This is a genomic window from Streptomyces sp. NPDC048392, assembly GCF_043200575.1.
Taxonomy (GTDB): domain Bacteria; phylum Actinomycetota; class Actinomycetes; order Streptomycetales; family Streptomycetaceae; genus Streptomyces.
This window is the reverse complement of record NZ_JBICYB010000007.1, coordinates 221,532-266,843: the sequence shown is the minus strand read 5'-3', so window position 1 is coordinate 266,843 and position 45,312 is coordinate 221,532. Positions and strand designations below refer to the sequence as shown.

The window sequence follows — 45,312 nt, the reverse complement described above, 5'->3', positions numbered from 1 at the left end:
CGGGCGGAAGTCGTCCGTGACGGCATCCTGCCCGCTACACTCCCACCGCTCCACGTTCCCCCAGGTCAAGCCACGAAGTACTGCTGGAGTACTAGTAGGGCATCCGACGGCCCGACGGCGTGCGCAGGTCAGGAGGATCCGGCCGTTGCGGCGGTCGGGGCCGCTTTGTCACCTGGATCCGTTCCATGACGATCGCCTCGTCTCGCGCTACCCCTGTCTGCATGATCACTCCGGGGGCCTGCTGCGGGCCATGGGTCCGCCGACCTCGGTACGGGGCCGAGGCGGCCTGTACGGGTGGGTCGACCGGCCCAGCTCCGTGACTGGCGACTGGGGACAACGCGAAGGTGACCATCTGTCCATCCGCCTTCCGTCGTGATGGCCCGCGGAGCGCGGCGGGCACACCCCCGCCGGAGACCGGTCACTGGGGCCGAAGGTCCCTCGTAGTGACCCGGTCGCCCCTGCCGGACCCGGGCGCCCGGTGTCACCGTGAAGGTGCAGCACCGCTGCGCGAACCGGCAAGAAGAGAGAAGGGCGGTGGGGAAGATGGCACTTCCCCTGGTGGTAGGCGTCGACGGCTCGGACGGCAGCCTCCTGGCCGTCGACTGGGCGGTCGACGAGGCACAGCGCCATGGGCTCACGTTGCGCTTGATCTATGCCTCTCTCTGGGAGCGGTACGAGGGAGCACTGCCGGCGATGGGCCGAGAGCGCCCCTCCGAGCAGGTGATGGCTGAGAACATTGTCGGCACCGCTGCGGAGCGCGTCCGGCGATACGATCCCAGCCTCACGGTCGAAACCGACACGGTGCCGGCCGAAGCGGTGTCCGCCCTCCTGGCCGAAGGCAGGCACGCCACCGCCGTGGTCACCGGATCACGAGGTCGTGGCGAGCTGAAGGGGGCCCTCCTCGGCTCGGCCAGCCTCGCCGTCGCCTCCCGGTCCGACTGCCCGGTGGTCGTCGTCAGGGGTGAGAAGTCGGCGCTGTCCGGCTCCCGCGAGCGTGTCCTGCTGGGCGCCGGCGACCCCGACACCAGCGGTGCGGCCGTTCGGTTCGCTTTCCGAGAGGCCGACATACGAGGTTGCGAGCTGGACGTCGTACGGGCCTGGCGGTGCCCTGCGTACGAGAACGCCGACGACGGGGCACCGAGTGGAGACCCCGAGGATCAGCACGAGCAACGGGCATCCGCTCTGATCGACACCTTGGTGGCCGAAGCCGCTGCGGAACACCCGGGCGTGAGGTTGCGCAAGACGACGATCGAAGGGCCGGCCCGCAAGGTGCTCGTCCACCAGACAGCCGCCGCCGACCTCGTCGTCCTTGGGGCACGCCACAGGTCGGGACACTTCGGTCTTCAGCTCGGGCGGGTGACCCACACGCTGCTGCAGCACGCGGCCTGCCCGGTCGCCGTGGTGCCACAGACGACCTGACGCCTTCGATGCGCGGCCTCGGAACCCGAGACCGCGTCGGGAACCGTCACAAGTGAGCCGCGTGGTCCGGACGTACGTCTGCCGGCCCCGGGGCGACCGCGTGCAGTTTGTCGACGGGGGCGTTCCGACCGCCTCACCGGCTTGTCCGGGCCGCCCCCGGCCCGCGCCTTACCTGCTTGAACCACTCCCATGGGGCGCGCGTGAAGAAGTCCGCTCGCCGGGTACCCCCAATAGCCTCGGAAGCCGGGAGGAAGACCATGCGTTACGGCCGTGCCATCACGCTGGAAGGGCCCTTCGAGCAGGTGCAGCAGGACGTCCGCCAGGCCCTGGCCGACCAGGGTTTCGGAGTCTTGACCGAGATCGACGTACAGGCCACCCTCAAGGCCAAGCTGGACCAGGACATGGAGCCCTATTTGATCCTCGGAGCCTGCAATCCGCCTCTGGCGCACCGAGCGCTGGAGGCCGACCGCTCCGTAGGGCTACTGCTGCCCTGCAACGTCGTCGTCCGTGGCGACGGCGACCGGGTGATCGTCGAGGCCATCGACCCCGAAACCATGGTCACCCTCACGGGTCTCGACGCCATGGCGCCGGTCGCCGAGGAGGCCGGCCGCCGTCTCGAGGCGGTACTGAGTTCACTCGGGCCATCGGCGCCCTGACCGCCGGGCAGGGCATCGGAAGCACAGCCGGTTCGGCGTGGGGCCCATGTCACGGGGCCAAGGAGAAGTAGCTCTCCTCCTCCTGGGTGAAGTGCAGGCGCAGCACGGTGTTGAGGCCGTACAGGCAGGAGCGGAGGTCGTCCAGCTGTTCGGGGGCCAGGCCGCCGTCGGCGCGGGCGAGCTGCAGGTGGGTGGCGATACGGCGGGACAGACGTCCGATCTCGGTGTGCGCGCGGCTCATCGTGGCGGTGGACTCGGGGCCACCGAGGGACAGGGCGAGGGCCGGGTAGAGCTCATGCTCCTCGGCGTACTCGTGCGGCAGGAGCCGCTCGGTGAGCAGCCGGTGTGCCTCCTCGACGCTCGCGAGGGCCGTCGGCTCGGGAGCACGGGAGAGTCGGTCCGCGGCGGCGCGCACTGATTGGAGGACGTCCTGCAGTTCGTCGTGCTCGGCGGCGAACCGGTGGATGAGGGCTTCGGCGGCAGGCGCGAGGACGACCTGCTCGCTACGGCCGGCGCGCAGGGCGCGCAGTGCGTTGAGGATGACCGCGATGTCGATGCCCTCTTGCAGCAGCGCGCCGACGGCGGGCTGGATCAGGCCGAGAGCGGCTGCGGCCATGGCGGCCAGCGACAGCAGCATGCCTCCGAGGGCGCTCTGCACAGCGATACGGCGTGACCGCTGAGCGATGACAACGGCGTCGGCAAGGCGGTCGACGCGGTCGGTGGTGAGCACGATGTCTGCGGCCTCGGAGGACGCCGTGGAGCCTCCAGCTCCCATGGCGACGCCGATGTCCGCAGCGGCCAGGGCGGGTGCGTCGTTGACCCCGTCTCCGACCATCACCGTGACGGTGTGTTCACGTTCGCCGCGCACGGCGGCCACCTTGTCGGCAGGACCGAGTCCGGCGCGGACGCCGTCGAGTCCCAGAACGGCCGCCACCTCTTGAGCCGTGGCCGCTCGGTCGCCCGTGAGCATCACCAGTCGTTCGATGCCGGCGGACCGGAGCCGACGCACGGCGTGCGGAGCGTCGTGGCGCAGGGGGTCACGCAGCAGGACGGAGCCGGTGAGGTGCTCGTCGACAGCGAGCCACGTCACGGTCGCGCCGTCGAGGAGGGCGCGGTTGTCGACCGCCTTCGCCCAGGCCGGCCGCGCCTGGGCGTCGTCGTCCCGACCGATGAAGACCCGGTGACCGTCGACGACGCCCCGGGCCCCGCGACCCGGCTCCTCCGTCACCTCGGTCGGCTCCGACAGCTCCAGTCTGCGGTTCCGTGCGGTGTCGACGATGGCCTGGGCCAGCACATGAGGCGAGAACCGGTCCAGCGAGGCGGCCGTTCGCAGGACCTCCGTCGGCACGTGACCCGGTGCGGCCACGACGTCCAGGACGCAAGGGCGGCCCACGGTCAGGGTCCCCGTCTTGTCCAGCAGGAGGGTGCGGGCCCGGCCCAGGTTCTCCAGTGCTCCACCGTCCCGGACGACCACACCGCGGCGAGAGGCACGGGAGAGACCGGAGACGACGGCGACCGGGGCGGCCAGCAGCAGGGGGCACGGGGTGGCGACCACCAGAACGGCGACCGCGCGCACCGCGGAGCCACTGACCAGCCACGCCAGTGCCGCCGTGGCGAGGGCCAACGGAAGGAACCAGGCAGCGTACCGGTCCGCCAGCCGCACCACCGGCGCCGATTCCGCGCCGGCCTGCTGGGCGAGCCGCACGATGCCGGCGTAGGTGCTGTCCTGTTCGGTGGCGGTAGCGCGCAGGCCGAACGCGCCGCCGGCGTTGACCGCGCCGCTGCGTGCCACCTCACCCCGGTGCCGCGTGGCCTGGAGTGGTTCACCGGTGAGCACCGACTCGTCGAGGACCGCTTCGGCGCTTTCGACGCGGCCGTCGACCGGGACGACCTCACCCGGGCCGACGACCAGTGCGTCCCCGGCAGCGACCTCTCCCAGCGGCACCCTGACCACGTCGTCGTCGGTGCGACGGCGTGCCGAGCGGGGGCGTGCGCGAGCAGGGAGTGCAGGTCGTGGGAGGCGCGGCGCTGAGCAGCTTCCTCCAGAGTGCGGCCCGTGGCCAGCATGAGCGCGATCAAGGTCCCGGCCAGGTACTCACCGACGGCCAGGGTGCCCCCGAGCGCGAGTACGGCGATCAGGTCCACGCCCGCGTGCCCGCGCCGGAGTGCGACCAGTACCCAGCCCACCGCGGGGACGAAGGCGGACACGGTGCCCAGCCCCCAGAAGAGGTCCGCCGGGCCGGTGGCGTCGAGGAAATGGGCGACGCCCCCACCCACCAGAGCCGCAGTCGTGACGACGAGGAGGCCGTGCTCGAGTCGGGGGGATGCGAGCGCCGCCGTCGAGCTGCGCACTCGCGCGATGAGGAGGAAGCGGTTCATGGGCACCTCGGTCCGTGCGGCGCGTCAACGTCGTTCCGCTCCTTCCATGGAAGCGCGGCGCGTCCCCCGGGGCGAGTGACGATCGGCCCCTCACAGGGACGGTCGGACGTTGTCGTACGTCAGCCCGGCTCCATGTAGGGACGCCGGAATACCTTGGCCTGGTCCGAGCCCCAGGGCCGGACAGCTGCCAGAGCCTGGGCGACCGCGGAGCCCAGGGAGCCGCTGGTGTCGACGCCGACCGCCTCGGCCCATGGCTGTTCTTCGGCCGCCATGGCGTCGGCCACGCCGAGGTCGGCATCGGACGCGCCGGAGGCACGGGTGCTCAGGCGGGCAGCTGCCACGTCGCCGGGCACGTGGCAGTGCAGGGCCACGAGGTCGGCGCCGGCGATTTCGGCGGTGCGCCGCGCTGCCTCGCGCTGGGCCGAGTCGATCCACGTGGCGTCCAGAACCACGGATTCGCCCCGGGCCAGGAGAGCTGCTGCCCGGTCCAGCAGTTCGGCGTAGGTCCGGGCCGTCCACTCGGGGGTGTACAGCCCCTCGCCGTAGTCGGCCGCGGCGCTCTGCTGTACGGAGAGCCCCGCCATCTCCTTGCGCACACGGTCACTGCTGAGCAGCACCGCTCCGAGACGGTCGGCCAGCGGGCCGGACAGCGTGGACTTCCCGGTGCCGGGAAGTCCGGCGACGAGTGTCAGGCCGACGGCCGAGGCCCTCAGATGGCGCAGCGCCATCAGGACGAGCCGTCGCGCCGTCGCCTGCGCGCCGGGCGCGCCCTGCCGCGCCTGGATCATGGACACTTTGGCTCGGACGAAGGCACGGTAGGCGACGTAGTGGTGCCACAGGGACGGCGGTGCGGGGTCACCGGAGTATTCGCCGTACTGGGTGAGGAAGAACGCCGCGGACTCGGGCGCACCGAGCAGCTCGAGGTCCATGGCCAGGAACGCGGCGTCGTCGAGACCGTCGACGTACCGGAGACGGTCGTCGAACTCCAGGCAGTCAAGGATCCGCGGCCCGTCGTCGAGGCAGAAGATGTCGTCGGCGAGGAGGTCACCGTGCCCGTCGAGCACCCGGTCCTGTTCGATGCGGAGGTCGAACAGAGGCTTGCGTCCCTCGAGATAGCGGCGGACCAGCCGTTCGACCTCCGCCGTCTCACCCGGCGTCGGGCCCTCGGCCGCCATGGCGTCTACCTGAGCGAAGCCGGCCTCCCAGCGCGACGCCAGGGCGTCCCGTGTGCCCTGTTCCGCGATGTCGGGGCCCCGGGGTGCGGCGGCGTGCCATGCGGCCAGTTGCCTGGCGACGGCCCGTAGGGCGTCGTCGACAGGTGCTCCCGTCCGTACGAGGTGAGACAGGCGACGATCATCGGGCATGCGACGCATCACCACGAGTGGCTCGGCCTCTTGCTCACCCGGGGTACGGAGCTCACCCAAGCCCATGTACACGTCTTGAGCGAAGCGCCGGTTGAGTTCGATCTCGCGCTCGCACACGGCGCGACGCGACGACAAGGTGGTGTAGTCCAAGAAGCCCAGATTCACCGGCTTCTTGCGCTTGTACACGAGATCCTCCACGAAGAGGACCACCGCGGTGTGCGTCTCACAGACGTCCGCGCGCTGTGCCGCAGCCGGACCCTCGCGACGCCCCGGCTCAGGCACAACGAGCCTCTCGTGCGGCAAGGCCCGTGCTGACGGTTGCTGACCTCACGAGGCTGCCTCCACTCCGTGTGCACATGGCGCGCTCTCCTTCTGAGGGGTACCTCATCGCCCTTCTTGCTGCATCCGGGCGCCGCCGACCCGGTGCATCGCCCCCGTGTCGGCCGTACGGGGGAGAGAGCTTCCCTCAGCCGATACTCAGTACATCCGGTACGGGCCGGCGAGGCGTGGCCGGCCCTTTCGGCCCGTACCCCAGACGAAGCACCATCTGTACGTGGCCGACGCCCGAACCGGGATCCCGAGCCAGAAGGCGGAGCTCCCGGTCCTCCAGCGGATGCGAGGTCAAGGACGTGGACAGACCCGCCAGGGTGCTCTCCAGTAGAACGCGTTCCAGTGCCTGGCCGGCCATCAGCCAGTCCCTGGGGCCGTCGCTGCGGGTACCGAGCAGGGCCAGATGGGGAGTGCGCTCGAACGCCGCGTTTTCCCGGTCGGGCACCGGCTCGCGTCCGGAGAAGTCGCGCACCGGGGCCTTGCCGTCCCTCTTGCGCGGACCGAAGGCGTACGTGGGGACGCCGTCGACGGCCGTGTCCACCTCACTGCCGAGCCTGGTCCAGCGCACCATGTCCTCGTTCCCCTCCGCCCGCAGCAGGTCGCGACTCTCGGCATCGTGGACCAGTTCGAGCAGAGTCTCGACGTGCCACAGACCCGGGAAGAGCAAGGTCGCCCCTTCTCGTGCCGCGGCCGCCTGCAACGTGGCCCGGACGTCCTCGGGGATGTCTCTCTCGGAGAACGGGTGACGGCTTGTGCGCCGCTGTCGTATCGCCGGGTGCAGCCGCCACAGATCCTTCTCCTGCGGTGCCTCCGACAGACCGGCCAGCTGAACGGACGCGAGAAGCAGCGGGTCCCGCGGGTCGGGAAGCAATCGGGTACGTGGCACCAGGGACGCGTGCACCGCGGCGACGCGAAGGTTGAGGAGAGCCGCCCCGCAGCCGATGTGCAGCGCCCGGTTCCCGGGGTCGGACCGGGGCATGGCCCGATCCGGGTCGGCGCGCAGCAGTACGAGACGTTCGGCTGCGAGGAAACGGAAGCGCCACGGTTGCGCGTTGTGCATGGACGGGGCTGCCGTGGCTTCGGCCACCAAGGTGGTCACCGTCCGCCGGTCGAGTTGAACCTGAACCATGGAGCCCTCCTGGTGACCCCGCCGACGGCCCGGCCGCCCGACCGGACATCCGGGTGCTGAGGTTGTCTTCCGTCGGCTTCCGTTCTGTGCTCGCGGCGCCGCAGGACCGTGTCGCGGTCATCTCGGCGCGCGACTTCATTCGCCACCTCCATTGTTCATCGAGCGTGCGGTCAGCGGGGAAGGCCAAACGGGCCACCCATCGGTTCCGTCCGGGCCCCGGCCTGCGGGACCTTCGGCGCGCACGAGTCCCGTGCGGAAACGGTCCGGCCGCACGCCGGGCGGTCGACTCCGCCGCGGTTCACTGCGCTGGCGAACGGACGGTGCTTCTGTTCCTCTTGAAGGAAGGCGGAAGGAATGGAGCGGACCGTCGTGCACGCCGATCCAGAACGGTCAGGTGACAGGGCTCAGCCCTCCTCCGAAGACGGCCGCATGGCCGACCGGATGGCGGTAAGGCGCCAGCAGCTGGGCATCTCTCGCGACGAGCTGGCCAGGCGGGCGGGCATGTCCACGACGTATTTGGGGGAGATCGAGAGCCGGGCCGGCGACTTCGACCCCGGGGCGCTCGCACGGCTCGCGGTCGTGCTGGAGATGCCCTACGAAGACCTGATGACCGGCCGGACCGACGCACCGCCGGGTCGGGGAGGGCCGGCCGCGCATCCGGTCCTGGTGCGGCTGTCCGAGCAGGAGTGCTGGCAGCGGCTGGGAACGCACGGGATCGGACGGATCTCCTACACGGTCGGCCCGGGCAAGGAAGCTCCGGTGGTGGTGCCGGTCAACTTCCTCGTGGACGGGCGAAGCGTCGTCTACCGCACGGATCCGGCCGGCGTGGCGGGCATCCGCGCCGGAGAGCCAGTCGCCTTCGAAGTCGACCACGTCGACGAGCAGACCGGCTTGGGCTGGAGCGTCCTGCTGTCGGGCACGGCCGAGCACCCGACTGAACACGAGTCGCTGGAGGCCCTGGCCCGAAGGCGCGGGGCCGGCCCCTGGGCGGGGGGAAGACGCGACTTGTGGGTGCGTGTCCTGCCGCACCAGGTCAGTGGCCGCGTCCTCCAGTCCCTACGGGAAGCGTAGGCGTCGCCCGTGTCCGCCGGCCCGCGTCCGACGCGGGTTTCGGGCCTTGCGCCCCGGCGGTCCGGTTCTGCGGATGCGCGGCAGCTGTACTCCGAGCGGCAACCGGGCACAACCGGGACCTGGTTCGCATCGCGGTTGCCCGGATCGGGTGCTTCACAGGCACAGGTGAGGCATCAGCCAGTCGCAGGCCCACTCGACCGCCTTGATCTTCGGCGCCGGGTGAAGCCCCAGGCTGACGGGTGCGTTGAACGGCTTCCAGGCCAGTTCAGGGATGCCTCCGTGTGCAACGAAGTGCCTACCTGGCGCATCGTCAGGTAGGTCAGCATCTGGTCAGCATGGGTCCTCGCACTCTCCGAGGCAGGTGTCAGCCGGATTCTCCGCGAAAGCGCAGGTGGGGAACCTTCTTGCCCAAGAGGGATCGATGTTCCTCAGCCTCTTCGAGTGCGAGGGGTGTCGGTGTACAGTGAACAACGCCCCTGACCTGCAGAAAGCGGCGGGGAGCCGTCACATAGGAGTCCAAAGTGCTGCGCACTGTTCTCAAGTGCAAGATCTAGCGTTTGGGTGTTTCCGCAGGTCAGAGCCCTGATCGCCGCCTCCAGGCCAGCAAAAGGTCAGCATCAGGCCGGACGGTGTCCGGCTTGCTGACCTGCTCCTGTGGCAGGGGCCTGCTGTGCCGCGTCGAGGGCGGACGCCCGTGCAGGGCGGCGGTCATGAAGCGCGCATACACAGGGATAGGTAACCCCGTACTCCGCAGCAGGCGCCGCCCCATCTCCGGACGCCTTCCGGGCGGTCTCTGCCCTATTGAGCCCGGCTGAGACGTCGCGTCGAGCCCTGACCGGTCGTGCCCTCAGCGGAGGAGCACGTGCTCCCCAGAGCGGGGCGCCACCGCGGTCCAGCCCCGGAGTCCGGTCGAGCCGGTCGCGCAGCGCGGCTACGCGTCCGGTTCACCAGGGCCAGGTAGGCAGTGCGAGAAGGGCCAGCGGTCACGACGCGCGCCTCCTCGTCTCCGATCTCCCCGGGACGGGGGCCGGTCGGCCCTGGTGGCCGGGGTGGTCTCCGTGGTGTGCTGGAAGTGGCGGGAAGGACCCGACAAAGACGCGGGGAAGCGGCTGGAACCGGTCGCGCACCGCGCACTGAGGATCCGCGAGAAGCGGATGGTGTCCTTCCCGCCCTGTTTTCGAAGACCGGTACGGGACCCGGTCGGCTCTGGCCGCATGCCACCCGTTCCCTCCGCTGAGGCCCGCCACAGACACGACACCGATGACACGGCACTCGCCAGTCCGAGGACCTTTGCTCACCGCGTCGCAGGGCCAGCACACCAGGACCGGACTGGGCACTCGATGGGCACGCTCCAACGTGCTACAGCTTCCGCGCCGGCACCCGCCACACCAATGCGGTGCCGCCGTCCTCGGGTTCGCCCAGCTCCAATCGGCCGCCCAGTTGCTCGGCCCGTTCCGCCATGTTGAGCAGCCCGCTGCGGCGGCCGTCAGCCGGGGTGCCCACGCCGTTGTCGGTGACCGACAGCCGTATCTCCCGCCCGTCCGTGGCCAGGACCACGTCGGTCCGGTCCGCATTGGCGTGCCGGGCGATATTGGTCAGGGCCTCGGAGAGCACCGCCACCACGTGGTCGGCGATCTCCTTCGGGACGTCGGTGTCCAGCAGGCCCTCCATCCGCATGCTGGGGGCGAAGCCCAGGACCGGAGCCGCCTCACCGACCACCCGTACGGCGCGAGCACGCAGACCGGCCTCACCGGAGCCGTCGCGGGTGCGCAGGCCGAAGATCGTCGACCTGATGATCTTGATGGTCTCGTCTAGGTCGTCCACCGCGCGCACCACGCGTTCAGAGGCCTCCGCGTGCTCGATGAAGCGGCCCGCGCTCTGCAAGGTCATGCCGGTGGCAAACAGCCGTTGGATCGCCAGGTCGTGGAGATCGCGGGCGATCCGGTCACGGTCCTCGAGCACCGCGATCTGCTCGGCATCCTGGCGGCGTTCCGCCAGTTCCATCGCGACGGCGGCCTGCGCGGCGAAGTGTTGCAAGGTCTCGGTCTCCGTCGGCAGGAACATCGGCCTGCCGGCTTCCCGGACCAGCAGCACCACGCCCCGTGGGCCCGCCTCGCCCGTGCCGATGGGCACGGCCACGGCGGGGCCGAGTCCGCCGAAGCGCGGAGGCTCCAGGGAGATCCGGTCGTCGTGGCCGACATCTGCGCTGGTGACTGGAACCGCGCCGGAGAAGGCCAGTCCCATCAGGCTGCTGTCCATGGACAGGATGAGCCCCCGGTGCGCCTCGGCGTCCATCCCGACGGCGATCTCCACGGCGAGCGCCCCGGTGTCCTCCATGGGCAGGGCAACCGCTGCCAGGGCCGACTGGGTGATCTCGCCGGCCCGCTCGGCGATCAGCCCGAGGACCTCGCCGCGCGTACCGCCGGACATCAGACTGTGAGTGATTTCCGCGTTCGCCTGCAGCCAGCGCTCGCGCAGCTGGACTCGGCGTAGAGGCGGGCGTTGTCGATCGCGACTCCGGCTGCCACGGCCAGCGTGAGCGTGACGGAGATGTCGTCCTCGTCGAACTGGCCACCGCCGCGCTTCTCGGTCAGGTACAGGTTTCCGAAGACCTGGTCGCGGACCCGGATCGGGACGCCGAGGAAGGTGTTCATCGGCGGGTGGTGGGGCGGGAAGCCGTAGGAGGACGGGTGCTCGGAGATCTTCGTCAGGCGCAGCGGCTCGGGGTGGTGGATCAGCTCTCCGAGGATGCCGTGGCCCTCCGGGTACGGGCCGATCTGGGCGATCTGCTCCTCGGTGACCCCGACCGTGTGGAACGCGGACAGGCCCTTGCCGTCCGGGCCGATCACGCCGAGCGCCGCGTACTCCGCGTCGACCAGTACGGCCGCGGCCTCCACGATGCTGCGCAGGGCCTGCTCCAGGTCCAGCTCCCGGCCGACCGACAGCACCGCCTCCAGCAGGCTGTGCACCCGGTCGCGGGTACCTCGGGCCGCGTCCAGCCGTGCCTGCAGCTCCTCCAGCAGCTCGTCCAGCCGCAGCTGAGGGAGCCGTACGCGGGCCTCCTCGGGGCTTCCCACCGGTGCTCCTCCAGGTCGCGCGGACACCCACCGGTCCGATCATGTTCCACGGTAGTGGTCGCCCGTAGGACGCGACAGCGAATCAGGCCGAGTTCTTCGAGTTCCCTGCCAGGGCCGGTCGGCCCGGTGACGGGGACGGACAGCACCTGTCCCACCGGTGCCGACGGTCGGACGCTGGAACTGTGGCCGGCCCGAAGACCGACGGAGGAGAGCGGCGTCATGGCCCGTTACATGTATGACTTCGCAGAGGGCGGCCGTGAGCTGGCCGACCTTCTCGGCGGCAAGGGCGCGAACCTGGCCGAGATGACCCGGCTGGGCCTGCCGGTCCCGCCGGGTTTCACCGTGACCACTGAGGCCTGCCGGGCCTTCCTCGCCACCGGTGCCGAGCCGGACGGTCTGACCGGCGAGATCGCCGGACGCCTGGCCGCCCTGGAGCGGGCTGCGGATCGGCGGTTGGGTCAGCCCGACGACCCGCTGCTGCTGTCCGTCCGCTCTGGGGCGCGGTTCTCCATGCCCGGCATGATGGAGACGATCCTCGACATCGGCCTCAACGACGACTCCGTCCTCGGCCTGGCGAAGGTCTCGGGGAACGAGCGGTTCGCCTGGGACTCCTGCCGCCGCCTCGTGCAGATGTTCGGCAGTACGGTCATGGGTGTCGAGGGCGCTCTCTTCGAGCACGCCATGGCCGTCTTCAAGCAGGACCGAGGTGCGGCGAACGACCTGGGCCTGAGCGCGGCGGACCTGGCCGGCCTCGTCGGGACGTACAAGGGGCTGATCCGCCGGGAGACCGGCGAGGACTTCCCGCAGTCCCCGGACGAGCAGCTGCGCCGGGCCGTCCTCGCCGTCTTCGAGTCCTGGAACGGTGAGCGTGCCCGGGTGTACCGCCGGCGCGAGCACATCGCCGACGACCTGGGTACCGCGGTCAACGTGCAGGCCATGGTCTTCGGCAACCTCGGTTCCGACTCCGGCAGCGGCGTCGCCTTCACCCGCGACCCGGCCACGGGACGACCCGGCCTGTACGGCGACTACCTGGCGAACGCGCAGGGCGAAGACGTCGTCGCTGGCATCCGCAACACCGTCCCGCTGACCGCCCTCAAGGAGCTGGCCCCGGTCTCGTACGCGGAACTGTGCGGCCACCTGCGGACGTTGGAGACGCACTACCGGGATCTGTGCGACATCGAGTTCACCATCGAGCGCGGCCGGCTGTGGATGCTGCAGACGCGGGTGGGCAAGCGCACCGCCGAGGCCGCGTTCGCCGTCGCCGCCGAACTGGCCGACGAGGACCTGATCACCCCTGACGAAGGGCTGGCCCGCGTCAGCGGGGACGGCCTCGCCCGGCTGATGTTCCCCCGGTTCGACACCGCGGCCGTCGGCGAGGCGCTTGCGCACGGCCTCCCGGCCTCACCGGGTGCGGCCGTGGGCGCGGCGGTGTTCGACTCGGCCGAAACCGTCCGCCGGGCCGCCGCGGGCGAGAAGGTCGTCCTCGTACGCCAGGAGACCACCCCCGACGATCTGCCGGGAATGATCGCCGCACAGGCGGTGCTGACCAGCCGCGGCGGCAAGACCAGCCACGCGGCCGTGGTCGCGCGTGGCATGGGCAGGGTGTCTGTGCGGTGCCGAGGAACTCGCCGTGGACACCGGGGCACGCCGCTTCACCGTGGGCGACGTCGTTGTCGAGGAGGGCACGGTCGTCTCCGTCGACGGCTCCGAGGGCGCCGTGTACCTGGGTGCCGCTCCGCTCGTCGACTCCGTGGTGATGCAACTTCGAGACGGGTGAGCGGTCGGCCGGGCTGGTCGATGCCGTGGCCCGCGCCATGGAGCGGGCCGACGGAGTGCGACGGCTGGAGGTGCGGGCCAACGCGGACACCCCCGAGGACGCCGCCCGGGCCCGGCGGTTCGGCGCGCAGGGCGTCGGGCTGTGCCGCACCGAGCACATGTTCCTCGGCGAGCGCCGCCAGCTGGTCGAGGCGATGATTCTGGCCCGCGACGAGACCGAACGCGAGGAGGCGCTCAGCGCGCTGCTGCCGCTCCAGCGGCACGACTTCACCGGCATCCTGGAGGCGATGGACGGCCTGCCGGTCACCATCCGGCTCATCGACCCGCCCCTGCACGAGTTCCTGCCGGACCGCACCGCCCTCGCCGTGCGGCTCGCCACCGCCGAGGCCCGGGGTGCCGTGTCCGATCCGCACGACACCGAGCTGCTCGACGCCGTCAACCGTATGCACGAGGAGAACCCGATGCTCGGGCTGCGCGGTGTCCGTCTGGGCCTGGTCGTGCCGGGGCTGGTCGCGATGCAGGTGCGGGCGATCGCCGAGGCCGTCGTGGAACGCACGAGGGCCGGGGGCTCCCCCGAGGCGGAGATCATGGTGCCGCTGGTCGGCGCCGTCGAGGAACTGCGCATCGAACGTGAGGAGGTGGAACGGGTCCTCGCCGAGGTCTCCAAGGAGTCCGGCGTCCCCGTGCACTGCCCGGTCGGCACCATGATCGAGCTGCCGCGGGCCGCGCTCACGGCCGGCCGGATCGCCGAGGAGGCGGAGTTCTTCTCCTTCGGCACCAACGACCTCACCCAGACCACCTGGGGCTTCTTTCGCGACGACGTCGAGGCGGCGTTCTTCTCCGCCTACCTCGACAAGGGCATCTTCGCCACGTCCCCCTTCGAGACCCTCGACCGCGCGGGCGTGGGCCGCCTGGTCCGGATCGCGGTCGACGAGGGCCGCGCCGCGCGCCCCGAGCTGAAGATCGGCGTCTGCGGCGAGCACGGCGGGGATCCGGACTCCGTCCACTTCTTCCACACGGCCGGACTTGACTACGTCTCGTGCTCGCCGTTCCGCGTCCCGGTCGCGCGGCTGGAGGCCGGACGGGCCGCGTTCCCCGAGACGGGCACGAGCGACAGCAGGTGAGAAGGAGGTGGACGGCATGGTCCGCATCGTCGGTGAGGTGATGACGCAGGACGTCGTACAGGCGCACCGGGAGACTCCGTTCAAGGACGTCGTACGACTGCTGGACCGGCACCGGATCAGCGGGCTGCCCGTGGTGGACGACGACGACAAGGTCGTCGGAGTGATCTCCGAGACCGATCTGGTCCGCCGCCAGGCGGCCCTGTCCACGGACGGCCGGGCACGGAGGTTCCCGATCCGACCGCCGGGCCGCTCCGTCCGTCGCGCCGATGCCACCGCCCGCGGCGCCATGGCCCAGGAACTGATCGGCACCACGGCACGGGAGTTGATGTCGACGCCCGCGATCACCGTGCATCCGGAACAGCGGATCGCGGACGCCGCGCGAGTGATGGAACGCCATAGTGTCGAGCGCCTCCCGGTCGTGGACGAGGAGGACCGGCTGATCGGCATCGCCACCCGGCGCGACCTGCTGCGGGTCTTCCTGCGCACGGACGACGAGATCCGCCAGGAGGTCCTAGACGAGGTCGCGACCCGTGCCCTGGGCCTGCCGACCCACAGCGTGGCCGTCTCGGTCAGGGACTGCATTGTCACACTGGCAGGGGCCTTGCGGCACCGCGGCGACATTCCGCTCGCGCTCCGGCTGACGTATCGGGTGGACGGGGTGGTCGGTGTCGTCAACAGCCTGACGTTCCACGTCGACGACGCCCGCTCCTCCGAGGAGCCTTCCGGCTGAGCCGTGTTCGGCGGGCCGCTCGGCCCGCCGGCTTCGGGGCCGGTCAGCCCTTCGAGGGGGCCAAAGGGACCTGGGTGCGAGGACCGCTGATGCGGGACGCTGCTGGTGGGAGCGGTACAGATCCCTCGCGACGCCGCTCCCTCTCCCCGCCGCCTCTGCGGTGGCACCCTTCCGACGACGGAGGCTCGCCCCTCATGACCCGCCACGACGAATCCGGCACGACCGCCGGCCCGGCCGCCGCGCCGACCGACATCGCCATCGCTGTGGACCGGCTGGTGACGAACGGGCTCAAGGCGCTCGCCGACTACGAGACGCTCGATCAGGAGCAGGTCGACCACATCGTGAAGAAGGCGTCGGTCGCCGCCCTGGACCAGCACACCACGCTCGCCCGGCTGGCGGTCGAGGAGACGGGACGCGGCGTCTTCGAGGACAAGGCCGCCAAGAACATGTTCGCCTGCGAGTACGTCACGCACAGCATGGGCCCGATGAAGACCGTCGGAGTCATCGCCCACGACGACATCGACGACATGACCGAGATCGCCGAGCCGGTCGGCGTGGTGTGTGCGATCACGCCCGTCACCAACCCGACCTCCACCACGATCTTCAAGGCGCTGATGGCGCTGAAGACCCGCAACCCGGTCGTGTTCGCCTTCCATCCCTCCGCACAGCGCTGCAGCGCGCAGGCGGCACGCATCGTGCGCGACGCCGCGGTCGCCGCGGGTGCGCCGGAGCACTGCGTGCAGTGGATCGAGACCCCGTCCGTGGAGGCGACCGGCGCCCTGATGCGGCACCCGGGTGTCTCGCTGATCCTCGCCACCGGCGGCAACGCCATGGTCAAGGCCGCCTACTCGGCCGGCAAGCCCGCCCTGGGGGTGGGCGCCGGCAACGTCCCCGCCTACGTCCACCGCAGCGCCGATGTGCGCCGGGCCGTCAATGACCTGGTGCTGTCCAAGTCGTTCGACAACGGCATGATCTGCGCCTCCGAACAGGCCGTCATCCTGGACGAGGAGATCCACGACGCGGTCCTCGCCGAATTCCGCACCCTGCACGCCCACTTGGCCACCGCCGAGGAGAAGGCGAAGCTGGAGACGTTCCTGTTCCCCGTCGGCAGCGCGGGCGCGGGCTGCGAGCCCAAGGTCAACGCCGCGGCCGTCGGGCAGAGCGCGGCCTGGATCGCCGAGCAGGCCGGATTCTCCGTACCGGACGACACCTCGCTCATCCTGGTGCAGACCGAACGGATCGGCCCGCAGGAGCCGCTCACCCGCGAAAAGCTCTGCCCGGTCCTCGCCGTACTCCGCGCCGACTCCGCACAGCATGGGTTCGACCTGGCCGCCGACATGGTCGCCTTCCACGGGCAGGGCCACAGCGCCGTCATCCACACCGGGGACCTCGCGCTGGCGGAGGCGTACGGACGGCGCATGAAGACCGTGCGGATCATCGTCAACGCCCCGTCCTCGCAAGGCGCGATCGGCGGCATCTACAACAGCCTGCTCCCCTCGCTGACGCTGGGCTGCGGCTCCTGGGGCAGCACGTCGGTGTCCAACAACGTCTCGGCCGCCCAACTGCTGAACGTCAAGCGCGTTTCGGTGCGCCGCAACAACCTCCAGTGGTTCAAGGTCCCCCCGAAGATCTACTTCGAGCCGCAGGCCATCCGCTACCTCGCCTCCATGCCGGACGTCCACCGCGTCACCGTCGTCACCGACGCGACGATGACCCGCCTCGGTCTGGTCGACCGGGTCGAGCGCGTGCTGCGCAGGCGCCGTGAACCGGTCACCGTCCAGGTCATCGACAACGTCGAGCCGGAACCCAGCATCGACTCCGTCCGGCGCGGCGCCCGCCTCATGGGCGACTTCCGCCCGGACACCATCATCGCCCTCGGCGGCGGCTCCCCCATGGACGCGGCCAAGGTGATGTGGCTGCTGTACGAGCAGCAGGCCGAGGGCAAGGACGTCGACTTCGCCGACATGCGGCACAAGTTCTCCGACATCCGCAAGCGGGCCTTCCGCTTCCCGACGCTGGGCAAACTGGCCCGCCTGGTGTGCATCCCCACCACCTCCGGCACCGGCGCGGAAGTGACCCCCTTCGCCGTCATCTCCGACCCCGCCACCGGCAAGAAGTACCCGCTGGCCGACTACGCGCTCACCCCCAGCGTGGCCATCATCGACCCGCTGCTCACCACCGGGCTGCCCCGCGCGCTCGCCGCCGACAGCGGCTTCGACGCCCTCACCCACGCCATCGAGGCGTACGTGTCCGTCTACGCCAACGACTTCACCGACGGCCTCGCTCTGCACGCGATCCGGCTGATCTTCGACCACATCGAGGCAGCCGTGAACGACCGTGCCGAACGGCCCCAGGCCCAGGAGAAGATGCACAACGCCGGCACCATCGCGGGCATGGCCTTCGGCAACGCCTTCCTCGGCATCGTCCACGCCATGTCCCACACCCTCGGCGCCACCTTCCACATCGCGCACGGCCGCACCAACGCCGTGCTGCTGCCGCACGTCATCCGCTACAACGGCACCGTCCCCACCAAGCTCACCGGCTGGCCCAAGTATGAGAGCTACCGGGCCCCCGAACGCTTCCAGGACATCGCCCGCACGCTCGGCCTGCCCGCCGCCACCCCGGCCGAGGGCGTCGAATCGCTCGCCTCGGCGGTGGAGCGGCTCCGCGACGCCCTGGGCATCGAGCCGACGTTCCAGTCTCTCGGCGTCGACGAGCGCGCCTTCCTGGATGCCCTGCCTCAGCAGGCTCTCAATGCCTACGAGGACCAGTGCGCGCCCGCCAACCCGCGGATGCCCATGCTCGACGACATGCAGGAACTCATGCGCATGGCCTACTACGGCCGTACGCAAAGCCGTCCGGACGCCGAGCGGGCGCATCAGTCGTAGCCGCGCACCGGCGCCGCCTTTCCGATGACGCTTCCCCGGGACGGCAGCGTCGGCGGAGGGGGCCGAGGGGGCACTGCCTCGGCGCCGCGGCCCCGGCCGAGGGGACCCGGTGGGGCCGATGTGCCCGAGTGATGGGGCCCTTCGGCCCCTCTTCGGCCCACTGCCGCCGAACTCTGCGCCGATACGCGGCCCGGGGGCTGCTACACAGAAGACCGCCCCCGAGTAATGCGGCCCTTCTCCCCTTTCACCTTTCATCCGCCCTTTCTGGGAGGTTCCATGCTGTCCGCGGAGTCCGCTGCCTTCGTACGCGTCACCCTGCTCGCCGTGGCCGGAGCGCTCGACGAGATCACCACGCGCTTCTACGCCACGATGTTCCACGACCGTCCGGAACTGCTCGACGGGATGTTCAACCGCGGCAACCAGGCCAGCGGCGCCCAACGCCGCGCCCTGGCCGGGTCGATCGCCGCCTTCGCGACCGCGCTGCTCGACGCTCCGGACGCCCGCCCGGACACCCTGCTGACGCGGATCGCCCACAAGCACGTCGCCGTCGGCGTCACCGACGACCAGTACACGATCGTGCACAAGTACCTGTTCGGCGCGATAGCCGAGGTCCTCGGCGACGCGGTCACCCCGGAGGTGGCGGCCGCCTGGGACGAGGTCTACTGACTGATGGCCGGCGCCCTGATCAGCAGGGAGGCCCTCCTCTACCAGGAAGCGGGCAGCCGGCCCGGCGGGGTCTGGCGGCCCTGGACGGTCGTCGGACGCCGCACCGAGACTCCCGACGTCGTGTCCTTCCTGCTCCGCCCGGCGGACGGCGAACCGGCACCCCGGGCTCGCGCGGGCCAGTATGTGAGCGTCCGTGCGCGCATGGCCGACGGGGTGCACCAGCTGCGCCAGTACAGCCTGTCCTCGGACCCGGGCGGAGAGCTGCGGCGGATCACCGTGAAACGGGTCACTGGCGACGCCCACGGGCCGGACGGCGAGGTCTCCACCCTGTTGCACGACCACGTGCGCGTGGGGGACGAGCTGACGCTGTCCGCGCCGTTCGGCGACGTCTTCCTCAACGAACCGGCCGACACCACCACCCCGCTCGTGCTGGTCTCGGCAGGCATCGGCTGCACCCCCATGACCGGCATCCTGGCCCATCTCGCCGCCCTCGGCTCGACCCGGCCGGTGCTGGTCCTGCACGCCGACCGTTCCCCCGGCGACCACGCACTGCGCGTCGAGACCCGCGACCTCGTCGGTCAACTGCCGGGAGCCCGCGCCGCCTTCTGGTACGAGCGCCCGGACCGGAGGAACCCGGCGCCCGCACCGGCCTGATGGACCTGAGCGACATCGAACTCTCCGATGACGCGACGGTGTTCCTTTGCGGCCCGCTCCCCTTCATGCGAGAGGTTCGCCGGCAGTTGCTGAGTGCCGGGTTCCCGCCCGGCGCATCCGCTACGAGGTCTTTGGGCCCGACCTGTGGCTGCCCGACACCGCGGCTTGAGTCGCGCTGAACGTATCGATGTCCCCGAGGAGGAACCCCGAATGACCACCGACGACACCCGCCCGGCGCCCATGGTTCGACTGCGCTCCGACGGCGCCGTGGACGAGGAGACCCTGGCGTACGCCCGCACGAAGGTCGACGCCGTAGTGGACAGGCCGGGTCTGCCCGCCGTCACCGGCGAGGTGCGCATCGTGCGAGCGCCCGCTCACCACTCCGACAGCCCCTGGTCGGCGACGGCCGACCTGCACGTCGGCGGTCGCCAGGTGGTTGCTGTGGCCGAGGAGGCGACGGGTCCGGAAGTCGTCGACCGGCTCCAGGACAGGCTGCGCCGCCAGACCGACAAGGCCGCGCAGTCCTGGGGCGACGGCCACCGGACGACGGCCCCGCCGTGGCGCGGCGGAGGAAGTGGCGGTCCCGTCCCGCCGCGGGCCCCGACAGCGCGGCAGCGGACTCCCGCACGGCGTGAGCCCGCGGTGAGCACAGGTCCGGTCGGTGACGGTCCACGGATCGGGCCGTCGGCGTGTTCGCCGCCTGCGGGCGGACACCGCCAAGCCGGCTTCGAGGACCGTCCGGGCCAGCGAGATGACCAACGGCCCACTGACGGGACCCCGGAGGGCAGGTAACCGTGGGCCACGGTTCCGGATCCCGGTGAGAGCGAGGAGTTGTGTGATGGCGAAGGCATATCTGGTGGGCAGCGGGATCGCGGCGCTGGCCGCGGCCACCTTCCTGATCCGCGACGGCGGCTTCGAGGGGTCCGACATCCACCTCTTCGAGGAACAGCGGACCGTCGGCGGCAGCCTGGAAGCGGGCGGCAGGCCGGACGCCGGCTACACGATGCGCGGCGGGCGGATGTTGGGATGTGACCCAGATACGCGTCAAAGGGGCAATGAGCTGATCTTGAAGCCCTGAGCGTCCGGCCCGTCACACATTCGGCCGAGTGCCGTTGGTGGTGATGTTGACCATCGTCTTGGGGCCTGGGGTGGGTTGTGACCTCGATCGAGCGGACCGCGTATCCGCGGTTCAAGCCGCTGATCACTGCGCATGAGCTGCATCTGTTCTTCTCGCCGACTCGCGATGAGCTGGAGTGGGCAGCCGGGGCGGCGGACGGGGATGAGCATCTGCTGGCCTTGCTGCTGATGCTGAAGTCGTGAGGCCGGGAAGAACTCAATCGACTTCGACCTGATCGAGTCCCAGTTCCGGCACCTGATGCGGGTGGCCATCTCCGTGAGGGAGGGGGCCATCTCCTCGTCCACGCTGCTCAAGCGGCTGCGCTCGGGGCCGCGGAAGAACGCCACCTACACCGCGTTCCGCGAGGTGGGACGCGTGATCCGCACCGTGCAGCTGCTGCGCTACCTCTCCGACGCCCCGCTGCGGCGTCGGGTGACCGCGGCGACAAACAAGGTCGAGGCGTTCAACGGCTTCTCCCAGTGGATTGGCTTCGGCAACTGCGGCGTCATCGCCGACAACGACCCCGTCGAGCAGGAGAAGGCGATGAAATTCAACGCGCTGCTCACGAACGCGGTGATCTTCCACAACGCCCTGGACATCGCGGAGATCGTCCGGCAGCTGCTGGAAGAGGGCTGCGAGATCACCCCGGAAGACCTGCCCACATCTCGCCCTACCTGACCGGGCACATCAACCGGTTCGGCGAGTACAGCACGCACGAACTCGGCATCCAGCCAGAGGCGCACGACCCGAAGCCCGACGTCGACTTCACCCCACTGCACGAGCAGGACCTGACCACGGCCGGTTTCGGCACGGCCGCCTGAGCCGGCCCCGGGCGGATCGGCATCGTGAGGGCCGTGCAGGACACGGAGCTTACCGAGGACGAAGTGAACGACCTGCTCGACGGTGACGAGCGGGACGCCGGATGGGGCGGGGACGACGAGTACGAGTGGGTGCGGTGAACGTACCTGGCGCCCGGGTGGGGGCCGTCACGCTCCCCGCCCGGGCGCTTGGAGCGTACGGGCCGTCTCACGGCCGCAGTGGCGGCGAAGTCCCCGGCGCGGGGCAACCGGACGCGCAGCCTCTCCACCTGCGCGACTGAGGCTCCGCTCGTCGTCACGGGCGCGCTCGGGCAGGGCTCGCGCTCCTGCGGCCCCGGGCAGCGGCACGTCGCCAGTCGGCCCGGGGCCCGGCTGGCTGGTCAGGTCAGGGCGGCCAGAGCCGCGTCCAGGCGGGCTGCGGCGTCGCCGGCGACGGGTTCGAGGGCGGGCAGGCCGCTCAGGGTGACCATGGTGTTCGGGTCGAGGGCCTGCACGAGGGTGGTGTCGCCGTCGCGGCGGACGACGACGTTGCAGGGCAGGAGCAGGCCGATGCTGCGGTCGGCTTGAAGGGCCTGGTGGGCCAGCGGCGGGTTGCAGGCGCCGAGGATCAGGTAGTCCTCCATGTCGTGGCCGAGCTTGGCCTTGAGGGTGGCTTGGACGTCGATTTCGGTCAGGATGCCGAAGCCCTGGTCGGCCAGGGCCTCGCGGACGGCGGCGACGGCAGTGTCGAAGTCGGCGTCGAGGCGGACGGTGCGGTCGTAGGACACGGACACTCCCGGGTGGTTCGGAACGACTGATCCCTCTATACCCCGCCGGGTACCCGAACGGGGTGAGGCGATGCCGGGGCGGGGGGCTCCCCGCCCGTGGAATACCCCCCCGGGTATGACTGTTAGGGTGAGTGTCCAATACCCCCCGGGGTACACCGTTCAAAAGGAGTCGTAGTCGTGTTCTTCGTCGACACCCTGGAATTCGAGGGCCTGGGCAACCGCAGCTACCTGGCCGGCGGACCCAGTGCCGCGGTGGTCATCGACCCGCCGCGCGACATCGACCAGGTCATCGCCGCAGCCGCCCGGCGCGGGGTGCGCATCGCGTACGTCGCCGAGACCCATGTGCACAACGACTACGTCACCGGCGGCCTGGAGCTGGCCCGCGTCACAGGCGCCCAGTACCTGGTACCGGCCGGGGCGCACGTGTCCTTCGCCCGCACCCCCGTCGCCGACGGCGACACCGTGATGGTGGACGAGGACCTGGCGCTGCGCGCGATCGCCACCCCCGGGCACACCCCGCACCACACCTCCTACACCCTGACCGAGGACGGGCGCGGGGTGGCGGCGTTCACCGGCGGGTCGCTGCTGATCGGCAGCGTGGGCCGTCCGGACCTGGTCGAACCGAGGCTGACCGAGGAGCTGGCCCGCGCCCAGCACGCCTCCGCGCACCGGCTGGTCGACGAGCTGGATGATGAGGTGCCGGTGCTGCCCACGCACGGTTTCGGCAGCTTCTGCTCCTCCTCGCAGGCCGAGGGGGATGCGACCACGATCGGCCAGGAACGCAAGAGCAACGACGCGCTGACCCTGGACGTGGACACCTTCGTCGCGCGGATACTCGCGGGGCTGGAGGACGTGCCCGCGTACTACGCGCACATGGGCCCGGCCAACGCCGCCGGTCCCGCCCCGCTCGACCTGACCCCGCCCCAGCGTGCGGACGGCGAGGAGATCGCCGCCCGGCTGGCCGCGGGTGAGTGGGTGGTGGACCTGCGCAGCCGCATGGCGTTCGCCGAGGGGCACGTGGCCGGGTCGTTCAACTTCGAGGGCGAGGGCAAGCTCGCCACCTACCTGGCCTGGCTGATCCCGTGGGGCAAGCCCGTCACCCTGCTCGCCGACACCCCGGAGCAGGTCGCCGACGCGCAGCGGGAGCTGGCCCGGGTCGGTATCGACCGCCCGGCCGCCGCCGCCACCGGTGACCCTGCCGGCTGGGTCCGTGAGGGCGAGCAGCTCGCCTCCTTCCCCCGCGCCCGCTTCGCCGACCTCGCCCAGGTGCGCGAGCGCGGCGAGGACGTGGTCGTCCTGGATGTGCGGCGGGATTCCGAGCGCGCGGGCGGCTTCATCGACGGCTCGGTCCACATCCCGATCCACGAACTGCACGGCCGCATCAGTGAGGTGCCCGAGGGGACGGTGTGGGTGCACTGCGCCGGCGGGATGCGCGCGGCGATCGCCGCGTCCCTACTGGATGCCGCAGGCCGTGACGTGGTCGCCGTCGACGACGGCTTCGACGCCGCCACCGAGGCGGGACTGACCCTCACCCGCCCCGGCCACACCGGCTGACACGCACCTCCGCACCACCTGCACGAAAGTGATCAGACGATGTTCTCGTATCTTCGCCGCGGCCCCGGCCGCCTCACCCCCGCCCAGGCCCACCAGCAGACCAGCGACGGCCAGGCCGTGCTGCTGGACGTCCGCGAAACACCGGAGTGGGAAGCCGGGCACGCGCCCGGCGCGCTGCACCTGCCGCTGTCCCGCCTGACGGCCGGGGCATCGCTCCCATCCTCCGCGCAGGGCAAGCCGGTGGTTGCGATCTGCCGCTCCGGCAACCGCTCCCAACAGGCCGCCAGGCTGCTGGCCGGCCGCGGCATCGAGGCCACCGACGTCACCGGCGGCATGACCGCCTGGGCCCGTGAGGGCCTGCCGGTCACCGGCGGTCAGGGTGGCGGCGGTGTCATAGCGTGAGCGCGCTGATCCTGGCCCTGGCCGCCGGGGCGGTGGTCGGGCTCGCGCTCGGCGCGCTCGGCGGGGGCGGCAGCGTCCTGGCCGTCCCGGCGCTGATCTACCTGCTCGGCTTCACCCCGGCCGCCGCCACCACCGCCAGTCTGATCATCGTCACCGCCACCTCGCTCACCGCCCTGTACGCCCACGCCCGCACCGGCAACGTCCGCTGGAAAGCCGGCGCCCTGTTCGCCGCGGCCGGACTCCTGCCCGCCGCCGCGGCCGGCGCCGCCGCGTCCCGCCTGCCGCAAGTGCTGCTGACCGCCGCGTTCGCCGCCATCACGGCCCTCGCCGCGGTGAAAATGCTGCGGCCCGGCCGGACCGGCGGCGACCGGACCACGACGGTGCGGCCGGCGAAGGCGGCTGGGACCGGAGCCGGTCTGGGGGCACTGACCGGGCTGCTCGGCGTCGGCGGAGGCTTCCTCGCCGTCCCCGCCCTGGTCGGTGTGCTCGCCTTCGAGATGCAGGCCGCCGTCGGCACCAGCCTGCTGGTCATCTCCGCGAACTCCCTCGCTTCCCTGGCCACCCGGGGCGCCACCACCGCAGGCGTCGACTGGGCGCTCATCGGCCCCTTCACCGGTGCCGCGATCCTCGGCGCCTGGGACGGCAAACGCCTGGCCACCAAGGTCGCCGGCACCCTGCTGCAGCGCACCTTCGCCGTCGTCCTGCTGGCCGTGGCCGCCTTCATGCTCATCGACGCCCTCACCTGACCCCGGCCCACGAGGACCGGGCACCGGGGGTCAGGCCAGCGAAAGGAACAGCTTCTCCAGACGGGCACGCATCTGCTCCCGGTCACCGGAAGCGGCCATGTCCGCATCGGTCAGGCAGTGCTGCAGACCGGTCGCGATGATCGCGAAACCCGCCTTGTCCAACGCCCGGGAAGCCGCAGCCAGCTGCGTGACCACGTCCTCGCAGTCCCGCCCCTCCTCGATCATCTTGATCACACCGGCGATCTGGCCCTGTGCCCGGCGCAGCCGGTTGACCACCGTCTTCAGTTCCTCAGCCGCCATCGCCAGTTCCACAACCCACACTCCTTCGAGATACCCCCTTGGGTATCCTATCGAAGGGGTAACCCCAACCGAGCAAAGGAAAATCCCCCGTGGCACCCACCACCCTTACCGCCGACCAGGCCAACGCCCGCCTGAACGAGCTGACCGTCATCGACGTCCGCACCCCCGGCGAATACGCCTCCGGCCACCTGCCCGGCGCCCACAACATCCCCCTCGACCACCTCGACGCGGCCCTGCCCGCCCTGAAGACCGCCGCCGACCGCGGCGACCTCCTCGTCGTATGCGCCTCCGGCGCCCGCTCCGCCACCGCCAGCCAGCGCCTGGCCGAGCAGGGCATCACCGCCGCCACCCTCAGTGGCGGCACCACCGCCTGGATACAGCTCGGCCACGACACCCACCGCCCCGCCGGCACCCGCACCCCCTGGGCCATGGACCGCCAGGTCCGCCTCACCGCCGGAACCCTCGTCCTGACCGGCCTCATCGCCGGACAGCGCTGGAACGCGGCACGCTGGCTGTCCGCGGGCGTCGCCGGCGGCCTCGTCTTCTCTGCCCTCACCAACACCTGCGGCCTGGCTAAGATCCTCGCCAAACTCCCCCACAACCAGCCCACCGCCACCGACCTCGATGCCACCCTCGCCGCCCTGATCAGCTGACTTCGCCAGCGCACCGGTGAGCCGCCGCACACAGCCGTCTACGGTTCGCCACCCACGCGCCATCGCCGACGCCTTGGGCGGCCTGGGTCAGACCAGGTCGCCCGTCGTCGTCGGCGAGGACCGAGATCATCCTCCCCGATGACCGCGGCCGGGGTCCGCCTGCCAGTGGGCAAGCCCAATGCGGTCGCACTGGACTCCTCTCATAAACGGGGGGCCCTTTGCCCGAGCAAGATCAAAACGAGCCGCCCGCAGATCTCGAAGGCCCGATCCGGTTCGCAGAACTTGTTCTCACTCGAAGACGGGTCCGGGGTACTTCTGAGAAACGTTTGTGACAGCATCCGGGGGCGTGACGGCCCCTCAAGAGTCTTCCGCGAGCGACGCCGACGACGTCGAGCGCCACCCCTGCCCGCTCTGCACGGCCGAGCCCGGCTCGCCGTACCGCTCGCGCTCCGGCGCGGTCGCCGGCACCTACCACACCGGCCGCTTCACCGAGGTGCCCCGGCTCGCCAAGCTCCTGCGCGTGCCCACCCCCGCCGGCCGCAGCCCCGGCCAGCCCTGGCACCCCGGTCCCGCTCGTACTCGCGCCGGACACCCCGACCGCGGACATCCGCATCGGGTACGCCCGGTGTTCGACGCTCACCCAAGAACTCCAGTCCCAGCTCGACGCGCTCGCCAAAGCACGGTATCCCGCGCGACAAGGTGTTCTCCGAGAAGATCAGCACCCGGGTCCGGGTCCGCCCCCAATTCGAGGCCGCGCTCACGCTCGCCCGACAGATCAAGGCCCACGCCCCGCACTGCCGCGTCATCTTCACCGTGTACGAGATGAAGCGCCTCGGCCGCGACGCGGCCGAACTCACCGCGCTCGCCGACCACCTCACCGCCCCCGGCCTGGTCCTGGAGATGCTCGCCGGACCACTGCCCGGGATGTACGACCCCAGCGGTCGTCCTTCGACAAGAGCGTCAAGGAGTCCCGGTGGGAGTCGTTCACGGTCACCTCCAAGGACCCCGTATTCCTCAAGGCTCTGGAAGAGTTCAGCGGCCGTCCAGCCGGCAAAGGCGGCCTGATGACCTTCACCGAGTCCAACTGGCTGCTCACCATCGTCGCGGGCCGCCAGCCCGTCTACCGCGACCAGCCGGAGGACGTCGGGGTCTGGTGGGACTACGGCCTGTTCCCCGGCCTCGCGGGCAACCACACGCCTGAGCCGATGACGATGTGCTCCGGCCGCGAGATCCTCGATGAGGTCCTGCACCACCTCCCGTTCGACGAGCGGACAACGGCCCGGAACCGGGAGACCTCGACCGTCGTCCCCTGTGTGATGCCGTACATCACCAGCCAGTTCCTGGTCCGTCGCCGCGACGACCGGCCCAGGATGGCCCCAGAGCGATCGGTCAATCTCGCCTTCATCGGACAGTTCGCCGAAAGTACTCCGTACTCAGAAGTTGTTGTCTTTCCGGACTTGAGGGCAGTGTTTCCGCTGGTCAGGAGTAGGGGCGGTGATTCTGTGGGAGTCGTGACCTGTCGTGTCGTCGCTCCCCGGGAGGTTGCGGATGCCGTCGGTTGTCGGACTGCTGGAACAGCACGAGCTCACAGCTCGCTGTCGGGTCGACGGGCTGCGTGAGGAGGCCGACCGCATCCAGGCCGAACTCGCCGTGGCCGAGCTGGAATGGCAGGAGTGGGTCATCGCCCGCAGGCGGGTCGATGCGGTGCTCGCTCCGGACGGCGGCAGCACCGCCGACACGGAGGACGTCCCGGATCCGCGGGCTGCGGGCGGGCCGGCAGCGCCCCGGGACTCGGCAAAGCCGAAGTCGCAGGTACCGGTGTGGCGTGAGGGGCTGTCCTGGTCAGCGCTGTCGGTGGACTACCAGCGCATCCTGCAGGCGCTCGCGGACCGGGACCGGCTCCATCAAGGGCCGCTGACCTGCCAGGAGATGGCCGCCGCGTTCGGCATGGACGCGGTGCCGGCGCGGGTGGAGGCACTGCGGTCGAAGGCGAAACGCCTGGTCGCGCGCGGCTGGCTGACTGAGCCCGCGCCGGGCCGGTTCATGCTCGCGAAGGCCGTGGCCGGGCCAGGCGACGGGTCATGAGCAGGGTCATCGACCAGTAGACCATCGCCTCGGCGCTGGTGGTGCGGCGTTCGTAGTCGCGTGCCAGGCGGCGGGTGCGCATCAGGTGGGCGAAGAGCCGCTCGACGATCCACCGCTTGGGCAGGACCACGAAGCCACGCATGTCGTCGCTGCGTTTGACGATCGCGAGGACCAGGGCGAGCGTGGCCAGGCAGTACTCGACGAGGGGGCCGGTGTAGCCGCCGTCCGCCCAGACCAGGGCGAGGCGGTGGTGCGCGTTGGCGGCCTGCCCGAGCAGGACCTGGGCGGCAGCGCGGTCGCCGGTGTCCGCGGCGGTGACCATCACGCCCAGCAGCAGACCGAGGGTGTCGACCACGACGTGCCGCTTGCGCCCGTTGATCAGCTTGCCGCCGTCGAAGCCACGGCTGTCGGCGCCGACGACGGCGTCCGCCTTGACGGACTGCGAGTCGATCACGCCGGCCATCGGCTCCGCGTCCCGCCCCTCCCTCTCGCGGATCCCCGATCGCAGCCGGTCGTGGAACTCCTGGACCAGGGCGTGGTCGCGCCAACGGCGGAAGAATGCGTATGCCCGGTCCCATGGCGGGAAGTCGGCGGGCATGGCCCGCCACTTGATCCCGTTGTCGACGAGGTAGCGGATCGCATCCAACAGCGCCCGGTGGCAGTACGCCTCCGGCTGCCCGCCCCGGCCGCGCAACCACCCGGGCACCGGCAGCAGCGGCCGGACCACGGCCCACTCCGCGTCCGTCATGTCCGAGGGATACCGCCGAACACGTTCCGGGTGATCGGCCGCATTCCCGAACCGGTGAGCGACACAATCACACGTCGGTGCAGCCGAGTTGGACTCCACCGGCGCGAACACGTACAACTGCGGCAACAGGGTCTCCTGGATCTCGGTCGGCTTCGCAACCCCGAGCTACCAAGAGGCCCTGCCTTCATGCCCGCGACCAGCTGCGATCACCCGATCGAGACTCCCGTTCGACACACACCCCTCAAGATCGGAACGACAACAGCTACTCACCGCTTGGACGGCAGTGGCGCAGCTGCTGAGACTGGACCAGCAGCCGCCGGAGGTCTACAAGGGCCACCACGAACCCCGCGTACTGACCGCCGCCCTGGAGACCATGCACCGTAAGTAAGCCCCCGGGTGTGCAGGACGTCCGGCCCCACCGTCGGGGACCATCGGGAACAGAACGGTCCGCGAGACAGTCAAGGCAGGAGCGGCACCGATCCCCCGCGGTGTCGCTCCGTTCACGTCACCACGCGGTTCCTCCGAGCCAGGGACCACCAGACGTCGGCCTGGGGCCGAACGGCCCTGGCGCGGGAGGCTTCCGAGCAGTTCGAATGGCCTGGTCGGGCGCACCTGTGGCTGCGGGAGACAGAGAACTGTGAGCGATGCAACGATACGGAAACCTGCGATGGCCGGTGGCGACGGCCCGTCGAACTCCCCGGGAACGCACGGGAGTGTGGACCTGGTCGGCGTGGAGGCGCTACGGCTCCTGGGCAACCTGTCCTTGGGACGGATCGTCTTCACGCGACACGCGTTGCCGACCGTCCGTCCGGTCAACCACGTCCTGGTCGACGGCGACATCGTCATCCGTACCCATGGTGACGCCACGCTGACCCGGTACACCCGCCAGAGCGGCGGCGAGGGGGTCGTCGTCGCCTACGAGGCCGACGACATCGACACCGACACCCATCTCGGCTGGAGCGTGGTCGTCACGGGCTATGCGCGGCTGGTCACCGATCCGCAGGAACTGGCGCGCTACCGGGCCTTGTTGCGGCCCTGGGGGACACAGAGGATGGATCACGCCGTCCGCATCCACCCGGATCTGATCACCGGGCTGCGCCTCACGGCCCACGATCCACCCGCGTCCGCGTGAACGACGTCGGTCGTGCGGCACCACCGCGACCGGAGCGACCGCGTGCCGCACGAGATTGTGCAGCGAAGGAAGAGGCGACGCTCCAGCCGTGAACCACCCGCAGACCGGCGGTACGCCTGGCTGCGGCCTCGAACGCGAACGTGGCCCCGGCGGGGAGACCCGCTCACCGGCGAACGGCTCCCGTTTGTGTGACTGTTGCTCTCCGCATGTTCGACACGGAGGGCGGAACGACGACCACGGGGCAGTGCGCGCGGTGCAGCAGTGTGTGGACGACCGGGCCCAGGCGCGGGCCGAGCACGCTCGTACGGCGGTGGACGCCGATGACGACCACGGCTGCCTCTCGGGTCGCCTCCAGCAGCACGTCCTCGGGAGCCGTACGGACCGTGTGGCTCACCACCACGACATCCGGGTGCTGTTCCCGCAGACGAGCCAGTGCGTAGCGAGGTACGGCCTCCTCCGCCCGGGCCTCACGGGCAGACCGATCCTGGCCCGGACTGCGTGCCGGCACGAGGGAGGGCAGTTCGGGGGTGACGTGCCTATGGCTCCAGGCATGCAGAACGCGAAGCCTCACGCCACGCCGCTCGGCTTCCTGGAAAGCGTACGCCGCTGCCGGCGCGTCCCTGTCGTCCTCCAGGCCCAGCAGCACGTCCTGTCCGTCGTCGCACGGGTGGTCCCCGCGTACGACCAGGAGCGGGCCCTGCGCGAGCGCGGCCAGCCGCAGACCCACCGAGCCGAACGCCACGCCGGTCAAGGCGCCCAAACCCCGTGTCCCCACGACGGTCAACACCGCGTCAGCGCTCTCGCGCGCCAGCGCGTGCACGGGACCGCCTTCTGCGGCGACCATGACCACCGACAGACCCGGATGCCGCTGCCGTACCCGCGCCACGGCGGAACCCAGGACCGGTGCTGCCTCGTCACGGTCGGAAACCGCGTACACCACACGCAGGTCGGCGCCGTGACGCGCCGCCTCCCCCGCGGCCCAGTCCAGCGCCCGTGTGGAGACCAAGGAGCCGTCCACTCCGACGACTACACGATGGAGCGTCATGGCCGTACCTCCCTTTCTGTGAGTGATCTTCCGGTGGAGGCGACGTCCGACGAGGGCACCGGCCTCCTTGGACGATGCTCGTCGTACGCCGACGCCCTGGGCAGACGCCGAGAAGGCCCCATGGAGACGCCGAACGGCCCTTGTCCCAAGGGCCGTTCGGGTGCCCGGGCGGGGCGAGGGTCTGAGGCGGGTAACCGCTGCTCGGGCTTCAGGAGGGGAGTTGCACGCCGTACATGCTGCGGCCGCCGACGAGTTCGCGCCCCGTGACCAGCTCGGGGTCGATGCGTACGAAGACCTCCTGCCGCGCCGGCGCCCAGGAACGCGGTCCGCTCCGCAGGAGCCGTGCGTGCTCGGCGGGGTCAGTGATCACGGTCGCCGAGCCGGTGACGACGACGCTCCAGCCGGAGTGCGCGGCGGCGTCGACCGCGTCGGCCTCAAAGGCGACCACCGCTCCGTCGACGGCGCTCACCAACTGCGAGAGGGCCGAAGTGCGCAGCAGCACCGCGCCGTCGCGGTCCAGGCGGAAGTTGACTGGCAGGACGGCGGGCAACGCCTGGCGCGTGTACACGATGCGCCCCACGGGCACCTTGGCCAGCAGACGCATGCACTCCTGCCGGTCCAGTTCGCGGAATCCGTCGTTGGCATCCATCTGCCTTCTCGTCTCTCACCTGACAGAGCGGTACTGACTGGTCCATCGTCGAACGGTGAGGGAGCCCGCGGCCAGGGACCATCGGTCCCTGGCCGCCCTGAGAAGGACCCGGTTCAGACCGAGATCCGGCGTCCCGTGACGGCGAACGGTTCGATGCGCACCCACAGATCGCGTCGCCCCCCGGCCCACGGCGTGCTGTACATGTGTTGCGCGAGCCGCTGCTCCTCACCGAGATCCGTCACCATGCGCGCGTGGCCGCGCACCAGCACGCTCCAGCCTTCGCTGAACGCGTCGTCGATGCGGTCGACCTCGAAGGCGACCTGGCAGCCGGGCGCCAGTGACGGCGTCGCACCGCTTGCGGTCCTGAAGACGATCGTGCCGTCGACGACGCTGTAGTTGACGGGGACGATCACCGGGCCCTGGGCCGTGGGCACCCCGAGCCTTCCCACACCGTGCGTGGAGAGCAGGTCACCACACTCGGTCCTGCTCAGCTCGGTGAACTCGGGGGCGTGCCCGGCCTGTCCAGGTCCAGGCGGCCGATCGGCGTCGCCTCCGGTGAGGGCGGACACCGTTGTCTGCAACACTCCCGCCAATCTGAGCAGTGCGCCTCGGCTCGGCGCGGCCCCGGAATGCTCCTCCAGATGCCTCAGATAGCCGGGGACCATGTCCGCTCTGGCGGCCGTCTCCTCTCGCGTCAAACCGAGCTGGACACGGCGTGCCGCGAGTCGGCGGCGCCCAGATCGCCTGCGAGCGGGCCCTCCGTCACGTTCCCCTGTGTCTGTTCGGCCATGCCCCGTCACGTCCTCTCGTCAGGCCGCCCGGACGGCGACCTCCTCGTGCGACCGTCCGCCGAGCACCACTTTGAGCGCGCCGGTGTCGGCGGCCCGGGCGAAGACGTCGTACGCCTCCTCCATGTGGTCCAGCGGGAAGGTGTGGGTGACCAGCTGCGCGGTGGGTAGCCGGCCGGCGGCGGCCATGCGCAGCAAGGTGGGCGTCGAGTGGGTGTCCACCAGACCGGTCGTGATGGTCACGTTCTTGATCCACAGGTCTTCCAGGTGCAGCGTGGCGGGCTTGCCGTGTACGCCGACGTTGGCCACGTGGCCGCCGGGCCGCACCACGCGGGTGCACAGCTCGAAGCTCTCCGGCACGCCGACCGCCTCGATGACCACGTCCGCGCCGAGCCCGTCGGTGAGATCGGCGATCAGCTGCTCGGGGTCCTCGCGGGCGTCGGCCACCGCGTCGGCACCGAGCCGCCTGGCGGCCTCCAGCCGGGACGCGGCCAGGTCGACGGCGACGATCCTCTCGGGCGCGAACAGATGCGCCGTGGCAATCGCCGCGAGACCGATAGGACCGGCTCCGACGACGGCGACGGTGTCGCCCGGACGTACGTGCCCGTTGAGGACACCCACCTCGTAGGAGGTCGGGAAGATGTCCGCCAGCAGGACGGCGTCCTTGCTCTCGACCGTGCTGGGCAACGCGTGAACGGACAGGTCGGCGTAGGGGACGCGGACGTACTCGGCCTGGGTGCCGTCGATCAAGTGGCCGAGGATCCAGCCTCCGCCGCCCCTGCACTGGCCGTAGGCGCTCTCGCGGCAGTAGCGGCAGCGGCCGCAGGCACTGATGCAGGAGACCAGCACGCGATCACCCGGACGTACGGTCCGGACGTCGCTGCCGACCTCCACGATCTCGCCAACGGCCTCATGGCCCAGAACCGTGCCTGGGCGCACTTCGGGAACGTCGCCCTTCAGGATGTGCAGGTCCGTGCCGCAGATGGTGACGGCTCCGACCCGCACAATGGCGTCGGTGGGCTCCTTGACGGCGGGGTCCGGGACATCCTCCCAGGCGGACTGCCCCGGCCCGTGAAAGACGTAGCCTTTCATCTCGCTCCTCACCATCCTTCACTTGAGTACCGGTATTGCCCCACGGATCCAGCTTGTCCGGTATTCGCCGACTCCGCTTGGGCCGTCCGGCCCCCACCGCCTGCCGGACGGGTCTTTGCAGCCGACCAGCGACGGAAAGGCACGCGTGCCCCGGTCGAACCCGCCCGAAAGGGACCGAACGGCCCTTCCGCGCACCCCGCCGGCCCCGCTTTTCTCTCTTCATGGCCGACAAGCACACGAGGTCCATGCCGTACCGCACGCTTCGCACCGCCGGCGGCGCGACCGTCGTGACCCTGCAGGGCGAGATAGACGTTCTGGCGGCACCTGCGCTGGCAGCGCGCCTGGACGTGCTGACAGCGGGTCCGTGCCCCGATCTGGTGCTCGACCTGCGTCCCGTGTCCTTCATCGACTGCGCCGGGCTGGGTGTGCTGTGCCGGGTACGCAACCGCGCACAGGCTCGGCACGGCCGGCTGCGGCTGGTCGCCGACAGTTCCCGCTTCCTTCGGATCCTCCACGGCACGGGTTTGAGCGGCGTCTTCGACATCCATTCCCGGTGGCCCGAGGACTTCACCGGTGCGTCGGTCGCGGACCCCGTGTCCGCATCAGCCGGCTGAGTCAGCCCGATGACGCGTCCTCTGCCCGCGTGGCTTGCCGCACAACCCGACCTGATGTGCGGCGCGGGGTGGCCGGGCCTTCCGGGCCGTATCCGAGGCGCATGAGCAGCTGGGGATGCACGGCACCGTCAGGGACGACGAGCAAGGCGTCCCGCGGGTCCTCCCACTCGACCGCCTGATGCATCAGACACGCGAAGGCCGTACGCCGTCGCGACGAGCCAGACGTGCTCCAGCGCCTGTCCGGCACGCAGCCAGTCGACTCGGCGGTCGTGATCGGTGCTCAGCAGGGCGATGACCGGGTCCGCCTCGAAGGGCCGCGCGGTGAGCTTTTCGGGATGTCGCTGTGCGGTGAAGTCGCGCAGCAGGAGCCTCTCCCAGGCGTCCTGCGGCCCCAGGGCCGTTCGCGGCAGACCCGCGTCGGGCGCCGGTTCCAGATCCCGGTGCACCCAGTGCCGGCCCTCGCCGCCCGGTCCGCGTGGAGGCGGTTGCGCCGCTCGGCCTCGGCGGTCATTCGCAGCAGACGGGTCGTCTCCACCCCCTCGGAGAAGTGCAGCCATGCGCCTTCCGCGCGGGCCACCGCCCTGAGTTCGTCGCATACCGACACGGGGAGCGGCCGGTCCGAGAACGGAAAGCGGCTGCTGTGTCTGCGCCAGATCGCCTCGTAGAGGTCGAAGCCCAGTTCCTCCCCTGTTCGGGCAGTGAGCTCGGCGGCCCACACGGTGGCGAGCAGGCCGGGGTCCTCAGGGCTGGGCAGCGAATGTGTGACAGGTGACCAACCGAAGTGGGCCAGCGCGACCCGCAGGTTGAACACGCAGGCCCCGACGGAGAGGAGCAGCGCACGGCCTGTGGGGTCCGCCTGCCGCATGCCCCGTTCGGGAGCGGCACACACCTGGAACGTCACCGTGTCGGAGTCCAGCCGGAAGCGCCACGGCTGGGTGTTGTGGATCGAGGGCGCGGCCACCGCTGCGGAGAAACAACTCTTCAGGATCGCGGCGCCGAACGAGGTGTTCTCCATGGTGCCCTCCTCGCACGTGGGCGTCGAACGGATGGTTCCCGTCCCTACGAGCGTGGCGCCTCGACCCCGCGGTCGTCAGGGGGCGAGGGACCTGCGCAGGCGTCCGGACGGACCCTGAGGCGCTTGGGCTGAACGGCCCTGCCCGGCGGCGAAGCCGGTCCCGACCGGCCCTGCGGCGGCACCTCGTCGGCCCATGTCGGGACAGGGCGCCGGCTGCGACCTCCGGATGTGTCACCACGACGACGAGAGGGAGGTGCAGACCGATGCCCAAAGGCGAGTACGCCAAGAAGCGGCTGTGGCGGTGGCGGAACAATCCGCTGCGGCGGCATGACGACATCATCGAGGCCTGGATCGTGCTGGCCGTGTGGGCGATCGTCGCCGTGGGGGGGCACCGTCGTCGGGCTGGTGACGGCCCACGCCGCGGGAGAGGTGTTCGAGCAGCAGCGAGCCGAGCGACGGTCTGTCCGGGCCGTGCTCCTGAACGACGTGCCGCGAGGCGTCACCGCGATCGGCGGCACCACCCCCGCGCCGACGGGCTCGACGGAGGCCGCGATCGAGTCGGGCTTCCTGGCCACCGCGGCCGCGACCGCCCTCGCCGGCCTGGTGGTCGGCGCCGGAGCGGTCGCCCGGTGGCGGCTCGACCGGCGCCGCATCGACGGGTGGGACCGGGAATGGGATTTGGTGGGACCGCGATGGGGCCACAAAACCGGCTGACCACGCCACGGATCCCGGGCTCCAGGCCGAGGGCGGCCTGGAGCTTCCCTGCGTGTCGGATACGCGGCTGCCCCGCCCGCCCCGGCGCTGCGGGCCGTTCGGCCCCTGCCCGGGCGCGAAGACGCACGCCAGTCTGTGCTGCGAGGTGCGCGTCCCGCTGCGCCGGAAAAGGCGGACTGTGATGGAAAGGGCGATTCTTGTCCGTACCGGCCCGTCGGCGCACAGCTGGTGCATGCCTGGCCGCCTCCTTCCTGTGCCGCCGAGTGGCCTTTCGGCGTGCCGGAGAGGGACCGGGCGACCTGGAAGGACCACGAGGTGAAGCTCCCGGCCGACGCGCTGCGCCCGTGGCGTGAAAGATGCCCGGAGGTGCCGGTGCTCGAGGACGTGCTTGTGCTCCCTCTGGCTCAGGCTCTCCTCCACCAGTCCGACAGCGCCGCACTGGTCGTCGTGGGCCGCAGGCCCGGTACGGAGTGGGGCGAGGTCGTGCGGGCTCTCGTTCACGAGGCGGCGTGCCCCGTTGTAGGTGACCAACACGGTGCCGGTCATGGCGGTCCGCCTCCTTTCACATCCGGCGCAGCCAGTCGTCGGCTACGCCGTGCAGTGCGTGGTCGTCGGTGCGCAGCCGCGCGTCGTCGAGTCGGTAGGTGAGCCGGTTGACCGCATCGACCACACCATCTGTCCGACGGGTCATGGACAGCGCGATCTCCGTCTCGCTCTTGCGCTCCATGTGTCCGGTGAGCGTGACGACGCCCTCCGCCACGGTGACCTCGACACTGCGTGGCGCCAGCCACAGCGCGTGCACCAGGACTTCCTTGATCACCTCGTCGCGGATCTCCGCGTCGGGCCTCAGGAAGATTTGGAGGAGGTCGCGGCGTGTGACGATGCCGACGAGCCGGTCCTCCTAGTCGAGGACGGGGAGCCGTTCCACGTGCCGCTGGGCCATGGTGCGGGCGGCCTGGACGATGGTGTCGTCGGCGTGCACCGTGACGGGCGGCTGCGTCATCAGCTCGGCGGCAGTGCGTGCCTTGCCCTTGGCGGCCTGGCGCTTGCCGCCGGGCGTCAGCTCGCCGAGCCGCACGCGGTGCTTCGGCTCGTACGAGTCGGCAACGGTCGCCTGGTGCATCAGCAGGTCCGTCTCGGACAGGACACCGATGACCTTGTCGTCCTCGTCCACCACCGGCAGTCCGCTGATCCCGTGGGTGGCGAGCAGTCGGGCCACCTCCTTGAACGGTGTGCCGTACGCGGCGCGGACGACCTGCGTGGTCATCACGGAGCCGACCTTGTTGTGCCTCATGGCCGTTTCCCTTCTCAGCGCAGCCGGCGCAGATACGGGTCCTGGGGGCGACGTGGCAGCAGGCGTGCCCGCGCGTCGAGCACGGTGACGCCGCCCGGTGCCGCAAGGACGGGGTTGAAGTCGGCCTCAGCGAGTTGCGGCAGGTCCGCCGCCATCCGGGACAGCCGCAGCAGTAGCTGTTCCAGGTCTTCGAGGTCGACGGGCGTGCTCCCGTTCGTGCCGAGCAGCAGCGGGGCACACCGCGGCGAGGTGATCAGTTCGTGCACGTCGCGGTCGGTCAGGGGGGCCAGGCGGGCCGCGTGGTCAGCCAGTATCTCGGTCGCCGTACCGCCGAGCCCGAACAGGACGAGCGGGCCGAAGACCTCGTCCTGGACGACGCCAGCGAACAACTCGGTACCGCGGGCGGCCAGTGGCTGCAGGACCACACCCGTCATCAACCCCGCGAACCGCGTCTCATTTGCCGGCGGGAAGCTGACCGGCCCGGACCTCGTCGAGGCCCAGCACCGCTCCCACTTCGCGGGCGGGCTCGGCACGGTCACCGGTGAGCATCAGCAGCCGGGTCAACCCCGCCGACCGCAGGCGACGGACGGTGCGCGGGGCGTCGTGGCGCAGCGGGTCCTGGAGCAGGACGGCGCCGGCGAGGGCGTCGTCGACGGTGAGCCAGGCGATGGCGGCGCCGTCGAGAACGGCACGGTTGTCCACGGCGCAGGCCCAGTCGGGGAGTGCTGTCTGCGGGATGCCGCACCTGCCGAGTCCGAGGCGGAGGCCCTCCACGGTGCCGGCGGGTCCTCGTCCGGGTTCCTCCGTGGCATCGGCGGGCATGGCGAGCGTGAGGCCCCTGGCTCGTGCTTCGCGGACGATCGCGTCGGCCAGCACATGCGCAGAAACCTGGTCGAGCGAGGCGGCCAGCCGCAGCACGTCGGACGGGGACCGCCCCGGGGCGGCGGCGACCGCCAGGACGCGCGGTCGGCCGGCGGTCAGGGTGCCGGTCTTGTCCATCACCAGGGTGCGCGCCCGGCCCAGGCGCTCCAGCGCGCCGCCATCCCTGACGACGACACCGCGGCGGGCCGCCCGGGACAGTCCGGAGACGATGGCGACCGGCGCCGCGAGCAGCAAAGGGCAGGGGGTCGCCACGACCAGGACGGCGACCGCCCGTACGGCGGATCCGCTCAGCAGCCAGGCGAGACCGGCCAACCCCACCGACAGCGGCAGGAACCAGGCCGCGTAGCGCTCCGCCAGCCGGACGGTCGGTGCCCGCTCCGCACCCGCGTGCTGAGCCAGCCGTACGATCTCCGCGTACGTGCTGTCCTGCGCGGCGGCGGTCGCCCGGAGTTCGAAGACACCGCCCGCGTTGACGACGCCGCTGCGTACGGCTTCGTCCGTGCCGCGTTCGATCTGGACGGACTCGCCGGTCAGCACGGACTCGTCGAGTTCCGCCGTACCGGCCAGGACCCTGCCGTCGACGGGGACCACGTCTCCTGTGCCGATCACGAGAACGTCGCCCACGGCGACATCGGCGAGCGGGACCACTGCCACCCGGCGGCCCGTCCGGCGGCGGGCCGAGCGGGGGGCGTGCTCCAGAAGGGCACGCAGGTCGTGGGAGGCCCGCCGCTCGGCCGCGGCGTCCAGAGCCCGGCCGATGGCCAGCATCGACGCGATCAGCGCACCCGCCAGGTACTCGCCCACCGCGAGGGCTCCGGCCAGCGCCAGCACGGCGATCAGGTCGACGCCGGCCCGTCCCTTCCGCAGTGCGGCCACGACCCAGGCCACGGCGGGCACCACGGCCAGCACCGTGCCGGCCGCCCAGCAGGCGTCGGCGACGTTCTGGTTCCCGGCCGACCAGGCAATTCCGCCGCTCAGCAGGGCGACCGTCGTCGTGACCAGCAGTGCCGGTTCGAGCAGTCGACGGACACCGTCGGCCTTCGGCCTCGGTCCGTCCCCGATAGCTCCCCTGTGCGTCACGACAGCGGCCCTCCGGCTTCTCCGGGATGCTCGCGCGCCGGCGCGGGAGCATCCCCGGTGTCGTTGGGTGTCCTCGGGTGTCTATGCAACCGCGCGTGCCGCGCGGCACGCGAGGGCCGAACGGTCCACAACGAGGGCCTATCGGTTAATCGGCTCTGGCCCGTAATGGGTGGTAACTAAGGGTGACAGTCATCGTTGGCATGGTGTGCGCGATGTCAATGAGCTTGTGGCGATAGTGTTTTCAGGATTGTCGGCCCTGGTCATCGAGGGGGTGACGGGCGAGGGTGAGGTCATCCGGGTGTCGGCACGGACCCGGGATGATCCGGTGCCGTGTCCCGCATGCGGGACGCGAACAGCGCGGGTGCACGGGTTTCATAGGCGGATGCTCACTGACGTGCCGGTGGACGGGCGGCGGATCGCCGTCTCGGTGCGGGTCCGCCGCCTGGTGTGCCCGGTTCTCGACTGCCCGCGGCAGACATTCCGCGAGCAGGTTCCCGGCGTCGTGGAGCGCTACCAGCGCCGCACCAACCGCCTGACCAGCCAACTGGGCTCGGTAGTGCGGGAGTTAGCGGGCCGGGCGGGCGCCCGCCTCTCCCTCGTTCTGGCCTGCGGGATCTCCCGCTCGACCGCCCTGCGCATACTCATGTGCCAGGTGGTGGCACCGCTGCGCGTCCCGCGCGTGCCCGGCGTCGACGACTTCGCACTCAAACGCCGGCACCGCTACGCCACCGTGATCATCGACGCAGAGACCGGCGAGCGGATCGACGTCCTGCCCGACCGCAGCCCAGACCCTGACCACGTGGCTGCGCGAGCACCCCGGGGCCCAGTACGTCTGCCGCGACGGCTCCGCCACCTACGCCGAAGCGATTCGCCAAGCCCTGCCCGAAGCGGTGCAGGTCAGCGACCGGTGGCATCTCTGGTCCAATCTGTGCGGCAAGGTCCTGGCCGAAGTCCGCTCCCACGCCGCCTGCTGGGCCACTGCTGTGAACCCCACCCGACCCGGGGGCGTGCGCGAGCAGACCACCCGCGAGCGCTGGCAGCGGGTCCACCACCTGCTCGACCAGGGCGTCGGCCTCCTCGAATGCGCCCGCCGCCTCGACGTCGCCCTGAACACCGTCAAGCGGTATGCCCGGATGAAGGAGCCCACCGGCGACCGCCGCGCACCCCGCTACAAGCCCACACTCGTCGACCCCTACCGCGACCACCTGCGCCGGCGCCGGAGCGAAGACCCCCCCGTGCCCGTCACTCACCTCCTGCGCGAGATCAAGGATCTGGGCTACACCGGCAGCGCCAACCTCCTGGTCCGTTACCTCACCCAGGGCCGCGCCGAGGGCGACAAGCCGGTCACCACCCCGCAGCGTTTCGCCCGGCTCCTGCTCACCCGCCCCGAGAACCTGCGCGACAAGGACACCGCACTACTGCGGGAACTCACCGCAGCCTGCGTCGAGATGCACGAACTCAGCTGCCTCACCGGTGAGTTCGCTCAGCTACTGACTCCAGCGGAGGGCAACGACGCCAAACTCACCGACTGGATCACCAGGGCGCGCATCGTCGACCTGCCCCACCTGCACTCCTTCGCGAACGGCCTCGAACTCGACCGCGCCGCCGTCGACGCCGGCCTCACCCGCCCCTACCACAACGGCCGCACCGAGGGCGTCAACACCCGAACCAAACGGATCATGAGACAGATGCACGGCCGAGCCGGGTTCCCCCTGCTCCGCACCGCATCCTCCTCCAATGACTACTACGCAGCGTTACCACCGATTACGGGCCAGAGCCGTTCGTTTGACAGACCCCTACGGCGCCTGCGCGACGAGTCGATATCGGTGCGGAGCTGGTCGGGGTGCGACTGCGGTTCCACGGGCAAGATGGCTCCTTGAGGCTGGCCTGAGCCTGATAGCGGCAGCGGCTCGCGCTCTGCTCTGGCCGAATTCCAAACGTCCTTGACACCCGCCCTGTGCCACCGCCAAGAGTCACCGGACGAGCCACAGCCATGGTCGTGAGAATCGCCGCTTTGGCCAACCGGCGATCCCCCGCTATGTTGCCGCGCTGCTCCGGCCACCCGGATTCACGGAGCTGTGGGCGCCTGCTCCTTTGGGCGGGATACGAGGGGCCTGGGCCGGCGGACCCTTGGAGGCGCGTGGTCCGACTTGCGGCCGAGCGCCTTCGCTCCTGACTGCCGTCCAGACGTCCGCGTGACGGTGGTCACGGACGCCCTTCGGGGGTGCTGCGTAGGCTTGGGTCGTCGCCATGATGGGGTCCGCGAGAGAGGGCGAAGTCCTCCCTCTGTCACCTGACGAGGCGTCAGAGAAGTCAGCAAGTGGTCAGCATGAGTCCTGAAAAACCCGGGGAAAGCTGCCCGAACATGCGACTCGTTGTAGGGTGTCGAAACAGCCCTTGACCTGCAAAAACGCAGGCAGGGAGCCTACTTGTGGGAGTGCCCCGATGTTGCGTACAATGTTCAAGTCCAAGATCCACCGCGCCACCGTGACCCAGGCCGACCTGCACTACGTCGGTTCCGTGACCATCGATGCCGATCTGCTGGACGCCGCCGATCTGCTGCCCGGTGAGCTGGTGCACATCGTGGACGTCACCAACGGCGCCCGGCTGGAGACGTACGTCATCGAAGGCGAGCGGGGTTCCGGCGTGATCGGGATCAACGGGGCGGCTGCCCATCTGGTCCACCCCGGTGACCTGGTGATTCTCATCAGCTACGCCCAGTTCACCGACGCCGAGGCACGGTCGCTGCGGCCCCGGGTCGTGCACGTGGACGGCGACAATCGTATCGTCGCCCTGGGTGCCGACGCGTCCGAGCCGGTACCGGGCTCGGACCAGGAACGCAGCCCTCAGGCCGTGTCCGCCTGACCCACCGATCCTGCGGGAACGAGGAGCGTGGCCGTGACTGACATCGAGATCCGTGACGACCGGGCGGCCGGCCGGCTGGAGGCGGTCGCGGCCGGAGAGGTCGTCGGCCGCGCCGAGTACTTCTTCCTCGACGCTCCCGAGCGGGCCCTCGTCCCCGTCCACACGATCGTCGAGCCGGCCCACGAGGGCCAGGGCATCGCCGGTTCCCTGACCCGTGAGCTGTACGACCTCGCGCGGCGGGAGGGTGCCCCGGTCGCCCCGCTGTGCCCGTACGTCGTGAAGTGGGCCGAGCGCCACCCGGACGAGGCGCCCGCGGCCGATCCGGAGCTGCTGCGCGCGGCGAAGGAGTGGCTCGTGGCCCATCCCGGGCTGTTCTGAGCGTGGGGAACGAAGAGACCTCCTGGGAACGGGAACGGGAACGGGCGTGCTGGCGCTGGTGCACACCTCGCCCGTTCACGTGCCGGTCTTCGAGGCGCTGCGTGACGAGGCACATCCCGGCCTGGAACTGCGGCATCACGTCGATACCGGGCTCCTGGAGTGGGCGCGGCGTGAAGGACCCGAGGCGGTGACCGACGCCGTCGCGGCGGTGCTGAGGCAGGCGGTCGCGGAAGGGGCGCACGCCGTACTGTGCACCTGCTCGACCGTCGGGGGCGTCGCCGAGGCGGCCGCCGCCCGGGTCGGAGTGCCGGTGCTGCGCGTCGACCGGCCGATGGCCGCCGCCGCGGTGGCCGCCGGTCCGCGCGTCCTCGTCCTCGCCGCCCTGGAGAGCCCGCTCGCTCCGACGGTGGCACTGATCGAGGAGGAGGCGCGGCGCGCGGACCGTCCCGTGGAGGTGCGGCCCCGGCGGGTGGACGGCGCGTGGCGGCGGTTCGAAGCCGGTGACACCGTGGGCTACCTGCGACGGGTGACCGAGGTGGCCGACTCCGTGACCGGCGCGGACGCGATCGTCCTGGCCCGGGCCTCCATGGCGCCGCCCAGGCAGTCTACGAGGGCCCGGGTCCCCGTGCTGGCCAGCCCCGCTCCGGGGCTGGCCGCGGGGGCGGCGGCGGCGGGGGCGGCGGCGGTGGCGCTGCGCCTGGGCCACCTGGGCCCGCAGGTTCATGCGGGGGAGTGAGTGGGGGAGGCGGCCGTCGGGTAGGCGGGGGACAAGTCCAGAGCCGACGTCGACCGATGGCCGGAGGACAGCGCCATGACGAACCCCTATCCGGATCCCGTTCCACCCGGGCCCACACCGGGACCCGCACCCGGTCCGGACCCGGAGCCGGTGTCGCCACCGGCTCCCGGCCCACAGCCGGCCCCTCCGCCTCCGCCCCCGGGCCCCGGTCCGGAACCCACACCGCAGCCTCCGGGACCCGGCCCGCAGCCGACCCCTCCGCCGCCCGGTCCCGGCCCGCAGCCACCGCCCGAGCCTCCCGGTCCTCCCGGGCCCGCGCCGTCACCGATCCCGCCGGGGCCCGAGCCCGTGCCCAACCCTGAACCGGGACCACCGCTCACCTGAGCCACGGCCTGCCTGAGCCACGGGGCCCGCCCGGGGGACGGGCCCGCCCGAACGAGGAACGTGCGTGGAGGGCAGAGGGAGGCGGAGGGCGCATCCCGCCGACAGCCGCCCGCCGCCTCCGCCGGCCTCACCGCTCCGCCGGCCTCACCGCTCCGGCGACCCCATCACCCCCCCGAAGGTCCCGGACTACGCGGTCACCTCCGACCGGTCGCCGCCCCACAGCGTGTGGAACGCGCCGTCCCGGTCCGTCCTGCGGTACGTGTGCGCCCCGAAGTAGTCCCGCTGTCCCTGGGTCAGCGCGGCCGGGAGCCGCTCGGCGCGCAGGGCGTCGTAGTAGGCGAGGGCGGCGGCGAAGCCCGGCGTCGGTACGCCCTGCCGGGTCGCGGCGACCAGGACCTCGCGCCAGTCGTCCTGCGCGGCGGCGATCTCCTGGGCGAAGGTCTCGTCCGACAGCAGGCTCGGCAGGTCCGGGCGGGCGTCGTACGCGGCGCGGATGCGGTCCAGGAAGGCCGCGCGGATGATGCAGCCGCCGCGCCAGATCGAGGAGACCGCGCCCAGGTCGATGTCCCAGCCGTACTCCTCACTGCCCGCGGCGATCTCGTGGAAGCCCTGCGTGTACGACACGATCTTCGACGCGTACAGCGCCTGCTCGACGCGGTCGGCGAAGTCGGCCGCCTCCGACTCGCCGAGCGGCGACGCCTTCGGGCCCGTCAGTCCCCGCGAGGCGTCGCGCAGCGCCGCGTGCCCGGACAGGGAACGGGCGAAGACGGCCTCCGCGATACCCGACACCGGCACGCCCAGGTCGAGGGCGATCTGCACCGTCCAGCGGCCCGTGCCCTTCTGCTCCGCCTGGTCGACCACCACGTCCACGAACGGCTTGCCCGTCGCCGCGTCCACGTGCGACAGCACCTCCGCCGTGATCTCGATCAGGTACGAGTCCAGGCGGCCGGTGTTCCAGGTGCGGAAGATCTCGGCGATCTGCGCGGGGGAGTATCCGGCCACGTCGCGCAGCAACTGGTACGCCTCGCCGATCAGCTGCATGTCGGCGTACTCGATGCCGTTGTGCACCATCTTCACGAAGTGTCCGGCGCCGTCGGGACCCACGTGCGTCACACAGGGTGCCCCGTCCGCCGCCTTGGCCGAGATCTTCTCCAGCATCGGACCGAGTGACTCGTACGACTCCTTCGAGCCGCCCGGCATGATGCTCGGGCCGTGCAGCGCGCCCTCCTCTCCGCCGGAGATGCCGGTGCCGACGAAGTGGATGCCCTGCTCGCGCAGTTCGCGTTCCCGGCGCCGGGTGTCCGCGAAGTGCGCGTTGCCCCCGTCGATGATCATGTCTCCGGACTCGAGCAGCGGGGCGAACTCCCGGATCACCGCGTCGGTCGGGTCACCGGCCTTCACCATGATCACCAGGCGTCGCGGGCGCTCCAGTGCCGCCACGAACTCCTTGGCGGTCCCGGTCGCGACGAAGTCCCCCTCGCTGCCGAACTCTGCCACCAGTGCGTCCGTGCGCGACGCGGTCCGGTTGTGCACCGCGACGGTGTAGCCGTTGCGGGCGAAGTTGCGGGCGAGGTTGCGGCCCATGACCGCGAGACCCGTGACGCCGATCTGCGCTGTAGTGCTCATTGGGTTGGCTCCTAGTGGCCTTGGTGTCTGTCGTGCCCTGTGACTGTGGTGCCTTGTATTGACTGTGGTGCCTTGTATCCGTATCGCCGGTGCCGGTCCCGCCAGTATTGCCGGTTTCGCCCTTCGGCCATGCTGACGTGCCGGTACGCCGGTCACACTTTTCGCTTCGCCGCACTCCGGTACGGGCGGACGGTGCCGGGTGCCTCAGCGGGCGGCGTACATCGGGCCGACGGCCGCCCGTTCCCGGCCACCAGGCATGCCCAACCGGCCGGTTGCCGTCTTGTCATGGCCTGTTCGCGGCGCTTACTTTTGCCCCTCCTGACGCAATGTCGAGGGGGACCTCCATGGCCGTACGCGGCCGGCACCGCCGGTATCAGCCGAACAGGATCAACCGCGCCTCGCTGACCGTCACCGCGGGGGGAGCGGGCCTGGCCCTGCCACTCATCGGTACCGGCACGGCGCACGCGGCCGACGTGGCGACCTGGGACAAGGTCGCCACCTGCGAGTCCACCGGCGACTGGGACATCAACACCGGCAACGGCTACTACGGCGGGCTGCAGTTCAC

Annotated in this window: 30 protein-coding genes and 11 pseudogenes (1 of these 41 cut by a window edge); 25 read left to right on the top strand and 16 right to left on the bottom strand. The window is 71.0% G+C overall.

Annotation, left to right across the window (positions count from 1 at the left end):
• The first annotated feature begins 534 nt into the window (after positions 1 to 534).
• Together ACGFYH_RS13840 and ACGFYH_RS13835 are read left to right on the top strand one after the other, a co-directional pair.
• Positions 535 to 1,419 carry a universal stress protein gene (locus ACGFYH_RS13840; RefSeq protein WP_393803337.1) on the top strand — a complete coding sequence of 295 codons (885 nt, stop codon included), beginning with the start codon at positions 535 to 537 and terminating at the stop codon, positions 1,417 to 1,419.
• 257 nt (positions 1,420 to 1,676) lie between these two features.
• On the top strand, positions 1,677 to 2,075 hold the full coding sequence (locus tag ACGFYH_RS13835) for a DUF302 domain-containing protein (protein ID WP_393803336.1): 399 nt from the start codon (positions 1,677 to 1,679) through the stop codon (positions 2,073 to 2,075).
• A gap of 49 nt (positions 2,076 to 2,124) precedes the next feature.
• On the opposite strand, the pseudogene ACGFYH_RS13830 reads toward ACGFYH_RS13835, so the two are convergent.
• The 3 genes and pseudogenes from ACGFYH_RS13830 to ACGFYH_RS13820 form a co-directional block, all read right to left on the bottom strand.
• Positions 2,125 to 4,454, bottom strand: a pseudogene (locus ACGFYH_RS13830) (heavy metal translocating P-type ATPase).
• 119 nt (positions 4,455 to 4,573) lie between these two features.
• Positions 4,574 to 6,100 carry an AAA family ATPase gene (locus ACGFYH_RS13825; protein ID WP_393803335.1) on the bottom strand — a complete coding sequence of 509 codons (1,527 nt, stop codon included), beginning with the start codon at positions 6,098 to 6,100 and terminating at the stop codon, positions 4,574 to 4,576.
• 184 nt (positions 6,101 to 6,284) lie between these two features.
• Complete coding sequence (locus ACGFYH_RS13820; RefSeq protein WP_393803334.1) at positions 6,285 to 7,277, bottom strand: Acg family FMN-binding oxidoreductase; 993 nt, start codon at positions 7,275 to 7,277, stop codon at positions 6,285 to 6,287.
• A gap of 354 nt (positions 7,278 to 7,631) precedes the next feature.
• On the opposite strand from ACGFYH_RS13820, the gene ACGFYH_RS13815 reads away from it, so the two are divergent.
• On the top strand, positions 7,632 to 8,348 hold the full coding sequence (locus ACGFYH_RS13815) for a helix-turn-helix domain-containing protein (protein ID WP_393803333.1): 717 nt from the start codon (positions 7,632 to 7,634) through the stop codon (positions 8,346 to 8,348).
• Positions 8,349 to 9,707: 1,359 nt separating this feature from the next.
• Here the strand turns inward: ACGFYH_RS13815 and ACGFYH_RS13810 are convergent.
• Positions 9,708 to 11,425 (bottom strand): annotated as a pseudogene (locus tag ACGFYH_RS13810) (GAF domain-containing protein).
• Between the two features lie 219 nt (positions 11,426 to 11,644).
• On the opposite strand from ACGFYH_RS13810, the pseudogene ppdK reads away from it, so the two are divergent.
• The 8 genes and pseudogenes from ppdK (at position 11,645) to ACGFYH_RS13770 (ending at position 21,058) form a co-directional block, all read left to right on the top strand.
• Positions 11,645 to 14,325 (top strand): annotated as a pseudogene (gene ppdK, locus ACGFYH_RS13805) (pyruvate, phosphate dikinase).
• Between the two features lie 16 nt (positions 14,326 to 14,341).
• On the top strand, positions 14,342 to 15,055 hold the full coding sequence (locus ACGFYH_RS13800; protein WP_393803332.1) for a CBS domain-containing protein: 714 nt from the start codon (positions 14,342 to 14,344) through the stop codon (positions 15,053 to 15,055).
• Between the two features lie 194 nt (positions 15,056 to 15,249).
• Positions 15,250 to 17,943 carry a bifunctional acetaldehyde-CoA/alcohol dehydrogenase gene (gene adhE, locus ACGFYH_RS13795; RefSeq protein ID WP_393803331.1) on the top strand — a complete coding sequence of 898 codons (2,694 nt, stop codon included), beginning with the start codon at positions 15,250 to 15,252 and terminating at the stop codon, positions 17,941 to 17,943.
• Positions 17,944 to 18,219: 276 nt separating this feature from the next.
• A pseudogene (locus ACGFYH_RS13790) lies at positions 18,220 to 19,432 on the top strand (globin domain-containing protein).
• 41 nt (positions 19,433 to 19,473) lie between these two features.
• Positions 19,474 to 20,055 (top strand): hypothetical protein, encoded by a 582-nt coding sequence (locus ACGFYH_RS13785; RefSeq protein WP_393803330.1) that lies wholly within the window; start codon positions 19,474 to 19,476, stop codon positions 20,053 to 20,055.
• A 46-nt stretch (positions 20,056 to 20,101) separates the two neighbouring features.
• Positions 20,102 to 20,284, top strand: a pseudogene (locus ACGFYH_RS13780) (oleate hydratase); the annotation flags it as partial.
• A gap of 134 nt (positions 20,285 to 20,418) precedes the next feature.
• The gene (locus ACGFYH_RS13775; RefSeq protein ID WP_393803329.1) at positions 20,419 to 20,583 is read left to right on the top strand and encodes a hypothetical protein; all 165 of its coding nucleotides are present in this window, start codon (positions 20,419 to 20,421) and stop codon (positions 20,581 to 20,583) included.
• Between the two features lie 16 nt (positions 20,584 to 20,599).
• Entirely contained in the window at positions 20,600 to 21,058 is a 459-nt protein-coding gene (locus ACGFYH_RS13770; RefSeq protein WP_393803347.1) for a Tn3 family transposase, read from the top strand.
• 520 nt (positions 21,059 to 21,578) lie between these two features.
• Here the strand turns inward: ACGFYH_RS13770 and ACGFYH_RS13765 are convergent.
• On the bottom strand, positions 21,579 to 21,965 hold the full coding sequence (locus tag ACGFYH_RS13765) for a DUF302 domain-containing protein (RefSeq protein WP_393803328.1): 387 nt from the start codon (positions 21,963 to 21,965) through the stop codon (positions 21,579 to 21,581).
• 177 nt (positions 21,966 to 22,142) lie between these two features.
• Between ACGFYH_RS13765 and ACGFYH_RS13760 the strand changes: the two genes are divergently transcribed.
• Genes ACGFYH_RS13760 through ACGFYH_RS13750 form a run of 3 tightly spaced genes read left to right on the top strand, consistent with a single transcriptional unit; the run spans position 22,143 to position 24,667 of the window.
• Positions 22,143 to 23,519: a rhodanese-like domain-containing protein gene (locus tag ACGFYH_RS13760; RefSeq protein WP_393803327.1), complete on the top strand. Its 1,377-nt coding sequence runs from the start codon at positions 22,143 to 22,145 to the stop codon at positions 23,517 to 23,519.
• Positions 23,520 to 23,558: 39 nt separating this feature from the next.
• The gene (locus ACGFYH_RS13755) at positions 23,559 to 23,921 is read left to right on the top strand and encodes a rhodanese-like domain-containing protein (RefSeq protein WP_393803326.1); all 363 of its coding nucleotides are present in this window, start codon (positions 23,559 to 23,561) and stop codon (positions 23,919 to 23,921) included.
• Complete coding sequence (locus ACGFYH_RS13750) at positions 23,918 to 24,667, top strand: sulfite exporter TauE/SafE family protein (protein ID WP_393803325.1); 750 nt, start codon at positions 23,918 to 23,920, stop codon at positions 24,665 to 24,667. Before ACGFYH_RS13755 ends, ACGFYH_RS13750 begins: the two co-directional genes overlap by 4 nt.
• 30 nt (positions 24,668 to 24,697) lie before the next feature.
• On the opposite strand, the gene ACGFYH_RS13745 is transcribed toward ACGFYH_RS13750, so the two are convergent.
• Positions 24,698 to 24,979, bottom strand: coding sequence for a metal-sensitive transcriptional regulator (locus ACGFYH_RS13745; RefSeq protein ID WP_018845516.1), 282 nt, complete (start codon positions 24,977 to 24,979; stop codon positions 24,698 to 24,700).
• A gap of 77 nt (positions 24,980 to 25,056) precedes the next feature.
• On the opposite strand from ACGFYH_RS13745, the gene ACGFYH_RS13740 reads away from it, so the two are divergent.
• The 3 genes from ACGFYH_RS13740 to ACGFYH_RS13730 all read left to right on the top strand — a co-directional run bounded on the left by ACGFYH_RS13740 (position 25,057) and on the right by ACGFYH_RS13730 (position 27,705).
• Entirely contained in the window at positions 25,057 to 25,620 is a 564-nt protein-coding gene (locus tag ACGFYH_RS13740) for a rhodanese-like domain-containing protein (RefSeq protein WP_393803324.1), read from the top strand.
• A 605-nt stretch (positions 25,621 to 26,225) separates the two neighbouring features.
• The gene (locus ACGFYH_RS13735; protein ID WP_393803346.1) at positions 26,226 to 27,239 is read left to right on the top strand and encodes an oleate hydratase; all 1,014 of its coding nucleotides are present in this window, start codon (positions 26,226 to 26,228) and stop codon (positions 27,237 to 27,239) included.
• Positions 27,169 to 27,705 carry a hypothetical protein gene (locus tag ACGFYH_RS13730; RefSeq protein WP_393803323.1) on the top strand — a complete coding sequence of 179 codons (537 nt, stop codon included), beginning with the start codon at positions 27,169 to 27,171 and terminating at the stop codon, positions 27,703 to 27,705. Before ACGFYH_RS13735 ends, ACGFYH_RS13730 begins: the two co-directional genes overlap by 71 nt.
• Here ACGFYH_RS13730 and ACGFYH_RS13725 read toward each other — a convergent pair.
• Positions 27,662 to 28,453, bottom strand: coding sequence for an IS5 family transposase (locus ACGFYH_RS13725; RefSeq protein WP_393803322.1), 792 nt, complete (start codon positions 28,451 to 28,453; stop codon positions 27,662 to 27,664). The two genes, ACGFYH_RS13730 and ACGFYH_RS13725, sit on opposite strands and share 44 nt — an antisense overlap.
• A 667-nt stretch (positions 28,454 to 29,120) precedes the next feature.
• On the opposite strand from ACGFYH_RS13725, the gene ACGFYH_RS13720 reads away from it, so the two are divergent.
• A complete protein-coding gene (locus ACGFYH_RS13720) occupies positions 29,121 to 29,585 on the top strand; it encodes a pyridoxamine 5'-phosphate oxidase family protein (protein WP_393803321.1) in 465 nt (154 codons plus the stop codon).
• Between the two features lie 163 nt (positions 29,586 to 29,748).
• Here ACGFYH_RS13720 and ACGFYH_RS13715 read toward each other — a convergent pair whose 3' ends face one another.
• The 4 genes and pseudogenes from ACGFYH_RS13715 to ACGFYH_RS13700 form a co-directional block, all read right to left on the bottom strand.
• The gene (locus ACGFYH_RS13715; protein ID WP_393803320.1) at positions 29,749 to 30,630 is read right to left on the bottom strand and encodes a universal stress protein; all 882 of its coding nucleotides are present in this window, start codon (positions 30,628 to 30,630) and stop codon (positions 29,749 to 29,751) included.
• A 208-nt stretch (positions 30,631 to 30,838) separates the two neighbouring features.
• Entirely contained in the window at positions 30,839 to 31,279 is a 441-nt protein-coding gene (locus ACGFYH_RS13710) for a pyridoxamine 5'-phosphate oxidase family protein (RefSeq protein WP_393803319.1), read from the bottom strand.
• A 113-nt stretch (positions 31,280 to 31,392) separates the two neighbouring features.
• Positions 31,393 to 32,069: pseudogene (locus ACGFYH_RS13705) on the bottom strand (helix-turn-helix domain-containing protein).
• 19 nt (positions 32,070 to 32,088) lie between these two features.
• Positions 32,089 to 33,159 carry a zinc-dependent alcohol dehydrogenase family protein gene (locus ACGFYH_RS13700; protein WP_393803318.1) on the bottom strand — a complete coding sequence of 357 codons (1,071 nt, stop codon included), beginning with the start codon at positions 33,157 to 33,159 and terminating at the stop codon, positions 32,089 to 32,091.
• A gap of 221 nt (positions 33,160 to 33,380) precedes the next feature.
• On the opposite strand from ACGFYH_RS13700, the gene ACGFYH_RS13695 reads away from it, so the two are divergent.
• The gene (locus tag ACGFYH_RS13695; RefSeq protein WP_393803317.1) at positions 33,381 to 33,773 is read left to right on the top strand and encodes an STAS domain-containing protein; all 393 of its coding nucleotides are present in this window, start codon (positions 33,381 to 33,383) and stop codon (positions 33,771 to 33,773) included.
• A 280-nt stretch (positions 33,774 to 34,053) separates the two neighbouring features.
• On the opposite strand, the gene ACGFYH_RS13690 is transcribed toward ACGFYH_RS13695, so the two are convergent.
• On the bottom strand, positions 34,054 to 34,788 hold the full coding sequence (locus ACGFYH_RS13690; protein ID WP_393803316.1) for a hypothetical protein: 735 nt from the start codon (positions 34,786 to 34,788) through the stop codon (positions 34,054 to 34,056).
• A 263-nt stretch (positions 34,789 to 35,051) separates the two neighbouring features.
• Here ACGFYH_RS13690 and ACGFYH_RS13685 point away from each other — a divergent pair.
• A pseudogene (locus tag ACGFYH_RS13685) lies at positions 35,052 to 35,502 on the top strand (hypothetical protein).
• A gap of 562 nt (positions 35,503 to 36,064) precedes the next feature.
• Here ACGFYH_RS13685 and ACGFYH_RS13680 read toward each other — a convergent pair.
• The 3 pseudogenes from ACGFYH_RS13680 to ACGFYH_RS13670 all read right to left on the bottom strand — a co-directional run.
• Positions 36,065 to 36,796: pseudogene (locus tag ACGFYH_RS13680) on the bottom strand (CBS domain-containing protein).
• 14 nt (positions 36,797 to 36,810) lie between these two features.
• A pseudogene (locus tag ACGFYH_RS13675) lies at positions 36,811 to 37,251 on the bottom strand (acetate--CoA ligase family protein); the annotation flags it as partial.
• 1 nt (position 37,252) lies between these two features.
• A pseudogene (locus ACGFYH_RS13670) lies at positions 37,253 to 38,740 on the bottom strand (heavy metal translocating P-type ATPase); the annotation flags it as partial.
• A gap of 253 nt (positions 38,741 to 38,993) precedes the next feature.
• On the opposite strand from ACGFYH_RS13670, the pseudogene ACGFYH_RS13665 reads away from it, so the two are divergent.
• The 4 genes and pseudogenes from ACGFYH_RS13665 (at position 38,994) to ACGFYH_RS13650 (ending at position 42,737) form a co-directional block, all read left to right on the top strand.
• Positions 38,994 to 40,499 (top strand): annotated as a pseudogene (locus ACGFYH_RS13665) (ISL3 family transposase).
• Positions 40,500 to 41,203: 704 nt separating this feature from the next.
• On the top strand, positions 41,204 to 41,623 hold the full coding sequence (gene panD / locus ACGFYH_RS13660; protein WP_393803315.1) for an aspartate 1-decarboxylase: 420 nt from the start codon (positions 41,204 to 41,206) through the stop codon (positions 41,621 to 41,623).
• Positions 41,624 to 41,656: 33 nt separating this feature from the next.
• The gene (locus ACGFYH_RS13655) at positions 41,657 to 42,001 is read left to right on the top strand and encodes a GNAT family N-acetyltransferase (RefSeq protein WP_393803314.1); all 345 of its coding nucleotides are present in this window, start codon (positions 41,657 to 41,659) and stop codon (positions 41,999 to 42,001) included.
• Between the two features lie 46 nt (positions 42,002 to 42,047).
• Entirely contained in the window at positions 42,048 to 42,737 is a 690-nt protein-coding gene (locus ACGFYH_RS13650; RefSeq protein ID WP_393803313.1) for an aspartate/glutamate racemase family protein, read from the top strand.
• A gap of 570 nt (positions 42,738 to 43,307) precedes the next feature.
• On the opposite strand, the gene gndA is transcribed toward ACGFYH_RS13650, so the two are convergent.
• Entirely contained in the window at positions 43,308 to 44,747 is a 1,440-nt protein-coding gene (gndA, locus tag ACGFYH_RS13645; RefSeq protein WP_393803312.1) for an NADP-dependent phosphogluconate dehydrogenase, read from the bottom strand.
• Between the two features lie 344 nt (positions 44,748 to 45,091).
• Here gndA and ACGFYH_RS13640 point away from each other — a divergent pair, with 344 nt between their 5' ends.
• Positions 45,092 to 45,312: the 5' portion of a transglycosylase family protein gene (locus ACGFYH_RS13640; RefSeq protein WP_393803311.1), read on the top strand. 1,135 nt of this gene lie beyond the right edge of the window; only the first 221 of its 1,356 coding nucleotides appear in the window; its start codon is at positions 45,092 to 45,094; its stop codon lies beyond the right edge, outside the window.

Coding starts and splice junctions, on each gene's coding strand:
- ACGFYH_RS13785 (WP_393803330.1), top strand. CDS start 19,474: ATGACCACCGACGACACCCGCCCGGCGCCCATGGTTCGACTGCGCTCC.
- ACGFYH_RS13725 (WP_393803322.1), bottom strand. CDS start 28,453: ATGACGGACGCGGAGTGGGCCGTGGTCCGGCCGCTGCTGCCGGTGCCC.
- ACGFYH_RS13700 (WP_393803318.1), bottom strand. CDS start 33,159: ATGAAAGGCTACGTCTTTCACGGGCCGGGGCAGTCCGCCTGGGAGGAT.
- ACGFYH_RS13835 (WP_393803336.1), top strand. CDS start 1,677: ATGCGTTACGGCCGTGCCATCACGCTGGAAGGGCCCTTCGAGCAGGTG.
- ACGFYH_RS13690 (WP_393803316.1), bottom strand. CDS start 34,788: ATGGAGAACACCTCGTTCGGCGCCGCGATCCTGAAGAGTTGTTTCTCC.
- ACGFYH_RS13820 (WP_393803334.1), bottom strand. CDS start 7,277: ATGGTTCAGGTTCAACTCGACCGGCGGACGGTGACCACCTTGGTGGCC.
- ACGFYH_RS13755 (WP_393803326.1), top strand. CDS start 23,559: ATGTTCTCGTATCTTCGCCGCGGCCCCGGCCGCCTCACCCCCGCCCAG.
- ACGFYH_RS13695 (WP_393803317.1), top strand. CDS start 33,381: ATGGCCGACAAGCACACGAGGTCCATGCCGTACCGCACGCTTCGCACC.
- panD (WP_393803315.1), top strand. CDS start 41,204: ATGTTGCGTACAATGTTCAAGTCCAAGATCCACCGCGCCACCGTGACC.
- ACGFYH_RS13815 (WP_393803333.1), top strand. CDS start 7,632: ATGGAGCGGACCGTCGTGCACGCCGATCCAGAACGGTCAGGTGACAGG.
- ACGFYH_RS13715 (WP_393803320.1), bottom strand. CDS start 30,630: ATGACGCTCCATCGTGTAGTCGTCGGAGTGGACGGCTCCTTGGTCTCC.
- adhE (WP_393803331.1), top strand. CDS start 15,250: ATGACCCGCCACGACGAATCCGGCACGACCGCCGGCCCGGCCGCCGCG.
- gndA (WP_393803312.1), bottom strand. CDS start 44,747: ATGAGCACTACAGCGCAGATCGGCGTCACGGGTCTCGCGGTCATGGGC.
- ACGFYH_RS13720 (WP_393803321.1), top strand. CDS start 29,121: ATGGCCGGTGGCGACGGCCCGTCGAACTCCCCGGGAACGCACGGGAGT.
- ACGFYH_RS13730 (WP_393803323.1), top strand. CDS start 27,169: ATGCCGTCGGTTGTCGGACTGCTGGAACAGCACGAGCTCACAGCTCGC.
- ACGFYH_RS13800 (WP_393803332.1), top strand. CDS start 14,342: ATGGTCCGCATCGTCGGTGAGGTGATGACGCAGGACGTCGTACAGGCG.
- ACGFYH_RS13710 (WP_393803319.1), bottom strand. CDS start 31,279: ATGGATGCCAACGACGGATTCCGCGAACTGGACCGGCAGGAGTGCATG.